This window comes from Spirosoma knui (genome assembly GCF_054780635.1).
In genome coordinates this window covers 690990-747052 of sequence record NZ_BAAGVY010000002.1, presented here as the reverse complement: position 1 = coordinate 747052, position 56063 = coordinate 690990, and the positions used below count along the sequence as shown (strand labels likewise).

Genomic DNA, 56063 nt, shown 5'->3' with positions numbered 1-56063 from the left:
TCGCTGATTTCTTGTTTTTCAGCGTATTGAATTGAATAATCACAGGCAAAGACGGTGGCCTGCCCGTTCAGAACCTTAGCGAAGATGACCCACGTCTGGCCCGGTCGTAAGCCAATGTCACAGGAGGTGCGGTAGCCTTGCAGAACAAACGTATCGGGTAACGCCTTTCCGAAGTTTTCGATAACATCAACGGTAAATTTCCCCTCACGTCCTAGCCGCTTGCGGTTCCCTACTGGCCTTAGCAGATCATGCATGGTTCTGATCTTCACCAGAGCCACGTAAGGATACCGGCTTAGGATTTCTTTCGTTAGTGGTGGCGGGGTACCACAGTAACATGCCCAGCATTTGCCTACTAGCAGCAGGGCACCCATCAACAAGCCGATGTGTTTCATCGACTGTTAACGGTAGACTAGCTTCAAAATTACATCCGTCGGCTCTCCAGAAAGGCTTCGATACGATCCATCGCTACGTTCAGTTCATCGACGGTGGGCAAACAAACGATGCGAAAATGGCTTTTGTCGACGTAGTTGAAGCCCGTACCTGCTACCACCAGGACCTTCTGCTCGATCAGCAGGTTATACACAAAATCGTCATCGTCGACCAAGTTGAACTGGCCGAAGTCAATTTTGGGGAAGATGTACAGCGCGCCTTTGGGCTTCTCGCACGTTACGCCCGGAATGGCCGTCATCCGCTTGTAAGCCAGCATCATCTGTTTGTAAAGCCGCCCCGTTGGCATAACCAGATCGTTTATACTCTGGTAACCACCCAGCGCCGTCTGGATTGCGTATTGCGTAGGTACGTTCGCGCACAGGCGCATACTAGCCAGCAGCGTTAAGCCTTCAATGTAGGATTTAGCCCGTTGCCGTGCCCCACTCAGCACCAGCCACCCGCCCCGAAAGCCCGCAGCCCGGTAATTCTTCGATAACCCGCCCATGGTAATGCAGAGGGTTTCGTTCACCATTTTGGCGATGGGGTAATGAACGGCTCCATCATACAGAATACGGTCGTAGATCTCGTCCGAAAACACGATCAGCTTATGCCGCTCGGCAATGCGGGCAATGCCTTCCAGCACCGATTTATCGTAAACAGCTCCGGTCGGATTGTTGGGATTGATGACGACGATTGCCCGTGTCCGGGGGGTTATTTTTTTTTCCAGATCCGCCAGATCAGGATTCCAGCCGGTGGCTTCGTCGCATACGTAGTGAACCGGCTTACCGCCACAGAAGGCTACCGAAGCGGTCCAGAGTGGATAGTCGGGGGATGGAATCAGGACTTCATCGCCTTCGTTGAGTAGCGCCTGCATCGACAGCATGATCAGTTCACTAACGCCATTGCCAATGTAAATGTCGTTGATGGTGATGCCCGGCAAGCCGATGTTCTGAGTATAGTGCATGACGGCCTTACGTGCCGCGAACAAGCCACGCGAGTCGGCATACCCCTGGGCGTTACGTATGTTCAGGATGATGTCGTGGACAATTTCGTCGGGCGCGTCGAAGCCAAAGGTGGCCGGGTTGCCAATGTTCAGGCTGATGATCTTGTAGCCCTGGCTTTCGAGTTCGAGGGCTTTTTCGTATACGGGGCCCCGTATGTCGTATTTAAGGTGTGTAAGGCGGTCGCTTTTTAAAATATCCATACCCGGTGATTCCATCCCGCAAAAGTACGGAACCCGAATGGATTACTGCTAACAATAGCCCGGTAGCGCTTTTACGTATTTATCCGCAGGCAGCGCGACAACGATGCGTTGCAAGAAATGCCCTTACCCTCTATTTTCTGGCCCCTATCCTATTTTTAATAAACCTCTGCTGCGTTCGTCAGTTTTGTAAGGGATAATTCGTAAAAAAAAGCCAAACAGCTATGAACAAGGTAAGATGGTATTCACCAGGAGGTGAAGGAGATCAGGGCGGAAGCAGTGCCAATGACCAAGAGTCTACTCTGAGTCAGGAAGGAACCCACGAACCAGGCGACACACCGCTGGAGGACCAGGAAGAACTGCCCGGCGGATACGTTCATGGGCATGTCGACCAGGGCGAAGACAAATAAGCCATTACAAGCAAAGAAAGAACAAAGACAGCCTGATCTGCTTCGGTAGACCAGGCTGTCTTTGTTTAGGAGCGGGTTGGTCAGATTGGCGAACCAATTGGTTCCGGCCTGAAAGCCCAGACCCTTACCTCATCCTTACCGCCCTCCTCCGGTAGGCAATCCTATCGACTCAACTTGAATGTAGGCCAGAATCGCTTTGATATCAGCATCTGTCAGGTTGGGGAAGCTCGACATCTGAATTTTGTTGAATCGGGTATACACCTGAACGGCGTACGGGTCACCCGACGCGACAACGGCCTGCGAGTTTCGTATCCACTTGATCAACCAGGCTTGCCCCGGAGTACGTGTCTCGACACCGGCTAATCCAGGCCCGACAACGACTTCATCGGTGGCCGCGTGGCATTGTGCGCAGTTATTGGTGAACAGCCTTTTACCGTGCAGTTGCTCTTCGGTGAGCTGAGCCGGTTTACTGACACTGGCCGTTGGTGTAGCGCCTTTTCCGGCATTACTCGTTGTAGCCTCTGTCGGCAAGAGGAATGCCGACATAAACAGTAAAAAAACGCTAAGAATGACCAGGCCAATCAGTCCGGTTAGGGCAGAAATCAGGGAGCGGGTTTGGTCTGGCGTAAGCATAGGCGTAGTAGCTTTGTTGATCCCTGAAGATACATGTCCATGCTTGTCTCTGCAACACTATTTTCTTCTTAGATAACACGAGTTGAATTGATGTTTAACAGCGAAAAGTCGCTGACACGCAGTCCTCTGCTACACCGAATTTACGTTACTTAAACGTCATGGCTTTTCCTTCTTGGGGTACCAGAAACTGCTGTTCTGGAATATTCTTTGCCTTTAACGCCTTCCGCAGATCGTCAGCGGGTTCCGACAAGCCGTCGTCACCCTGCTGGAACGTACCGAAATGGATTCCGATGGCTTGAGCTGCCTTCAGGTCGACAAATGCCTGCACGGCCCCAGCGGGTGATACGTGCACCGGGGCCATAAACCACTCGGGGCGATACGAACCAATGGGCAGCAACGCAACTTTAATGGGACCTGTTGGACTACGGGTAGCCTGATCGGCTATGCGTTTGAAGTGAGGACCGTAGCCACTATCGCCACAGAAATACGTGGTACCGAAACTCGTGTGGAGCAAATACCCACACCAGAGGGTCTCGTCGCGATCACCCATTCCCCGATTGCTGAAATGCTGGGCCTGCGTGCAGGTAAGCGTCAGTTTGTCGTTCACCCGTAACGTATCGTTCCAGTCGAGTTCGCGAAGGGTTCGTCCGCCTACCGACTTTGGCAGATACGATACGCCCAGTGGCGTAACAAATACCGGATTATGGGCTTCAACTAGTTTCTTAAGGGTGGGCAGATCGAGGTGATCGTAATGGTTATGGCTCAACAGCACGACGTCGATTGGTGGCAGTTCGTCGAAACGTAGTCCCGGTGGGCGCTTCCGCTTCACACCCAACCAGGAGGTAGGCCCGACGCGCTTCGACCAAACGGGGTCGGTCAGAATATTCAGGCCGTTGGTTTGCAGTAGAAACGTCGAGTGATTCACGAACGTAACAACCAGACTATCTCCCAAAATGCGGGTGGCAGGTTTCGGGCCTACGAACGCGTCGGGTTGCTCCGGCCAGGGACCTTTGTCGCGGTTAAGCAGCCATTTCAACAGCCCTCCCCCTTCTCGTTCGGGCATACCGGGATTGAAAAACTTCTCACCGTCGAAATGATCCGTTACCGGACCTCGATAATGGGGGGCGCAGGAATAAGTAAACACGAGTAAACACAGGCATAGCAACGAACGAAGCGAGACGAACATGGATGTAGTACAGGCAAGATTGACAACGTAACGGCTTTCGCGCACGCTTAGTTTTAGATCACCCACCTGTCCTCCGCCCCCATTTAAAGAATTTGGCCGGTTCTGTTTCCATTTATTGGCCCGCAGCGACTAAGTGAGCAGTTCCGTTCAACTGTTCGCTACCGAAAGTAGTGATGCAGAAGGCAGTTTCCGATACGGGCAACATTAATCAGCATCGCATAACAAACCATGAAAAAACAACTGCACACTTTATTCCTTTCCCTTTTCCTGCTGACGATCACCGCTGGCCTTCAATCTTGTGACAAAACCGTAGAGGTTGGCCCCAACGGCGCTACGCTGAATACCGATGATCTGGCGAAAGCCATTGCTAAACGACTCGATGGCAAAGCGGTGGGTTACCAACTGGTGATTTCGGTGAAGGGATCGCAAAAAAGCATTTACGCCAATGGCGACGCTCGTTTATCGCAAGACGGAAATGCCCGGAAGATGTTCGTCAACGACAAATTCAACATTGCCAGTTGCAGCAAGACCGTTACCGCAGCCGCTTTGCTACGTGCCCTGAATGTTAAGCAAAAAAGCGTGGATGATCTGATCCATACGTACCTGCCTTCGCACTGGTCGCTGGGCACTGGCATCAAAACCATTACGTTCAAGCAACTATTGACGCACAATTCGGGCTTCGCTGACAGATCGTACGGTTCAGACTATGCCGGATTGAAGAAATTAGTCAGTGAAGGGCTGGTCGACGCGAAAAAGCCCGAAACGTACAACAACGCAAACTACGCGCTGATGCGCTTCCTCATTGCGAACCTGGCAGGTTACTCCATTACTCCTATGCCTTCGAATGCCAATAACACCGTTGTGGCAAATACCGAGAGTAAACAAGCGCAACAGTATGCAGATGCCTATATAGACTACTGCCAGAAAAACGTACTGGGCGTATCAGGCAGCAATATGGATGCGATCGTCTGCAAACCGACCGACGCCAGTCCGGGGCTTTGCTACCAATTTCCGAAAGATGGCGGTAAAGGCACTAACTTCGGTGATATGACGCTGACAAATGCCGAACGTGGCTGGAACATGACAACCGTACAGATGGCGGCTTTTCTCAGCGCGCTCCACTTCACGGAGAAAATTATACCGAAGAACCTGTCGGATATGATGCGCAACGACCGGGCCGGTTACGACATTCGTAGCTCTACGCCGGGCGGCATGAGTTACTACGCGAAGAATGGCGGCTACCCTGGGAAATTCGCCGACAAAGTAAAAGACGGCGCAAACTTCGGCAAGAACTACAATTCCGGCCAGCTTGAATCGTGGCTGATTGGTTTTGGCAACGACGTTCAGATTGCCTTCATCGCCAACTCGCAGGTGTTCATCAACGCCAACAGCAAAGAGTCGCCAAACGGGGAATATGCGCTCAATTCCATCTTGGCCGCTTTCGACGAATGGTACAAAACCGGCTCTAAATAGCTGACCGATGTAACGTAACAAGCCAACCTGCGCAGGTTGGCTTGTTTGGCTTTAGTAGGATTTACCCAGTCTTTCGTTACGTAGAAGATGAAAATAGCATTGCCAGCGATGCATCCCGACGGAATATTACGCGAAGGCTATTTTGAAAGGTGTGGACGATCCATTAATGAAGTCGTAAAAGGTATGCCCTACTTTGTCGAAAACGCTAAATAAGAAAGCAGGTATCAGTCCAGGAATAGCGGTTAAACTGTGAGAAGCGTCCAGCAATAGCACGCAACCTGGGGTCGACCTGTAATGAAATTATGACGTTTGACATACTGAGCAAAAAGTGATTCGCTCTGTCATACGGCCTTTCGGATAAGGCGGACAAGGGTTGCAGCCTGGGTATTGGCAAAAAATTATTCATCGTAATATTACAATAAACAATTTTTCTACTACTTTTGTGGCATGGGAATTACCAAAACCGAAATATTTACTGAACAGCAAAACCGTATTGCGGAGCTGGCAAAAGCTTTTGCTCATCCGGCGCGAGTTGCCATCCTACAGTTACTGATCGAGCGAAAAGCTTGTGTATGTGGTGACCTGGTAGACGAACTGGAATTAGCCCAGGCGACCGTTTCACAACATCTGAAAGAACTGAAACGCATCGGCATTATACAGGGTGAGATTAAACCGCCCCGTGTGTGCTACTGTATAAATCCCCCCGTTTGGGAAGAAGCCCGTCAAGTTTTTGGCGCACTGCTCGACCCAACTGTTGGACTTGTTTGCTGTTAATCAGCTAACTTTTTTACCCTCTTCCATCGTAATATTACAATATAACAATAAGAAAAAATATGCCGACAACTGATCAAATTAAAGAAGTCGTTCGCCAGAAATATAGCGCGATTGCCGAACAGCCCCAAACCGGAAGCTGCTGCGGTCCAACATCTTGCTGTGGCCCCGACATAGTCGCCAATGTACCTATTGTCATGGCGCAGGAGTACGACGCATTAAAGGGCTATGTAGCCGAAGCTGATCTGGGTCTGGGGTGTGGTTTACCGACACAGTTCGCCCAAATTAAAGTTGGTGACGTGGTGGTAGATCTTGGTTCCGGCGCTGGCAATGATTGCTTTGTGGCCCGTGCTGAAACAGGCGAAACAGGCCGCGTGATCGGTTTGGACATGACCCCCGCCATGATCGACCGGGCTCGTCAGAACGCCAGAGCTTTGGGCTATACCAATGTCGAGTTCGTTTATGGTGACATTGAAGACATGCCTTTGCCTGAAAATTTGGCCGATGTAGTGGTGAGTAATTGTGTGATGAACCTTGTTCCTGACAAGCGCAAAGCTTTTGCAGAGACACACCGCATCTTGAAATCAGGTGGTCATTTCAGCATTTCCGACATCGTTCTAAAAGGCGACCTGCCGGAAGACTTGCAGCGTGACGCAGAAATGTACGTTGGCTGCGTATCGGGAGCCATCCAAAAAGATGCCTATCTGCAATTGGTGCAGGAAGCCGGATTTAAAAACATTACCATTCAAAAAGAACGGGCAATCACTTTGCCGGACGATGTGCTGCTAAGCTATCTGACAGCCGCCGAAATTGCTGATTATCGCCAGCAAGACAAAGGCGTTTATAGCATCACCGTTTACGCCGAGAAATAGCTATGAAACAAACTCAAATTCTGGTGCTTTGTACTGGCAATTCCGCCCGTTCTCAATTAGCCGAGGGCTATTTACAGCACTTTGCCGGTGACCGCGCCCAAGTTTATAGTGCCGGCATTGACCCTAAAGGTATTAATCCGTTGGCCGTGCAAGTGATGGCCGAAGATGGTATCGACATTTTACATCACACATCAAACCATGCCAACGAGTACAGCGCTATTGCGTTTGATTATCTGATAACGGTTTGTGACAACGCCCGTGAACAGTGTCCGATTTTTTCATCATCGGCGCAAAAGATTCACTACAGCTTCACCGACCCAGGACACCAGCCCGGCGTTGACGCTGTAGCCTCTTTCCGTCAGGTGCGCGACGAAATTAAAGACTTTAGCCGAAAATTTGTCGAAGAGCACCTTTGAGGCCGCCTATTGATGAGGTGCCAGTGCTAGTTTTACCTGTTCGTTTCGCCTTGAAGCAGCAACGAAAGTTTGGTCCAATCTTTAAGTTGTTTGTTCTACTATAAACGTCTACTACACTAAAACAACCGCATTTGCTTGAAGCAGCCTTCGTGTTCAAGCAGCCACTGCTTGCGCCATAAGCCACCGGCGTACCCCGTGAGTGAGCCATCGGAGCCGATGATGCGGTGGCAGGGGACGACAATCCACAGCGGGTTTTTACCGTTCGCAGCCGCCACCGCCCGAATCGCCTTTTCATCGCCAATTTGCCGGGTTAGAGCCAGATACGACAGTGTGGTCCCGAACGGTACGTTGAGCAGGGCCCGCCAGACCTGTTGCTGGAAGGATGTACCCGCCGGATTGATCGGAAAATCGAAGGTCTGACGCGCCCCGGCAAAGTATTCCTGCAACTGGCTTACCGCCTGCTGAACGGGTGCGGCTATCGGCAATTCTAAATTGGGCGCATCAGCCACGACATCAGTACAAGATATGCGGCTAACCCCCTCGCCGTTGCCGGTGATACAGACCAGCCCAAGGGGCGATTCAAAATAAGCGATGCTTTTGTCCATCCTTCCTGCAGAGTCTGAGAAATATTCAGTAGTGTCAGCCAGCACGCCTTAAAAATACCTGATCTGGTTCTTTTTCTATCTAACCTCACACCTAGTACTCGACTGAATATAAATCAACATCGTTGAAAAAATTCGTCCAGCTTGTACACAAGCTGGACGAAAAACTTCATAATCGCTCACCCCATCCTATCTTAATTGGCGTTTTGGGTAACGACCTGGGTGTTGTTGTCGCCAATCTGGGTGTAGCGGTAGAGCTGACCCGGACCGCTGCCCGCGTTCTGGATCAATGTCAGCCGGTTGTTGTTGCCCTGCTGGGTGGCAAAACTACCCGCCGTGCCCAAGGCATCCACTAACCGGTTGTTATTGCCGTTCTGGGTGATGTCCGCGTAGTTGTTGTTGCCGACCTGAGCCATGCGGGCCTGGTTGGCGTTGCCACTCTGACTGATGCGCAGGTAATTGCCACTTGAGACGGTGCCGCCCCCCGGCACGCCCTGTTGGATGAGAGCGATGTTGTCCGAGCCCATCAGTTGACTGATCAGGGCGGTGTTACCGGCACCTAGCCCCTCCCCATCCACATTGGCGAACTGATAGATGATGGCCGTGTTCCGTTCTCCTGAGGAGGTCTGGGTAAGCAGAGCCTGGTTGCCCCGAGTCTTCTCGGCCTGCACAATCAGGGCCTGCGAAATGTTGCCCCCTAGCTGAGTCACCTGAGCCGAGTTGGCTACTCCTCCCTGAGAGACGTTGGCACTATGGGTGTTGCCCCCAGCCTGGGTGATGCTGGCTGAGTTATCGGTAGCCACTGCTCCCAACGCCAGGATATAACTGTTCCCTCCGAAGGGGATGGCATTAACCCCCACGCTACCGCCCTGAGTAACCGAAGCGCGCAGGTTGTCGCCAGCCAATTGGTTGATGGAGGCCAGGTTACCGTTGACTTGCAGCACCTCGCCTGCGACAGAAGCCCTACCCTGACCGATATTAGCCTGGCTGTTACTTACCCCAACGGCCTGTAAAATAGTGGCTGTATTATCCCGGCCTGTGCTATTACCTACGCTAGGGGGTGGGGTGGGATTAGTGTAAATATTCGCGCCGGAGCTATTTTGCGATGTAACGGCTATATTATCCTGTCCATTCTGAACGATACTGGCTTTGTCATTAATGGATGAAAAGCCAACTCCGCCCCCCTGAATTGCCTGAGAAACATTTTCCCCTGTATTCTGAATAGTTACCTGACTGCCCTCGGTCCTTCCCTGAAAGCCCTGAAAAATAGAACTGCCTTTATTGGAGGTTGAAGAGCCTGATGAAATTATACTAGCAGTACTCCCATAATCTGAGCCAGTCGTTCCATATCCTTGATAAATATCATCAACAATGCGTGGACCTTGCGTTTGCACAATGTTAGCCCGGCTACCGACCGACTTTCCTCCATCCGCACCCTGACTAATATTGGCAACCGTCCCATCCGATTGTTGAAGGATCGTGGCTACGCTACCATCTGAACTACCCGCCCGTAGGTTAAATATCGATCTGGTACCGCCCTGTACAATGTTGGCCAGATTGTTATTGGCTAGCTGAGTGATGGTCGCGTAGTTGTTGGCCGACTCGGCTGTTATGGGCTCTAGGTAAGTGTAAGTACGCCCCTGGTAGATGTATGCCTGGTTGTTGGTGACGGCCATACTCGCTACGTTCTGAGCCGAGTATCCCTGGAAGATGAAGGCATCGTTGTTGCGGGAGTTGTTAGACTGGATCACCACCGCCGTGTTGGTGAGCCCCCCAATATCCAGCCCGTTCTGGTAGATCTCTGATCCGTTCTGGCGGCTGTTGTTGCGCTGGCTCAGCACGGCGATGTTGTTGACTCCCTGCTGAAGGATGCCCCCGAAGTTGCCATCGCCCCCAGCCGCCCCAATCGTAGCTGACACAGAGGTAGTTCCTCCACTCAACCCATCAGGACCACCGTTCTGCTCGATCAAGGCGTTGTTGTTGCCGCCAATCTGAGCGATGCCCGCCCGGTTGCCCTGTGCCCCATCGTTCTGGTTGATGTTGGCCGTGTTGGTGCTGGCTCCGGCGGGTCCACTCTGAAAGGTGATGGCATAGTTGCCGTAATTCGTGCCCGAAGTGCCTTGCACCTGGTTGATGACGCCGGTCTGCTGGGCATTGGCCCGGTTTTGCTCGGCAAACTGCTGGTCGCCTGCCTGGTTGACTTGGGCATGGGCGACAATGGCAAGCCCAAATAGAGCTGCACTGGTGAGGATAAGTTTTTTCATTAAATGAGTTGGTTTATGGAAGAAATACGAACAGCGACTACCCAATTACTGAGAAGCTGCATCGGGTAGTCGCCTTTGATCTTAGTTGGCATTCTGGTTCACGACCTGGGTGTTGTTGTCGCCGATCTGGGTATACTTGTAGGTCTGACCCGGACCGCTGCCCGCGTTCTGGATCAGCGTCAGCCGGTTGTTGTTGCCCTGCTGGGTGGCAAAACTACCCGCCGTGCCCAAGGCATCCACTAACCGGTTGTTATTGCCGTTCTGGGTGATGTCCGCGTAGTTGTTGTTGCCGACCTGAGCCATGCGGGCCTGGTTGGCGTTGCCACTCTGACTGATGCGCAGGTAATTGCCACTTGAGACGGTGCCGCCCCCCGGCACGCCCTGTTGGATGAGAGCGATGTTATCCGAACCTGTCAACTGACTGATCAGGGCGGTGTTGCCTGCTCCCATACCTTCCCCATCCACGTTAGCAAACTGGTAGATGATGGCCGTGTTCCGTTCACCTGATGAGGTCTGGGTGAGCAGAGCCTGGTTGCCCCGAGTCTTCTCGGCCTGCACGATCAGGGCCTGTGAGGAGTTGCCTCCTAGCTGAGTCACCTGAGCCGAGTTGGCTACTCCCCCCTGATAGACGTTGGCACTGTGATTGTCGCCCCCGGCCTGGGTGATGCTAGCCGAGTTGTTGGTAGCCACTCCTCCCAGCTGCACGATAGTACCATTCCCCCCAAAGGGTACGGGTGGGGTGAAGGCCGTAGCGGAGGGTATTCCTCGGCCAGCGTTGCCGCCCTGGGTGACTGAAGCCCTCAGGTTATTGCCAGTTAGTTGGTTGATGGCGGCTAGGTTGCCGTTGACTTGTAGCACCTCTGTTGCGCTAAAGGCTGTACCCTGATCGACAACAGCCTGACTGTTACTTACCCCAATGGCTTGTAGAATGGAAGCGGTGTTGTCACGACCAATGCTCTGACCAATACTGACGCCTGGTGTGGGACTAGGAAATATGTTTGAGCCGGTACTATTCTGGTATACATTCACTATGCTACCTATTCCGTTCTGGATGATGGTGACCCGATCATTGATTGAGGACGAGCCTACACCACTCCCCTGAACGACACTAGCACTACTCCTATCTGTCTGCTGGATAGTAACCTGATTGCCTTGGGTTGTACCCCGATAGCCTTGGTATATGTTAGAAAAACCATTGGCCGAAGCAGAACTTATACTGACAGTGCTGCCCTGATCAGAACCGGTTTCGCCATACCCCTGGTAAATGTTAATCCATGGCCTTGGTCCCCCCGTTTGTATGATGCTCGCCCGGCTACCAACCGACCGTCCTCTATCAGCACCCTGGTTAATGCTGGCGACAGATACATCTGCCTGTTGAAGAATCGTGGCTACACTGCCATACGAACTACCCGCTCCTCGGTTTACTGTACCGCCCTGTACAATGCTGGCCTGGCTGGCGTTGGCTAGTTGGGTGATGGTCGCGTAGTTGTCGACTGACTCTGCCGTTATGGGCTCGCTATACGTATACGTACGTCCCTGGTAGATGTAAGCCTGGTTGCCTGATACGGCCATGCTTGCTACGTTCTGAGCCGAGTATCCCTGGAAGATGAAGGCATCGTTGTTGCGGGAGTTGTTAGACTGGATCACCACCGCCGTGTTAGTGTAACCACTAATATCCAAGCCGTTCTGGTAGATCTCTGATCCGTTCTGACGGCTGTTGTTACGCTGGCTCAGCACGGCGATGTTGTTGACTCCCTGCTGGAGGATGCCCCCGAAGTTGCCATCGCCCCCAGCCGCCCCAATCGTGGCCGAAGCAGAGGTAGTTCCTCCACTCAACCCATCAGGACCACCGTTCTGTTCGATCAACGCACTGTTGTTGCCTCCACCCTGGGCGATGCCCGCCCGATTGCCCTGTGACCCGTCGTTCTGGTTGATGGTAGCGGTGTTAGGACCGGTGTTGTTAGGAATTCCTTGGAAGGTGATGGCATAGTTGCCGTAGTTGGTCCGATTTGGGTCGTTGGGACTTTGAACCTGGTTGATGGTGCCAGTCTGATCGTTGCCGGTTTGTTCCTGCAGAGCCACCTGCTGGTTGCCTACCTGATTAACAAATTGGGCATGGGCGACAATGGCAAGCCCGAACAGGGCTGTACTGGTGAGGATAAGTTTTTTCATTGAAGGAACAGGTTTATATAAGGAGTAACTTAATATACAATGATGTAACTCGGTGCGCGCCTAAATACCTGAAAAGCGGGCGCACAAGCAAACCGTCATGCATTTATTTATTCGGCGGGGTATATACGTAACGATTTGGTCGTTTTCAGGCTCGGTTATACACTTTTAGCACCGGTTCACGCAGCACCTGGCCCTTGTCGAATAAAACAAACGTAATGATGTCGGCTAAATCATCCGGGGTTACCCAGCTTGTGAAGTCAGCCTGCGGCATCGCTTCCCGGTTTGCCGACGTATCGATTGTACTTGGCACCAGTACCGTCGAAACAATATCCTGCGCCTGCCCCGAAGCATTGATAAGCGCCGATAACTCCAGCAGCAGCGATTTCGACAAGGCATAGGCGACCATGTTCTTACCAGCTTTTGCATCCAGCGCCGGTCGGCCACCCACCAGCAAAAACCGACCACTCTGCTGCTGTTCGGTCATGTACGCAAACAACGGCTGTACGACATGATACGCTGTTTTGAAGTTCAGCGTCAGCATCTGGTCGAGCTGTGTACTATTTGTTTCGGCCAGCGAACCCATCGCGAACCCTCCGGCCAGCAGCACCGCGCAGTCGACAGGCCCCTTCTCAGCAATGGCCTGTTTGATCATGGATTCAGTTTGTCCAGCATCTGTCAGGTCGACCTGATACGTAATCAACTCGCCCGGCCCCTGATCGGCAAGACGATGGGGGTCGCTACCCGGCTGAGTCGTGGCAATTACCCGATGTCCTAAACTAAGCAGCTTTCGCGTGACAACCCGGCCTAAACCACCCGCGGCACCCGTTACTAATACTGTGGCCATAACGATAAATAACGTTTTGTTTGGCTGGCAAGATAGTGAGGCAACCGATACATTCCTGGCTGGTTGCGGACCAATGCCGTTTAACGGACAAAGTCACTCTGACCGTCAACGAAGATCGCCTAACCAGATGGTTCAGTAAACGGTTAAGACCGGATATGGCGTCGACGAAAACCGCAATCTACACCGCCCTGGGGGCTAATCTGATTATTGCCATTACCAAGTTCATTGCCGCTGGCCTGACCGGCAGTTCGGCTATGGTGTCCGAAGGCATCCACTCGCTGGTTGATACGCTCAATGAACTCCTACTGCTGTTGGGATTGAAGCAAAGTCAGCGGCCCGCCGATGCGAAACGGCCATTTGGGTACGGGCGAGAGCTGTATTTTTGGTCATACATAGTTTCGCTCCTGATCTTCGCCGTGGGTGGTGGCGTTTCTTTCTACGAAGGCGTTACCCATATACAACACCCGACGCTCATTAAAGACCCGCACTGGAACTACATCATTCTGGGCGTTTCGATCGTGCTGGATGGTACCTCCCTCGTGACGGCTCTACGGGCGTTTAACGCCCAGCGGGGAAATCAGCCGTTCTGGTCGGCGGTGAAAGCCAGCAAAGACCCCGCTACGTTTGTTGTGCTGTTCGAGGATGCCTCCGACGTATTAGGGCTGATTATCGCCTTTCTGGGCGTGTTCCTGGGGTATGAGCTGCAGAATCCGTACCTCGATGGGATTGCTTCGATTTTGATCGGCTGTCTGTTAACGGCTGTCTCTATTTTGCTGGTACGCGAAAGTCGCAGTTTGCTGATGGGCGAAGGAGCCGATCCGCGCATCGTTCGCCAAACCATTACGCTTACCGAAGCTGATCCTATTGTTGTCCGATGCGTGCGTACCCTTACGTTTCAAATGGGGCCCGACGACATTGTGCTTATTCAGGAGGTAGCTTTTAAACCAGATCTCAGCACGAAAGACCTCACGCGGGGTATCAACCGAATCCGGCAAACCATTCAGGCGGCTCAGCCCGCCATCCGGCAGGTTTTCATCGAACCCGTCTCGCTGCCAACGTAATAAAAAAAGCTGAGCGTCAGCCAAGCACTTCCCAGTAGTTAGTATAGATAAGCTATAAATTAGAGGTTACTCGCTCAGATTTGCCATTGACTGGTCAAACGAGCGCCGGGGCCGATCGTCGACAACCAGCGTCCCCGCCAGTCGATCGTGCATACCGACGGGAGTTGACCGAATAAACGTGAGGGCATCGAGCGGAATGACCCTGGCCAGGTTCCGGCCAATCAGTTGCGTTAACGTAGGCGTCTCGCCTTCGGTAGTAACCACTTTCGTTCGGGTAATGAGCTTACCCGGCGTTTTCCCAAGCAACCCTTCAAACAGGATGTAATAGGTGACCAGCAGAAGCGTAACGACCAACCGCTCCACCAGGGGATTGATATTCGCCATCACATCGATAATCGTCGGGTTGATCAGCGCGAGAATAAAGAAAGTAGGCAAGACAATGATGTAGAAGAAGAATAGGTCGATGAACATAATGGCCAACCGTTTTGTCCACCGGGTGGGCATGAGCGGTTCAGCCAATAGTTCATCCGCATTCAACAGGTCGCGGGACGTAACGTCCATTAGCGAGAACAGAGTTTAGGTTAAGAATTGGTCGTAACATACTGGGGCTATTTATTAAATCCAAATTTTTACCAGAAAAAGTAAAGCCCGACTTGAGTAAGCCGGGCTTTACCAAAAGAGCGATGTCAGTTTAATTTGTGGTCAGCTTCAGGATTTGCCCTGACGAGTAATCGCACAAGTACAGTTCGTTTTTCTGATCTTCGCCAAAGGCCGATATAGTACCCGCCCGTGAGATAATCTCCTGGTTGTTGGTGGCTTTGTTGCCTGATGCCGTCAAGGCCCAGACACGACCGCTGGCGTAATCAGCGTAGATGTATTTACCTTTTAACGAGGGATTCTGCTGCCCCCGGTACACTACGCCCCCCGTAATTGATACGTCGCCGTTGTCGTGGGTATATTGCCAGATGGGGTCAATTGAATTGCTGCCGTCGCCTTTGGTGCTGGATTTGAAGTTCGACCGGCCTTCTTTGACCCGCCAGCCGTAGTTCCCGCCTTTCGTAACTATATCAACTTCCTCGATGGCTCCCTGCCCAACGTCCCCGACCCATAACTGGCCCTGCTCGTCGAAACTCATGCGCCAGGGATTACGTAGTCCATAAGCGTATATTTCCTCCAGCGCTCCTTCTTTATTGCCTTTGAATGGGTTATCAGGCGGAATACCGTATTGACCTTTTTCGGTACTGTTTACGTCAACCCGCAAGATCTTACCGAGCCAGGCTTTGCGATCCTGGCCGTTATCCTGGGGGTCGCCCCCGCTACCGCCATCGCCGGTCGAAACGTACAAATACCCGTCGGGACCAAACACGAGCTTACCGCCGTTGTGATTGGAATAGGGCTGGGCAAATCGGAACAAAACAACTTCCGATGCGGGATCGGCCTGACCGGCCTCCGCCGACGACGCCTTGAACCGGCTCACGATCGTTTCGCGTGGATTGTCTTTGGTGTAGTTGACGTAGAAAAAGCCGTTCTGCTTAAAGTTCGGGTGAAAAGCCAGACCCAGCAACCCCATTTCGCCCCCGTAGGCGACCTTGTTGCGGATGTCGAGGTACGTACCAGCCGATGCCGTTCCTTCTGCGTTATCGAACACGCGAATTCGCCCGGCCTGCTCCACCACAAATACACGGTTGGTGCCGTCGTTAGCGTAGGTGTACTCCACCGGCGACTGAAAGCTTAGCTTGGGATAGGCATTGACCGCGCGGGCAGCCAACGGTCTCGCTACGCCTACGACCCCGCCCGTCGAATCGACTGCTGCGGTCTGAGGTTCTTTTGTACGCTGACAAGCCGCCGATAGCATCCAGGATACCCCCGAAGTTGCCACCAGCGAGATCATAAACGTAGATATAGCTTTACTGAACATGATGATGCGCTCCATTTGTTTCTTATTTTGCACTACAAATCGGGTTCCAATTGTTTACGCCGAACTTTGTGGTCTGCTTTTTGTTTCAAAATCAGCGATCTGCACGGTTTGCGAACGGCAACCAGCCTTTAAACGAAGCAGTCAGTGATGTAGTGTTTCCTCATAACGGGGACTGGATTCCACTACGTCGGTTATCGCTCATAAAACAGCTTTCTTCCTATCGGTTCTTACGTCAAACGCCTTGTCATGACCACCGCTACGAGTACGTTTCTCGATCATCTGCTAACTCAACGAGCTCAGTATCGCTACAAATTACCGTCCCGCCCCGACGCGGGTCGATTCATCGATCAGTTGATGCGGTTGCTTTTTCCCGTTACCCAAGACTGTCAGTCAGCCTCGCAAAACGTCGACGAAACGTACCAGAAATTACAGGATCAGTTGATCTGTCTATTTCGTCCGCTGGAAAGCAACATGGCCGAAAGTCCGGTTGTTGTCGCCGAACGGTTCTTTGAGCAATTGCCGGGGATCTATGATAACCTGCTGCTCGATGCACACTCCATTGCCGACAACGACCCGGCCGCTATCGGCATCGAGGAAGTGGTTGCGGTGTATCCGGGATTTTACGCCATCGCCGTCTACCGCATCGCGCATGAGTTGCTCCAGTTGAACGTACCGCTACTGCCCCGTATGCTGACGGAATACGCCCACGGGCAAACCGGCATCGACATTCACCCCGGCGCTCAGATCGGCGGGTCGTTCTTTATTGATCACGGTACGGGCGTTGTCATTGGCGAAACGACGGTTATCGGTGAGAACGTTAAGATTTATCAGGGCGTAACGCTGGGAGCCACGCATGTTGCCAAGTCAATGGCGCAGAAAAAACGGCATCCAACCATCGAAAACAACGTAGTGATTTACGCGAACGCCACCATACTGGGCGGGCATACCGTTGTGGGGCATGATTCAGTGATTGGGGGTAACGTCTGGCTTACCCAAAGCGTTGAACCGTACTCATTGGTCTATAACCAACACAAGACCGATGTCCGGCTCAAGTCTCTGGAATCGAACGAGCCCATCAATTTCGTCATATAATTCAGTCAACTAAAGCGAGTGCACTGTGCGGGAAGTACGTACTGCGGCCCGTTCTTTACTCTTTTTCTATACGCTCTCCAACAACCCATGAAAGCCAATTCGATATTAGAGACTATTGGTCAAACTCCCCACGTCCGCCTGAGCAGGCTCTACCCTGATCACGAGGTATGGATAAAACTAGAACGGGCCAATCCCGGTGCCAGTATTAAAGACCGGATTGCCCTGGCCATGATCGAAGACGCAGAAGCAAAGGGGCAGCTCACCACCGGCAGTACGATTATTGAACCAACGTCGGGCAACACCGGTATCGGGCTGGCTATGGTGGCTGCGGTGAAAGGCTATAAGTTGATTCTGGTCATGCCGGAGTCGATGAGTATCGAACGGCGTAAGATCATGGGCGCCTATGGAGCCCAGTTTGACCTGACCCCGCGGGAGAAAGGGATGCGCGGAGCCATCGAACGGGCGCATGAACTGGTCGCCGAAACACCCGGAGCCTGGATGCCCCAGCAGTTCGAAAATCCGGCGAATATCGAGGTGCATAAGCGCACCACCGCGCAGGAGATCTTAACGGATTTTCCCGATGGGTTCGATGCACTCATCACAGGTGTTGGCACGGGCGGCCACATTACGGGCGTGGCGGAAGTTTTGAAAGAACACTTCCCGGACCTGAAAGCCTATGCCGTCGAACCCGAGCTGTCGCCGGTCATCAGCGGGGGCGCGCCGGGACCTCACCCCATTCAGGGCATCGGAGCCGGATTTATTCCCCAGAATCTGCACACTACGTCAATTGACGGCTCCATTCAGGTCAGCAAAGACGATGCGTTCGCCTGGGCGCATCGGGCGGCCAAAGAAGAAGGTTTATTCATTGGCATCTCATCGGGAGCCTCACTGGCCGCGGTCGCCCAAAAACTGTCCGACCTGCCGCCGGGCAGCCGGATTCTGACATTCTGCTACGATACCGGTGAACGTTATCTGTCCATCGAAGGCTTATACTAGCAGACGATGGCTAACCGCGCTACCCTATTCCGGCAGATTAAAGATATCCTGTTTATCGTGGCTGGAGTTCTCAGCGCGGGGATGGGTCTGAAAGGGTTTCTCTTGTCAAGCCATTTTATCGACGGGGGCGTAACGGGTATATCCATGCTGCTGGCTACCCTGCTCAACATTCCGCTGGCCATCTGGCTGCTTGTTCTCAACGTACCGTTTATTGGCTTGGGCTACCGTCAGTTCGGCCGGGCCTTTGCCATTAAAAGTATTGCCGCCATTGCGGGTCTCTCGCTCAGCCTAACCGTAATTCCTTATCCCGACGTTACGCAAGATCTATTGCTCACCGCTATTTTCGGGGGGTTCTTTATTGGCGCAGGCATTGGGCTGGCCATACGGGGTGGCGCTGTACTCGACGGCACCGAAATTGCGGCCTTACTGATCAGCCGGAGTAGCGCCACGCTGAAAGTGAGCGACGTTATTCTGCTGCTCAACGTAATCATTTTTGGCGCTGCGGCTTTTTTCCTGAGCATCAACCTGGCTCTGTACTCCATGATTACGTATTTCGCGGCCTCCAAAACAGTCGACTTTATTGTCCACGGAATTGAAGAATATACTGCCGTGCTCATTATTTCCAAGCACAATCTGGCCATACGCGATCGGATTGTTGAGTTAGGCTGGGGCGTAACGATTCTAAAAGGCGAAGAAGGTTTCGGGAAACACGGCCGTCACCAGGACGTTGACACTATGCTGTACATGGTGATTACCCGGCTGGAGCTAAGTCGAATGCGCCGAATTGTGGGCGAGATCGACGCCAACGCGTTTATCATCCAGCACGGTGTCGATGATGTGATGGGGGGCAAGGTAAAGAACCTACCGATGCACTGACGAACTTTCCGCACTAATTTGACTCACGCTTATTCAGGTCAGGCCTGTTGCTTTGCCCGGTTTATGTTGGTCTCCAGTTGTTCGTAGGGTATATACCCTCTGGCAACCTGAAACAGGTTGCTTCCCGTATCGAATAGAACGGAGGGAAAGCCATTGATGCCGTACTGCGATACGAGATTGAATTCAGCCCAGGTCTGTTCTTTAATGGCCGGGTCGTTCAGGTGCGCGACAAACTCGTCGGGATCAATCCCGAACGCATCAACGAGGGGACCGTACTGGCTATCGACGTTGAGATCAATTCCATCCCGGTGCAGAGCGGTCTGTAACGTACCAGCAAAGTCAACCGCCCGATCCGGCATTATCGCTTTGAAGAGCGTCAGCGCCATCCCCGGCTTCTCCGAGTCAGCAATGTAGGTGTCCGATTGGAGCAGTTGGGTGAGGTACGGCTCGCCAAACTGAACACCCGTTCGCTCTTCCACAACTTTATGGGCCTGTTCGATAAACGAGCGTAGCGCGGCTATGGGTTTCGCCCGCGAACCGGTCATCATCCCCCCGCTCAGGACGTCGAAATCATACGCATCGGCGTGGGTAGCCTGAAAACGACGCATGACCGGACTGAAGCCATAGCACCAGCCGCACAGGGCATCGTACACATAAATAATTCGGGGGCGGGGCATATTGTAAAGACGTAGCACGAGCAGACTATACACCTGAATAGCCGCTCATTCATTAACTAAGAATCAGGTTAACGGAGACCGCGCACAAACCGGCGCATCGTTTCGCGGTATACCTGCTCAGACTGCTCAAGGGGTTGTTGATTCTTCAGCAGCATCGCCAGTGTAATCATGCCGTGCGACATAGACCACCACTCAAAATACAACCGCTTTATGCTTTCTTTCGATTTGGGAATAAACGAGAAGATGATTTCGCAAACAATGGAACTGACCGACTGCATGGCATCTGACTGGTACACGGGCATTGTGCAGTACGCGCCGTCCAGATTATACATGACCTGATAAATTTCGGGCTGCTGGCTGGCAAACTCCCACTGAATCAGTGAAATCTCGTACAGGCGCTTTTCCGGATCGCGGTACAGTTTCAGGATGCGGTCATATTCCTGATAGAGGTGGCGAAAGCCCTCATTGCGAATTTCGTCCAACAAAACATCCTTGCTGTCGAAGTATTCATAAACAATAGGGGCACTATATTCAATGGCATCCGCAATTTTCCGAATCGACACAGCCTGCCAGCCCTCCCGGCGGGCAATGGCTTTGGCCGTTCCCACAATGCCGGAGCGGGTCTGCTCACGACTGCGCGGCTTACGCTCGATGATCTCCATAAAACTAGGTTATCGTTTCTCAGTTAACGGTGTTAAACTGTCTGAAAACTACAGATTTATGGTGAATTTGTCAGACTTAAATGCAACTTTTCTAAATAAATTTATAATCCCTCTTCTTTACGTATTATAAACACCTGATTTATAGACGGTTATTTTTTTCATATAATCCGTTAACCAACTGAGCAGTTGCCAACTACCACTCCTCACGTTTTTTCGGCCAGTAGCCAAACCGCTTCGTCGCCCAGCGCGTACGGCTCTCCATCGACGGTTCCGTAGTAGTCGAGTATCAACAAGCCCGCTTCGGTAAACAGCCGACTTAGTTCAGCCAATGTATACACGTAATGCTGCGCTAGGCGGGTATGCTGATCGCCATTGCTGATGTACGTCAGATGCGAGTCGATGCGGCTTTCGATGGGATCATACTCATTATCAACCAAAAACAGAATGTCTCCTACGGGCTGCCAGCTTCGGTGCTGATAATCCGGTAACACTGACTCGGCAATCATTTCAGTATGCGCCAGAAATCGCCCGCCCGGTTTTAACGAATCAGCGATCTGTTTTAGAAACTGTTTCATCTCGGCATGGGCGAAAAAGCTGAAGCTGTTTCCCAGGCAATAAGCCGCATCGAAAAGGCCATTGGCCGTTAATTCGGCGAGCGGGACGGTCATAAAATCAGCGGCAACGGAATTAACCATAAGTTTTTCGGCTGCCGCCAACTGCCGTAATTCTTCAACATATTCGGTCGATATATCCACGCCGGTTACATGCGTCCCCAGGCGGGCAAGCGGCAGAGCATGACGACCGTAGCCGCAGAAGATATCCAGCAGCCGGTCGCCAGGGCCAAACTCCAGGGTTTCGACGAGCAGTTCGAGGTCGAGCTGCGTTTGGGCTTCGGTCTGTGCCGCCTTCCAGGCTTGCTGGGGTAATCCATGAAAGAAATTGTGATACCAGGCCATTGAATGCGCGATACATAGCCAGCGCGGTAATAACCCACTGCCAGCAGTTGAAAAAAGACTCCGACAAATATTAATTCAGCCTCGCCAGCGTTTCCTGAATAGCGTTGAAATCAGGCACCTCGCCAGCGTTCTCCAACACTTCGACGTACTGAAGCAGCCCGTTGCGGTCAACAACAAAAGCCGAGCGCTTGCTGACGCCTTTCAGATTCATGGTGAATGTCTCGTAATACGTATCGTAGGCCTGCGACACCTCTTTGTTGAAGTCAGAGAGCAACGTAAATGGCAACTGCTGGTCTTGTTTGTATTTGGCCAGCGTATAGGGCGAGTCTACGGAAATAGCGATAATCTCGGCCTGTAAATCGGCGTAGGTACTGATGTTGTCCCGTAGTTCGCAAAGCTCGGCGGTGCATACGCTCGAAAAAGCCATCGGGAAAAACAGAATGATTACATGTTTCCCGTTAAAGCTATGAAGCGAGACTTCGCGCTTCTCGGTATTGTATAAGGTAAAATCAGGGGCCTTCTGTCCGGGAGTTAACATTTCTGTTTTTGATTTCGGATTTATGGGTGTTGTTTTGACTACAAATTGTGTTGTGAGGGCGAAATTCCGAAAAAGCCCGCTCAATACAAGGTTTATTCCATTCCATCAGACTTCGCACTAGTAAGAATGCAAACGTATTGGGGTATCGACTTAGGGGGCACTAAAATCGAGGGAGTTGTCTTGAGCGCACCCTCACCCGACGCTGTTCTCATCCGAAAACGTATTGATACAGAAGCTCACCAGGGCTATGATCACATCCTTCATCAGATTGTCAAACTTATTGACATGCTGAAAGCCGAGACGGATCAGGTTCCGGAACGGATTGGCTTTGGCACCCCCGGCACCTTCGATCCGGCCCGGCAGACCATGAAAAACTGCAACACCACAGTCCTGAATGGAAAGCCGATGAAGCAGGATCTGGCCCGGCTGCTTAGTTTACCCATCGAAGTCGCCAATGATGCCAACTGCTTTGCCCTGGCCGAAGCTACGCTGGGCATTGTGCCCGACGTAGTGCCTGATTATAAATCAGTGTTTGGCGTTATTATGGGGACCGGCGTCGGGGGTGGCTTTGTTGTCCGGGGCCGGGATGGCCAGCCCTTCGTGCTGAATGGCTTTCAGGGAATCGGCGGAGAATGGGGCCACAATATTCTGGAAGAGAACGGCTATCCCTGCTACTGCGGCAAACACGGCTGTACCGAACAGGTTATTTCAGGACCCGCTTTGCAACAATATTACCAGCAGTTAAGCGGGGAAGAGCGAACCATGCCCGACATTATGGATCGTTACCATTCGGGCACTGACTTGTATGCCAGTCAGACCGTAAACCGGCTACTGGAATATTTCGGAAGAGGTATTTCAACCATCATCAACGTACTCGACCCCGATGTGATTGTGCTGGGGGGCGGTGTGGGCAACGTCGATCTGCTGTATACGGAAGGCATCGAACGGGCCAAAAAATACGTGTTCAACTCCGGCGAGATCAATACGCGCTTCCTGAAACCCAAGCTTGGCGACAGTGCGGGTGTGTTTGGCGCGGCCATGCTATAAGCGTCTTTACGTAACAGGCCCATCATCAATGAACCGTTCATCGATGATGGGCCTGTTACGTTTGTTCCCTTTTGCGGTTTCCGGGTTTAGCGGGTAGCTAACCGTTTCCGCGAGCTTTTCGAATCCCGCGAAAAGAGGGCCACCAGAGCCGTTGTTACCACCGCGCTAATCACCACGGTTTGTATAAGCCCTTTGGGATTGTGCTTCCATCCCGCTTTCCAACCTTTTTCGGCAAAGATATTAGGCACCTTACCATGAGCAAAGTCTTCGATGAGGCCTTCGATCTCATTGACCCGATCGGCCACCACCAGCGGAATCCAGTGCATTAGCCGCGATTCACTATGGGTGAAGGCGTATCGGCGTATGGCACCGCTCAGGCCCGTCGGGGGCGAGGCCGTTCCGAAAACGGCGCTCACGTTTGGACGTTCGTTCGAGTGCAGTATTTCTATGGTTGTAGACTGCTGCGTGGGCCGCTCCCAGGTATACCCCAGCTGCTCGACATCCGTGCGTGGGTCTTTTATAGGATAGGTCGGGTCGTTTTTCGGGTTGATGTCAACGCCCCAGCCTTTGATGTGCGCGAATCGGGCCGCCAGCTCTTCGCGCGTAGGCATTTGAGTTTTAGCGGCTGATGTATCCTGTGTTTCTAAATTTTCCATTAGTGTTCAGGGTTATAAACCGGCTTTAGGTGGAATCAGCACCGGCTTGATGCAGTTATCTAATTTCTCTGAGAAAATATGGTAGCCCTCGGCCACTTCTTCCAGCGGCAGACGGTGCGTAATCATGGCTTTGGGGTCGATCACTCCATTCTGCACGTGTTCGATCAGACGCGGCAGCAGCCGTTTCACCGAAGCCTGGTTGGCGCGGATGGTGATGCCTTTGTTCACGACGTTGCCGATGGGTACCATGTTGCCGGTTGGACCGTATACACCCACGATAGACAGAATTCCGCCTTTTTTCACCGAATTGATGGCCCAGTGCAGCGCCGTGGCCGAACCAGCCTGCATCAGCAGCTTGCGACCCGTCAGCGACTGAAGTTTACTGCCCGTAGCCTCGGCCCCAACGGCATCAATGCAGACGTCGGCCCCCAGCCAGTCGGTGGCTTTTTTGAGGAACAACACGACGTCGCCAATTTCTTCGAAGTTATAGACCTCGGCGGGCGCGTAGTTTTTAGCGAACTCAAGCCGGTAATCGATATTATCGATAACGATAACCCGCCCGGCACCGAAGAGCCACGAGCAGCGGGCAGCCATGATCCCTACTGGGCCAGCCCCGAACACTACGACCGTATCGCCGGGCTGAATACCGCCCATTTCGGCGGCCTGGTAGCCTGTCGGTACTACGTCGCACAGCATCACGGCATCGTCGGGGTCCATGCCTTCCGGAATCACCGTTGGGCCGAAATTAGCGTAGGGAACCCGGACGTATTCGGCCTGCCCACCGTCGAAACCGCCTGCCGTGTGCGAATACCCGAAGATCCCGCCTACGGCTGTAGCCATTGGATTTGATTCATGGCAGTTGCCATAAAGCCCCTGCTGGCAGAAACTGCACTTACCACAGGCAATGTTGAACGGCACCAGGACATGATCACCAACTTTGAGTTTGTGCACCTCCGACCCGACTTCTTCGACAATGCCGGTGAACTCGTGCCCGAACGTAGAACCCACGCGGGTGTCCGGCACATTGCCGTTATACAGGTGCAAATCCGACCCGCATATGCAGGATCGAGTAACCCGAACAATGGCATCCTCGGGATGCAAAATTTCGGGCATCGGCTTGTGGTCAATGCGGACCCGCTGGGTTCCGCGGTAATTCATAGCTAGCATACGAAACCGTTTATACCGTCTAATAATTGAACGATGTGTAAGTCAGCCCAGCGCCCGATTGAATCAAGGGCCTGTACGCGGTTTTCGATCTGTCACCTGACGGGCTCCTTACCAACAACCGAGAGCTGTTCTGCTCCACTTCATACGATACGTAACTAATCCAAACTGTCAAGGTTAGTATATCTATAGGTTATCTATCCAAAGGGTACGTTATACTCGATATCGACTGAACAAAATGATTGGGAGATTGGAAAGACGCACTGGCTTACATAGCGCCAAGTGTGGATTCAAAACGGTACGTCGTGGCGGAACTTAGCGTCAGCCTATTACCTGTATTTTACGTCAATGCCTATGCGCTTATCCTAGTAACTCTTACCAGGTACAGACTGCTTATAAACTAATAAAGCGGTACCGGGATGGCCGGTACCGCTTTATTAACTTCTTACTGCTCTATACGTAGTAACTGTACAGACTTTAGGCTTGTTTATCTGGGCCGTCCGCCACCGCGGTTCCCTCCCGCCGGGGCCGCTCCGCCCGCGGGTGCGGCTGGCTGTCCACCGCCGTTGTCGCTTCCTTCGTCTTTCAGATCGTCGTTGCCACCCTGTCCGCGACGGCGCTGGGGCTGGTCAAAGCTAAGTTTACCCAGTTTGTAGCTGAAGTTCACCCGAATGCCAGCGTTATAAAGACTGGTCAGGCTGTTCTGCGAGAAGATCGGCGAACTGGATTCGGACCGGACCGTGAACGGATGGTTAAAGAAGTTTTCGCCGGCAATACCGAAGCTTCCGCGCTTGTCTTTCATATCTTTCTTCAGCCCTATGCTATAGAAGGCAAAGCCACCCTGATACCCTTGAAGCTGAATCTGTTTGCCCCGGATGAATCCGAAACCCTGGAGTCCCCAACCATTTTTCAACGTTAAACTTGAGAAGAAACGGCCTGTTACTACCCAGCCTGAGTTCGTAGCGCGGTAGATGAACGTAGAGCTGTTGTTGGTCAGATACGCGTAGTAGGCATCAACTCCGCCCCCAACCTGCCACTTTGAAAACAAGGTCGCATTCCCAAATAGGTTTACGCCATAGGCTGATTCGCGGCCAATATTCAAGTAGGTTGTCCGAATGGGAATCGGCAGTGTCGGGTTCAGCACTTCGCCAACGCTGGTTCTGACCGTATCCCGAACGCTGGTGATCGAGTTGTTGGTTAACCGGGCAAACAACGTCGCGTTGATGTACACCGATTTGATGTACGCACTCGAACTGAATTCCAGGTTGTCGGTCAACTCGGGCGATAGCAGTGGGTTCCCCTGCGTGATATTGGTGGGGTTAGCCGCATTTACGTTCGGATTCAGGAACTGAATACCGGGCCGCTGCAAGCGCCGGTTATAGGCCAGTTTAATCGTTTTCCCACCTTTTAGCGCCTTCGAAATGTTTACACTCGGCACCAGATTGCTGTAGGCAGGAATGCCTAAATCCTGACCAGCCTGACCGCCCTGCTCACCAGGCTGCGTCCGGCTGTAGTTGGCGTTGATCGTCGTATGCTCGTAACGCGCACCGGCTTTCAGCGTATATTTGTTCTTGGTAGTCAGCGTATACGATACGTAACCGGCGGCAATATTTTGATCGTAGTTCAACGTATTGGCCGGGCGGCTCTGGTCAAGCTGAAACGGGCCGTTGCCATTGGCAAAGTTATAGCTGAAGCTGCTCTCCACCTGCCGGAAGATCCCTTTCCCCCCGAATTCGAGCAGTTGGTTGGTGCTGATAGGCGTCTGATAATCGGCCCGGAGGGTAGTCTCCTGGTTGTAACTGTCGTTCAGGTTTTGCTGGCGGGCCGCCACCGTCGCGAAATCGGCTGAGTTCAGAATGTCGGCCGTGAAATCATTGTTGCGGTTGTTGCGGCTGTACTGCGCCGATACGCTGAACTCCTGCTGCGGTTTGTAAGTGCGGGTGTAATCAATATTAGCATCTACCGTTCCGGAAAGATCTTTCGTCTGTACGTTCCGGGCGTTGTAAACCGGGAAATACGGACCCGTCGTTTTGGTGATGAAGTTGTCCTGATACTGAATGTTGTTCCGGGCTCCGTAGCGCAGGCTGGCGGTGATGGCGCTGTTTTTATTGATGTCATAATCCCAGCCCAGCGTGTACTGACCAAATATGCCTTCGTTACGCGTATTGGCTGTCTGCTCAGTGGTGGTGGTCGTTCCCCCGTTACCAAACGTCCGCTGGGTGTTCGCGAACCGGCCAATTACGTTGTAATTCGCCCGGCCGAAGCCGCTCAGACTAAAGCCCATTTTACCCGTACGGAGGTTGCCGTTCAGGCCCAGGTTACTGCCCCGGTTGCCCACGCCTGAATCGAGGTTCAAGGTGAATCCCTGCAGGGTTGCTTTCTTGGTAATGATGTTGATAATCCCGGCTGAACCTTCAGCGTCATACTTGGCCGAGGGCGAAGTAATCACTTCCACCGTCTTGATCATGTCGGCCGGAATCTGCTTGAGGGCATCGGCCACGCTGCTGGCGACAATGGTCGAGGGTTTGTTGTTAATCAGCACGCGAACGTTGCTGCTCCCCCGCAAACTGACGTTACCATCGAGGTCAACCGACAGCAACGGTACCTTCCGCATGACGTCGGTGGCGTCTCCGCCTTTCGACGTTACGTCTTTCTCAGCATTATACACCAGCCGGTCTACCTTTTCTTCAACCAGCGCGGCCTGTCCTACTACGTTTACCTCTTTCAGCGTACGAACATCGGGCGATAGTCGGACCGACCCCAAGTTTACGTCGCCCCGCCGGTCGAGCTTAACACTCGAGATGGTCTTATTCCGATAGCCCACGAACGAGATCAGGACCTGAAAGTCGCCCTGCGGGAGTTTGTTCAATGTAAACCGTCCCTGGTCATCGGCAACGGTTCCGTCAATTGGTTTTTTGGTTTGGGGATTGATCAGCGCGATACTGGCAAACTCAACCGGTTTATTGCTCGTCGAATCGACTATAGTACCGGTAAGTTTCGCGTTGCCCCGCGGAGTATCGTCCGATGCGGTGCCGGGGATGGCCGTAGCGGGCCGTTGACCTCCTCCGCCAGGCATCGTCGGGAACTGCGCCAAAGCCGTTCCTGCGGAAAGCAGCGTCGTTAAGCCAACCGCTAACATGGGTAATGATTTTTTCATCTGTCAGGTTGTAATGCTATAATTCAAAATACAAAGTTGACTCAGTTTCTAAAAAAAAGACAACTGAGTTGACAAAATTTCCGTTCATGCAAAACTTTCTGCGTGAATACTACACGAGCGGTATAGGCCGTAGACGAGCGGAACCGATTACTTAAGTAAAAAGCGTTGAGTGATTTTGTAGTTCAGTGTAGGTCGAGGGCTCCAGCACTTCCGGTACGTCGCTGGGCTCGCTTCGCGATGTAATTCGTTTGCTGATGCTGTAGCTGTGCATCTGTTTGGCGGGGTATTGTTCGTTCAGAATGGCCAGCACATCCTGCTCGGTTAGGTTGTCGTGCAGCCACGCTCGTTCCAACTCCGGTGTCAATAGACAGGGCATGCGTTTTTTCGTGTTATGAATAGCCGCCAGCAGCGGGTTGGCTTCGGTGGTCAGCAAGGTATACGTCGGAATGAGTTCCCCGGTTTCGGGGTCCGGCCATTCATCCCACAATCCCGCAACCGACGCAATTGGCTGGTCTTTCGTGCTGATGTAAAACGGAAACTTCTTGCTGCCGATCGTGTGCCACTCGTAGAAACCGGTTACGGGAATCAGACACCGTTTACCCGCCTGCGCGGCTGACCGATAGGATGGCTTCTCGTAAATCGTCTCCGACCGGGCGTTGATCGTCCGGGCGCGAATGTCGGCGGCATCCTCGCGGCTCTTGGCCCAACGCGGAATCAAGCCCCAGTTCATCAGCTGAAAGCGTTTCGGCATAGACTTGTCGGTATCCGATCGGGCCAGAATGGGCCAGGCAGGAAACTGGTAGGCGTTGGCGTGGTACACCGGCTGGAAGTTAGCGTCCGGGGGCATAGGTGCCTCGTAGCGGGCTTCGATCTCGGCAGCGGTCGCATTGAGTGATTTATGGTAGCACATCGGTTTTTAGGGAGCCATAACATTCTTATCGGGCTATCTGATAAACAAATAAATTAGCCCTCCGGTTATGCCAATCACATCGGGTGCCGAATGCCTGTTTCTCCTTCATGAATCAATCCCCAGAACCAACCGTCACCATCGACGAATCAACGCAATCCCTTGCTAATCTCGAACGCGATACGTGGCAGCAATTAACTCAGGCTACGCAGGCAAAAACCGATGGGTTCAAGACAATGATGCTCGCCACCAGTACGGCTACCGGTGCCGATGCCCGAATGGTGGTGTTGCGGCAAGTCGATGAGGTTCATAAATACCTGTGGTTTCATACGGATGCACGGGCCGAAAAAGTAATTCAACTCGAAGCGCATCCGGTCGCTACGTTGCTGTTCTGGGACGAAGAGCGGCAGGTGCAGCTTCGGGCAAACATAGAAACCAGGCTGCATACCAACGATTACATTGCCGATGAACACTGGGCCGATCTATGGGTTGGTGGTCGCAAAAGTTATTTATCCGAACGGACGCCCGGCAGCGAACAGCCCGCACCCTACCCCGGCTTTCCGGAACACCTGGGCGAGGACCTACCTACGCCCGAGGAAAGCGAAGCAGGTCGCAAAAACTTCGCCGTTATCGAATGCCGCGTCCTGATTATGGAGTACCTGCACCTGAGCCGAAACGGCCAGACGCGTGCGCAATTTCAGTACGAACCGGTCGGGAAAATGGTCTGGCTTGCCCCTTGATTGGGCATCAGCATCTTCCAGCCCAGATAAGCAATGGGTATAAACAGCAGCAGGTCAGCCACGTGTGCAATACCATCGACCCGGGAAATGCGACTAACCGGAAAGACAATGGCTCCTACGCAAATCAGGGTACCAACCCACTTCGGCACGACTTCCTTTCGGGTAAGGTTGATGCCTAATACCAATAGACTGAGTGGGAAAAGTGGCCCTGATTGAAACATAGTTATGTTAAAGCTAACCGAGTGGGCAGCCGCTTCCCGCATCAATTCTTCTTTGGATATACCGAACACCTCGGCATAAATCCCTCGCATGCCGAAATTACTACCGCTTATACACCCGAATATCGCGACCAATAAACCCCATACGGCATATCTCGGCATCGTCATTTTCAGCTTCGTAAATAACCCAATAAAAGCAGGAATCCAGAAGGCCGTGGCAACAACCAGTAACGTGCCACCGGTGATTGTGTATTCGCCATTATGCCAAAAGAACGTAGATACTGCGAACAAAGACGGGGCTACGATCATGGATACTCCCCACAACTGGCGTTCTGGCGGTGTGGATACAGACAGGTTCATAACTACAATTTGTTTTGGGTACGCATAATCAGATAATACAGAAGAAAGCCAAGCGAAGCAGCTACCAAGATAATGCCATAAAACAGACTTGAATCGGGCGAAACACTCAGGTAATGAACCGTCAGCAGTCCCGAACCCGTAAACAATAGAATCAAGCCCCACTTCAACCCTTCGGTCGACGATTCGCTATCTCGCCCCAGCAATTCATGTACTTTTTCATTCCACTGCCCAAGTTCAAAAAGCCTCCGTCGCAGCAAATAGGTGGTGAGCGGCCGCATGGTCAGGTAGATACCAAAGGCGATGGCCAGAATGACGAAAGCGCCCTGTAACCCATACTGTTCTTCCATCGATTGATTTTGTTTTTGACCATGAGACTGCCCTGATTCAGACAATGTTGCAGTTGACCGAAATATTTTAGAAACTGCAACCTCTGGTCAGCATGTGCTGTCTCATAGGCCAATGGAAGATGAACAAACACTGGTGCGGCAAATCGTGCAGGGTAACGTCCGGGCTTATCAGGTGCTGGTCGAGCGTTACCAACGTCTGGTGCTGCACATGGTTAGTCGGATTGTTCATGAACCCACTGATCTGGACGATGCGTGTCAGGAGGTATTCATCAAAGTATATCAGCACCTGCCCGATTTTCACTTTGAATCGAAACTCTCTACCTGGATTGCCACCATCGCGTACCGAACCGGGATCAACTACGTAAAGAAGAACCGGCGAGGCAGCCCCCACGACCCGTTAGACCGACTGACTAACTCAGAAGCTGTGTCTACCCTGGCGACACCCGAAGATTTGATGATTCATCAGGATTGGCGCTCATTTTTACACGCCCAGATCGATAAATTACCGGTTCATTATCGCACCATTCTTACCCTCTATCATCTGGACGAACTGTCGTACGAAGAGATTGGACAGGTGACAGCATTACCGGAAGGCACCGTAAAGAACTATCTCTTTCGAGCCCGTAAACTATTGAAAGAAGCCTTACAGCAGCATAAAGAGCGGGAACAATGGCCACGAACAAATTAACGGATCAACAAATACAGGAGTTGCTTGACAGCCAGCGGCATGCTCCAACGTCAGTACGATCCCAAGCAGACGATGAGGCTGTGGATACATACCGGGCATTGTTCGATGAGCTATCCACCGAACCAGCCTATGACTTGAGTTACGCTTTTTCGGCGAATGTAGTGCGGCAGATACAGCAGCAGACTATAGCTCGAATCGAACGGAAGGCTATGGTCTTGTATGGGCTCTGCTCGCTCGGGCTGGTCGGCTGTGCCGCTAGCCTTGTTTTTTTTGTCGACCAGGAATCACTGGTTTTATTAAAACAGCTTCTGGTCAGGTTCTGGCTCCCGTTGCTGCTTACCGGTGGCGGTTTAAGCCTTATTCAGTGGCTTGATTACCGGTTTGTAAAAGCGAAACGTGGGTGACTGTATCCATTATTTTCGGCTCCTGCGACCCTTCCGCCAGGCCGAAAAGTCTTCGTAAAACCGATCCAAAAAAACGGCCGGGCTGATGGAGTAATACACGCCATTCAGGGTAGATGGGCCAAGCGGTACGTTCCGTTGCAGCGTGTAGCGGTAGCCGGTCATCAGGTTAACACCAAACCACCGCAACGGCCGCAGTCCCCGTAACGCCGGAAACTTAATCGAAGCTGAAACCCCTACACTCAGCGGAACGGCTATGCTTCGTCGGAGATCGGGCTGCTGCGTATCCGTGTTGGTGACCGCGTACCGGGCCGACCCGAGCCCCACCTCAATCGGCGAACTTAGCTCCCAGAATTTACGACGAAAGTAATACGGCTCGACGTATACCGTTGCGTACTGCAATCGTCGGTTCTGCACGTGAAACCCTTCCCACGACTCGTTCAGATGCTGGTTGGTGAAGTAATACCCTACGCCCACTTTCACGTTTGCCGGCAGCAGAAAGCCCACTCGCGCTCCCCAGACGTTTGTTGGATTACTCAGCAGCGGAGGAGTAGCATCTTTAAAATAGAAGAAGCGCTGATCGAGTTCAAAAATGAATTTAGGCTTATCCGGGCGCTCGTTTCGGTTACGACCCAGCGAATCGGCCTCATTCAGCGACTGTGCCAGGAGCCACTGGCCGGTTACTAGCCACAGAAAAATTGAGAGACGTACAGAAGTCATCATAATGCATAAGCTGCCCTGGCAGACAAAGCCCTACGTTCAATAACCCCCAAACTTGGTCCAGTGTTGTAGCAAAGGCATTTGCCCAGGCTCGTTAACGAACCGAATACATGCCGGGCGGGAGCCTAAGCCATTCCGCCGTTTTTGTGGTTATAGAAGTCAATACCACTCATCAACTGTTCGACGTATGGCCGAGAATGACGCAAAGCAACCTAACCGTGCCTTTAACTACGACCTGGATTACCGTACCCTGAACATCCGCGAGCATCCCGAACTATATCGGGTTGGCAAAGGGGAACAGGGTGTTTTACTCGTCCAGCCTTATAAATCAGAGATACTCCCCTACTGGAAATTCAAATCGCCGGAAATTGCCCGCGAATCATCCGAAAAAATATACCAGTTGTTTCTCGAATACAAGCGAAAAGACGATTTCATCGGCATGGACATGGCCCGTAAGTTTCTGCAAATGGGCTACACCCGATCGCGACGCTACGCCAACCACAAAACCGGTCAGAAATACGACGGGCCGGTTCCCGACGATCAGAAAGGCCGGTCGGGTGCCCACGGCCGCGACCAGCTCCCCCGCGAGGAAGACCCGGTGAAGGCGGAGTCGGCCCGGATTTTCTACGGCAAATACCTTCAGGCGCGGGAAGACCCGGAATACAAACGGCTCAAAAAAGCCTGGCAGGAGAAATACGGTTGATTTTCAGCCTGTAGTCTTCTTATCTTTGCCCGGCAAACGTATTGCTAACGCTTAAGTCACTGAATGCCATGTAATCGCGTACAGGTTCCGCTACTTGATTAGCCTTTATCACCCGGTAAAGTGCCTGTATTTCTAATGTTCATTCCAAACGCGATTATCATGATTTCCCGTAAATACGGCCGGACGTATCATTACCCCTTTTCACCGGGTACCACCAGCGACGACCGCATCAATCAGCAGTATCAGACCGACAGTTCCCGCATCCAGACCCTCGTGCATACCGAGAAACTGGACGGCGAAAACAACTGCCTCAACCGCTACGGTGTGTTTGCCCGATCACACGCGGCCCCAACGCAAACACCCTGGACGCGCCATTTGCGCGACCGATGGGCAGGTATTAAACACGACCTCGGCGACCTGGAGCTATTTGGCGAGAACCTATACGCCGTGCATTCCATCAGCTACCGTCAACTTGAGGCTTACTTCTACGTTTTTGCCATTCGCGAACACGATCAGTGGCTATCGTGGGAAGAAACCCAGTTTTACGCGCAGCTGCTTGATTTCCCGACGGTGCCGGTGTTGTCCGTGCAATCGCAACCGTTCCGCCCGGCTGAAGTCGAAAACGAGGTAAACTGTTTAGCGTCGCTGTCCAGCGTTTTTGATTCGTACGACGTGCAGACGGGCGAAGCCTGCACTCGCGAAGGGATTGTCACCCGCGATGCCGCCAGTTTTTCGGTAGCCGATCACCCGCATCGCGTGTTTAAATACGTGCGAAAAGGCCATGTCAAAACTGACGAGCACTGGACGCGAAACTGGCAGCGGGCCCGATTGCTGTACGAACAATGAAGTATAGCTGAGTAATACTGGCGAGTCTACCATCAGCCTTTTAATTTTTAGTCATTATTCGTCAGGTAAGCTTACCTGACGAAACCAATCCAATTTGCTATGTGGACATTCACATCCGATAAACAGTGGTCAGCACTTACGCGTCGTTTTCCGGAAGTACGGGATATGACCGGTGTGAGGCAGGACCCACGCCACCATGCCGAAGGCGACGTAGCCACGCATACCCAACTGGTTCTGGCGGCCCTCGAAGCCGACGTTCGGTATCAAACTTTACAACCAGAGCAGCAGGAGTTACTCTGGACGGCGGCTCTTTTACACGACGTAGAAAAACGCTCGACTACGGTGGTTGAAGCCGACGGCAGCATCACGGCACGCGGTCACGCCCGTAAAGGAGAACGTACCGTACGGGAATTACTGTACACCAACTACCGGGTAACGTCGCCACCGCCCTTCGCCCAGCGGGAGCAGGTTTGCAAACTAATCCGGCATCACGGCCTGCCCCTCTGGATTTTTGAGAAACCCGATCCACTGAAAACGTTACTGCGAACGAGTCTGGAGGTAAATACCGAATGGCTCACCATATTGGCCCGAGCGGACGTACTGGGACGGATCTGCGCCGACCAGGCGGATCTGTTATATCGAATCGATTTGTTCGAAGAGTTGTGTAAAGAGAACGGGTGTTGGGGGCAGCCGTATCCGTTCGTGAGCGAAGAGGCCCGGTATTATTATTTTACGCACGATACGGCTTATCCCAGCTACGAACCCTTTCCCGAAACCGGTTCGGAGGTTATTCTGCTGGCCGGCTTACCGGGGGCCGGAAAAGATACGTTTGTGAGTCAGCACTTGGCCGACTGGCCGGTGATCAGCCTGGACAATTACCGGCGGAAGTTTAAGATCAGCCCAACCGATAAACAGGGCACAAGCCGCGTGGTGCAAATGGCCAGGGAAGATGCCAAGTCCATGCTACGTAGTAAGACGTCGTTTGTCTGGAATGCCACGAACCTAACGTATCAGCTCCGCCAGCAGCTCGTTGGCCTGTTCACAACCTACAAGGCCCAGGTTCGGTTGGTGTACATCGAAGTACCGTATCAGCAGTTGGTCCAGCAGAACGAAACCCGCGAGTATGCGGTGCCTGCCGACGTACTGCACCGGATGTTTGAGCGGCTGGAGATTCCGGCGCTGTGGGAAGCGCATGATGTGCAGTATTTCGTGCCGGAGCGGTTAATGTAAACGAACCGGCAAAGCGGATTCTTTGTGTAGCTTTGTGCCTTGTTTATGGGTGTCTCTGGTTACTGAACAAGGCACAAAGACTTTAAAAACAGGTATGCAGCTTTTAGACGGTAAAGTTCTTTCTACGCAGATCAAGCAGGAAATCGCGGCTGAAGTCGCACAGATCAAAGAGCAGGGCGGCAAAATTCCGCACCTGGTTGCCATCCTGGTGGGTACCCTCGGCCGAAGCGAAACCTACGTAGCGAGCAAAATGAAAAGCTGCGAGGAAGTCGGCATGCACTCCACCCTTATCCGCTTCGATCCGTCGGTTTCGGAAGAAGAGTTGTTGGATAAGGTGCGGGAAGTCAATAATAACCCCGACATGGACGGGCTGATCGTTCAGTTGCCCCTCCCCGATCATATCTCGGCCGATAAAGTGATGGAAACCATCGATCCGGCTAAAGACGTAGATGGCTTTCACCCCATTAATATTGGCCGCATGGCAAAGGGTCTGCCTGCCTACGTATCGGCGACTCCGCAGGGGATTCTGGAGATGCTGAAACGGTACGAAATCGAAACGGTCGGCAAGCATTGCGTAGTCGTTGGGCGAAGCCAGATTGTTGGGTTACCGATGAGTATACTAATGCAGCGTAATACGTATCCCGGCAACTGCACTGTTACGTTAACCCACTCGAAAACGCAGAACCTGGCGGAAATCTGCCGGTCGGCCGACATCTTGATTGCCGCACTGGGCCGTCCCGAGTTTGTCACCGCCGACATGGTAAAAGAAGGGGCTGTTGTCATCGACGTTGGTCTGGAGCGCGTTCCCGACGCGAGCAAGAAAAGCGGCTTTGCCTTGAAAGGCGACGTAAAATTCGATGAAGTAGCCCCCAAAGCTAGCTTTATTACGCCCGTACCCGGTGGCGTCGGCCTGATGACCATCTGTTCGCTGATGCAGAACACCGTGAAGGCCGCCCGCAAAGAAGTGTATGCCTGAGCTATCAACCTGGTTAATAGCTACTTACGCAATCACCATGACGTACGACGACTACAACCAGCGGATTGCCGAACTGGAGCAGCGATTCCAGGCCGAAAAAGACGCGCTGGTCGTTGCGTGTGCGCTGGCGAACAACCCCTATAAAATTGGAGATGTGTTTACGGATTACAACGGCTCCATACGCATCGAGTCAATTCGTCCTTACCGCGCCCATCGGTTGCCGACCTGTTGCTTTTACGGCCTCGTACTAAACCAAGATGGAGTCCCCACTGAGGAACAAACCCGGCGCGAAGCTTACCAGATCAACGATATTGGCAATGAGCAATCCATCCTTTGAGTACTGGGACATTCCGCTCGTACCAATCGTGCTTGCAGTCGCAATTGTCATTATTGTTTGGTATCGAAGACGGAAGCGATGACGTAAGGCCCCAAAACGTAACGCCCGGCTATGTTTAGCTGGGCGTTACGTTTTGGGTTGGCAAGCTTTATTAAATTTTGGTTTCTGGCCGTATTACGAACCTAAAGGACGGCCCCGTTTCAGTGCCTATACGAATACAGCCGGCAAGTCGTCTACCTCAAATCGGGACGCTGAAGCGGTGGACGTACTGAATACGAATAGCTTTACCACATCATTTCTTATCGCCAGCCGCCCCCCAGCGACCGATACACGTTGACCATCGCGCCCAGTCGCTGTCGTTTGATGTCGGCTAAAGTTAACTCCGCCTGGAGAGCGTTACTTTGCGCCGTAATCACCTCCAGATACGTAGCCATCCCGCTTTTAAACAACAGTTTGGCATTGTTTATGGCACCTTGTAAGGTCTGAGCGCGCGTCATGGCAATCCGTTCCTGCTCCTGTAGTTTCTCGTTGCGGACCAACGCATTCGCTACTTCGACCACGGCATTGTTCAAGCTTTGCCGAAATTGAATTAGCGCGGCATCCCGCTGAATCTGACTCACTTCCAGTTGCGTTCTGAGCTGACGGCGCTGAAAAACGGGTTGTACCAAACCAGCCGCCAAATTGTAAAACAAGGAGTTTGGCAACGCAAACCAGTTAGCGGCTTGAAACGAATTCAAGCCACCACTCCCAGTAATGGTCAGGGCTGGATACAAACTGGCTTCGGCAACTCCGGCCCGGGCATTAGCCGCCACTAATTCCAACTCGCTCACCCGTACGTCGGGTCGATTGGCCAGCAGCTGAGCCGGTACGCCCGTCAGCAACGTATCGGCAAGGGGATAGGTAGTGAGTCGGCTGCTGCGAGCAATTGCGCCCGGCCAGTCCCCCAGCAGTTGGCGGATACCGTTTTGCTCAATAACCAGCGCCTGCTCTAGCTGCGACCGTAGCAGGTCGGCGGTTTGGCGTTGCGCTTCGGCCTGCTGTACGGCTAGTTCCGTTACGTCGCCCGACTTCTTCACTGGCGTTGCCGACCTGTTGCTGATAGGTACGTGTATCGATGCGAAATAACGGTTGACCTTTGCGAACGGCAGCACCTTCATCGACATAGATTTTCTCCAGATACCCTTCTACCTGCGGCCGAATGTCGACATTAACCCGGCCTTCCAGGGTGGCTGAAAACTCCTGATACGTATTGACAGATGCCGTTTGAACCTGCACGACGGGCAGCGTAGGAACTTCAGTAGGCGTTGTGGTCTCGTTGGTGGATGAGCCGCAACCAAACTGGCTCAGCGTGAGAGATAAGGCTAAAAAAAGCGGACCTGGCTTACGTGTGGTATTAACTAGGGACATCAGGCTGTAACAATTGTAGTTGAACAGGAACAGCAATTTTGGCTGAACTATTCCGGCTTCATTAAAAATTAATTAAACCGGATTCGAAGACTTGCTTACCGGTTACCCCTACCAACGCTACTACTATTAGCGACACCAACCGACGGGTTACTAATAGCAGCACAGTTCCGCGGATCTCTCCTGTTGATTAATAAGCTGTTACGAAAGCGGGTTGCTCAGCGCTTGTTCCAACTGGTAACAGCATACAGAAGGCAACGTAGTAAACTGTAAAGAATTTGATGAACGCATAGTTCCTTTCAAAAACTGGAGGAACGGTGCAAAGTACCATCCGGAGAGTCGTCGGTTTCGCAAAAGAATGACGAACAAGTTCTTTTTGATGACAAACCGAGTTGGTCATTTAAGTTTGTCAGGCTCGGGAGCGCAAGGTTGTTTTGTGGGCTGAATAAGTACAACTAACCGATTTCCGTAAACAGATATGATGCGCCTGCTTTTTCAGAAACTCACGTTTTCTTACCCTGATGTAGCCGCTCTGGTGTTACGTCTGGGCTTTGGTTTTATGATGAGTTTCAATCATGGATACGTTAAACTGATGCATTTCCATGAGTGGAAAACAGACTTCACCAGCTTTATGGGGTTAAGTGGCTCGCTATCGCTGTCGCTGGCTATCTTCGCTGAACTGGTCTGTTCGATCATGCTGATAGTAGGGTTATTTACCCGCCTGGCGCTTCTCCCCTTGCTGGTCACCATGGTCGTTATTTTCCAGTCGCATAACTGGGATTTCTTGGGCGAGGGCGAACTGGCAACGAGCTTTGGGATTGGCTACCTCGCTATTTTAGCCGTTGGGCCGGGCCGGTACAGTCTGGATTATATGATTGGTGAACAACCGAAAAACAACGTAACACTAAACCGTACCGCCTAGGGTTACGTACCTAAACCGCAGGATAACCGATGCGACTACCCGCCTTGCTCGACAATAGAAAAAGATGGCTACGGGAAAGCCTTTTCTTTCTGGTCCTCTTTGTACTCATGTCGCTCAGCGCCTGTAATCCCCTAACCACCTGGGGTGATGTTTGGCGGGCGGGCGTTAATTTTCTGATCCTATACAGTCAGGCTCAGTTCCACCGCTTTTTTCTTTTTCCACTACTGTTCCGCCAGCGGCTTAAAAGCTATGCTATCCTGACAAGCCTTAGCTTGGTAGTCGGCAGTTTGCTCGTTTACTGGGTTGATGTCTTACTGTATCCCACGTATTACGAGTCGCACGGTTTGCAGGATGTAGCGCTGTTTCACCTGGCTACCTGTACCATGAGTCTGATGGCTATTATGGCCTTTTTTCTGATCCAGCGCTTTTATCAGCAACAGGAAAAACGGAACGCCGATCAGTTGCTGCTTCAGGAAGTCCAGATGAATTTTTTGCACGCCCAGCTAAATCCGCATTTCTTTTTCAATACACTCAACAACCTGTATGGCATCAGTCTGCACCAGCCCACCCGGATGCCTGATTTGCTCATGCAACTCGCCAAGCTGATGCGTTATCAGGTTGACAGTAGTCGTCGGTCGTGGGTGTCGCTTCAGCAGGAGGTTGAATTTATCACCAGCTACATTACGCTGGAGCGGGAACGCGTTGGGAACCGCTGCCAGATCGAGTACCGCTACCCAACCGATACGTCTCTGCTGCAAGGCTACCAGCTAGCCCCCTTACTGTTGATTCCGCTGGTTGAGAATGCGTTCAAACACGGAACGGGCGATATTCACGGGTGCTTCGTCTCTATCTCACTGATACTGGATGACGACACGCTCACGCTTAGCATCGAAAACTCGGTGCCCACGCGAACGGTACCTGTTACATCGACGGGGCTGGGCTTGCAGAACACGCGCCAACGGCTCGAAATCCTGTACGCGGGTAAACATCAGCTACGGATTGAACAGCCGCCGGGCCGGTATAAAACCGATCTTGTCGTTCAGCTACTTCCTTTGTCTCATGCCCAATCCCTTGCAGTGCCTACTTATTGACGATGAAGTGGCGGCTCATTACGTCTTGCAGCACTACATTGAGCAGGTAGGCCGGCTGAAGCTGGTCGGCAGTTGCTACCATGCCCTGGAAGCCATCAATTTTCTGCATCGACAACCCGTCGATTTATTGTTTCTGGACATCAATATGCCACAGATGAACGGGCTGCAGATGCTGGAAACGCTGAGCCATCCGCCCAAAGTCATCCTGACAACCGCTCATTCGGAATTTGCGCTGGAAAGCTACAACTACAACGTGGTGGACTACCTACTCAAACCCATTGATTTCGCCCGGTTTCTGAAAGCAGTTGATAAAGTAGTTGCGGCAGAGGCTGAGGAAGAAACCCAACGCATAAGCTTTCCAACCCCGTTGGGTGCCTCGTTCGTTATTAAAGTCGATGGGGACTGGGTCCGGCTGGCTTACGATGATCTGCTGTACGGGCAAAGTTGGGGCAATTACGTTAAGTTGTTCACAACGAAACAAGTCTACGTAACGGCGCTGACCATGACCGAACTAGAGCAGCGTCTGCCTACCGATCAGTTTATACGTATCCACAAATCCTATCTGGTTTCTCTCCATAAAATTATGCGTTTGAGCGGCAACGAAGTGTTTATCGGCGAGACAGCACTGCCCGTTGGGCTTACCTACCGCCGTGAACTAGTGGACCGGCTGCGATAGAGAGGAACGTAGTGAATAGTACGAGAATAGTGGACAGTCATTAACATCGTTCAATAGCAACGCTCTCCCTCTCCGACAAAAGCGTCCACGAAAACGTCCCCAATCTTATCTGGAAAAGACATCAGCGTACATCGCCCAGCCTGGTTGACAAAATCATCAATTTTTACCCCATATACTGGGCAGAGTTGATACGTTGGAAAATAGGCTACTCTTGTAACTCAGCTGCTTTTGGAAATTAAATAGTTTTGGCTTTTCTGCGAGAAGTCACATACCGTGAGAGCCGAATGTTTGAGAGCGTAGAGTCGAATTTGGGAGACTCTCATAAAAAGTTCGTAGAGGAATGGAGGCAGTAGCCCTTTACCCATTTGACTTAGACAGAAAAACAGTAGTACGGGCAGATAACGTATCGTAACCGTTTAATTAAAAAGTAGACGAAAGTTTAGAGTAAAAACAGGTTCTTGCGGAAACATTCCCCATCAGGTTCCGTCTCTATGTTTACTATTGCCCTTGTCGATGATCATCAGGTTGTATTGGAAAGCTTTGCTAACCTACTGGCTACCTCCGACCATTTCCGGGTTGTCGGTACGGCTCAGCATAAACCGGAACTGTTTCGCATTTTGGAGCAAAGCCAGCTAAACGGCCAGGGAGTCGACGTACTGGTAACTGACCTTCTCATGCCCAACCTGAATGTAGTCGAACTAATTGCTTCGGTAAAAGTTCAATATAAGGACACAGCGATTCTGGTTCTGTCTGGCTCCGATGATGCGGGGATGATTCGGCAGGTGATGCAGGCCGGTGCAAGTGGGTACGTGACCAAGACGGCCGACAAAGCTGAACTCTTCGATGCAATACTGGCCGTTGCGGCCGGCCGTCGATACATGGATAGTCGTGTTTTTTCCATGCAGGAGCAACCATCGGCTTCGGCAATAGAGGAATTGTTAACGGATCGGGAAGCGCAGATTGCTAGTCTGATTTTAGACGAACTATCTAGTAATCAGATTGCCGAGCGGCTCTTCATTTCGTTTAATACGGTAGAGACCCACCGCAAGCGGATTTACCAAAAATTAGGCGTTAGTACATCGCTAGGCCTGATGAAACGATCGCTTAGCCGGGCATTTTTGAGATAGGGTACGGCCGCAGAATACAGGCGATTGTTCCTCCCCCCTGACCTGGTTTCATCCAAAATTGAGCACCAATGGCTTCAGCCCGCTCCTGAATGTTAGCCAATCCGATGCCTTTCCGCAGTGCATTACCCATACCAATACCATTATCCGACACCTGGATCACTAGGCCTGTCTCCTGCCATACTAACTCCAAATGAGCCTGCTGCGCCTGGGCATGACGAAGTACATTCGTACAGAGTTCTAAGCAGATTACGTACAGGTTAAACTTGGCTTCCTGCGTTAGAAGGCATTTGTCGGCTGATTCGCCAAGCAGCGTGAAAACGGTTTTTCCCGTCTGATTCAGCGTTTTGACTAGCCCTTTAAGCGACATGGCTAAATCCTGCTGGAGTAATGTATCGGGAATGAGGTTGTGCGATAACTCGCGCACCTGGTTGGCGGCATCGTTAAGCAGATTTAAACTATTTTCGTAGAGTTTCTTATCACGCGGAGGCAAACCGTCCGCGTCGATGGTCTGGAACGTCATTTTAGTGGCCCCCAGCAAATTACTCACCCGGTCATGAAGCTCGGTAGCCACGCGTTTACGCTCCAGTGTTTGCCCTTTTAGCAGAGCCAATTCAATCTCACGGTTTTTGGCAAGCAGAGCTACGTTCGTCCGGCGCAATTTGAGGCTGTAATACAGTAGCAGCAATCCCAGCACGCCACTCAGCGTTATCCCAACCAGTAGCAGGTTGCGTTCGGTGGCCTGCTGATCAATTTTTAACTGTTTGATGGTAGCCTGCTGATGCGCCTGTTTCTGGACCGCCCTGGCTTTCAGTTGCTGGCTTTCGATTTGATGTTTTAGCGTGTTATTTTGCGCCAATCGCTGCAATTCGTTTGTCTTGTAGGCATGATTGAGTCGATCAATTTCAGCCTGTTTAGCCAGCGTCTGGTAGCGCTGCTGTTGCAACAGCCGCTCCTGCTGGTACGCCGTCTCAAGCCGTTCACGATCGAACTTAGCCTTAGTGCGCAGGCTTTCAGTCTGGTTGATGATTTGCTGTTCTTCGGCCTTTTTCGCTTCGTAGAGCCGCTGATAGGTAAATGCGCTCTTCCAATCCTGCTGCTGCTCGTGAGCCCGGATAAGCACTGAATAGGCCGTTAGAATGGGGGTATGAACCTTTTGATTTTTCGCCAAAGCGTCCTTCGCAACTGCAATCGCTTCGGAATGTCGGCCTAAACCCAGATAAGCAACGGCCAAATCAGCCAATGCATCGGCCTGAGGTAAAGGCGCGTTGAGTTGCCCCCAATAGGCAACCGACTGGGTCAGATATGGAATCGCCTGAGTGAATTTCTGCTGGATGTTAAACACTTGTCCAATAGCATTCGTCAGAAACGCTTTGTTGGAAATCGGTACGCTACGCTGCTGGTTGAGCAATTCCCACGCTTTTAAGTAGTGGGTTTCGGCCTTATTTATCTGCTGTTGACCTTTATAGGCGCTGGCTAACGACCGGTGGAGGTCTGCTAAGTGAATTGGATCAATTTTTTTGTCCCGGTCAAACCAGATGATACTCTTCTGTAAATACGATACAGCCTCACCAGGTTCTCCGATCAGGCTGCTGATGTGGCCTAGGTTACGGTAAATCCGCCAGAAATAAAGAGCAAACTCAACCGGAGCCGTTTCAATAAGCGACAGCAAGCGGTGATTAAGCTGGATTGCCTGAGGGTAATTGCTATCGACCTCCCGGTAATAACGTTCGATCTGCAGCAACGCCTTTATCTGATATTTGATATTTTTTTTGCGCTGGGCGAACCGCAGTAGCCGGTTGGCGACGACGAGGGAACTGTCGCGATGAGCTTTGCCGCTGTAATGGACATATCCCAAGAAATGCAGGTACTCCATGCGGGCGGTGTCGACAGTGGACGACGGGGGCAGCTGGTTTAGACCCGCCAGTCGAGCGCGGGTAGACTGCAAAAGACTGTCCACATAGGTAACGTCTGTGCTGCGGTCGAAATTAAAAGGGGGCGTATCGTAGCTCTGAGCCTGTAGAGAGCTACTGACGGCCAGCCAACTCGAGAACAGTATCAGCGTAAGGGTGAGTTTCATAGAGCACACGAACTGGCAACGATAAGGCACTACTGGGCAGGAATCGTAAGGCAGGCTAATAGAACATCGAGACTGGTGATCGTTTCAATGCCGCGCAGTAAACCACCTATAAGATAACTCCCTGATTAACAACATAAAAATAGGTTGTTTTTCTCAACTATTGCCGACTACCGCTTATGGCTTACTGAACGGTCATGCCTATAAGAGTGGAGACTTGAATCTATAGTAAAACAGCCTACAACAACCCCGTTCTTAAGACTTCTACCAGCAACTATTTTATCACTGTGCTTGGGCTCATCCCCCTCTTCCCCCCATGATACTGGCCAGTTTAAAGGTCGATTAGCCCGAAAATCACCGAATTCAGTGACAAAAAACCACGGATTTCGGTGATTTTTTCGACGCAGCGCCTACGGAATTTTGCAGCGTCAAATAACTAATGTTCAACTCATAACAAGTTCTTTTTTACCATGAAACGAATCACATGGACATTCGCTTACCTTTCGGCAATCGGTTTACTGACTGCTGCCCCATTTCTGCCGACTCTGGCTGCTACTTCAACTAAAAGCCCGGTGATGGTTATGGATACGACCCCAACCTTCCGTCCGGTGCAGCCCGCCGAGGAGTTGGTTCTACTAAACAATGAGCCTTCCTTTCCGGGCGGACCAAAGGCGCTGAAAGCCTACATCGATAATGCCGAGCTATACCCTGAGACAGCGCAGCAAATTGGTCTGCAGGGAACCGTACAGGTGCTGTTCAAGGTACAGCCAACCGGCAAAATTACGAACATTATCGTATTGCAATCGAAGGGTAAAGTCCTGGACCAGGCCGCCTACGACCTGGTGGCGAATATGCCTGCCTGGTATCCGGCGCACCGCGCTGGGATGGCGGTTCCGGCTTACACGCAGCTACTCGTCACCTTTCGGCTTAACCAGCTTAATTACTAAGGTTCATCCCAAACCTGAGTGCTGGTCATACTAGATATAGTACTGCCTTATCTGCGCGACCGTCTAGGCACAGTATAATATCAGTAAAATCCTTAAAATCAATTAATTATCGAACAAATTAGTAGGATAGAATCCATTCTACACCGAAAAATCAGTACATACATTTAAACCTTATATTTTCAAAAAATGAATCCAAATCAAGCATTATGGGAAAAAGGCGACTTTACTCGCCTGGCTGAAACGATGCGGGAAAGCGGTGCCGCTTTGATCGCTAAACTTGGCATTACGAAAGGATTGAACGTCCTCGATCTGGGTTGTGGTGATGGTACCACAGCTATACCAGCAGCAAAATTAGGTGCCCATGTAACAGGAGTCGATATCGCCCGGAATCTGGTGGAAGCCGGTAACAAACGGGCCCAAAGCGAAGGGCTGACCAACTGTACGTTCCAGCATGGGGACGCTACCGATTTGAACCAGTTGGACGACCAAACGTTCAACCTGGTTGTCAGTATCTTCGGCGCCATGTTTGCTCCCAAACCAGTCGAAGTAGCCAAAGAACTGGTGCGGGTCACCCGACCCGGCGGCCGCATTGTAATGGGCAACTGGATTCCAGGCGACACTACGTTGGTGGCCCAGATCCTGCGCATTAGTTCGACCTATACCCCCGCTCCGCCGGAGGGCTTCATAAGCCCTATGTTATGGGGGGTGGAGAGTCACGTAATCGAACGGTTCGGTCAGGCCGGTATACCCAAAGAGAATATCTCCTTTGAGCGGGCTACGTATACCTTCCAGGCGCCATTTACGCCAGCTGAATTCCTTGCGCGGTTTAAAAACTATTACGGTCCTACCATGAACGCGTTCGAGGCTGCGGAAAAGAACGGAAAAGCTGAAGAACTGGAGCGTGAATTAAAGGACTTGTTTGCCAGTCAGAACCAAAGCGCTACCGGAGATACGACCTCTATTCCAGCTACTTACTTACAGGTAACAATAAAGCATTAAGTTGTGTAGACAGACTTTGCTGCCGCGAACTGAAACCCCCAATCCTTCAATGGCTTTACTACCGAACAAAGCCTCATGCAGAGGATTGGGGAGTTTCAAAACCTTCCTTATCCATCTTAAGACAGTACGAATATGATAGACAACAAATCATGTTGGGGTTTCTTCGGCGTGGCCATACTTCTGGCCGCTACAATGGCAGCCTGCGCAGACCATCTTGAACCTGGCAACCCTTCGCCTTCTCAATATATTATAGCCAGCGAACAAATTATCATTCCAGTTGAAATTGCCTTTCCGACTAATGGCGCTACTGGACACAGCCGGGTTGCCACCTATTTTGCAAAAGGGGTGCAAAAATACCAGTCTCGCCCAAAAACGGGTAGTAATCCTGTAACCTATGAATGGGCATTTGTGGCGCCCGAAGCCGACTTATATGATGCCTCCAACGCGAAGGTCGGCACCCACTTTGCTGGTCCTTCCTGGCAGTTAACGGCCACCAACAACCTAATTGTAGGGCAGGCCTATGCTCCATCTAAAACGGTCAGCAAAGACCCAGATAGTATTGATTGGTTGCTATTGATGACCAAACCGGGCACTGTACCTACCGGTATTTTTCAAGGTGTGAATCACATTCAACGCATAGCCACTACCGGTGGTAAAGCACCGGCCAACCTGCCCACTACAGCCACAGAAACCGTTGATGTACCTTACACAGCAGTGTACCGATTCTCCAGAATAAATCCTTGATACGCTAGCGATAAGGCAGTCGTACTTTTATCAGCTTAGACACTAAACTTACCTACTTGACCTTAGTCTTTGATGAAGACTAAGGTCAAGTAGCGAACGACATTCAAAACGTAATTTTGTTCACCAATGCTACTTAGAAACCCCTTCCTCCGCTCCATAATCAGTTCATAGGAGTCAGGACACCTTGACTAATATTTAGCACTGATAACCAACACGTTAATCTTAACTTAAGAAAATAGGAAAATGTATCCCATTATGGCAAACTTCAAACTGTTCACAATTCCGTTATTCACACTGCTGTTAGCCAGTTTCAACTCAATCTCAGTCACGTCTACTAATCTATCCACGAGGGGGCCGGTTAGACTTCACTATACAGCCAGGCAAAACGACTCCCTAAAGGCGGCTGTAGCATTTTTACTCGATGCATCTGCCAAGGATTTTCATCACTCTAAAACTCTGTCTCCTGTCAGCTTCCGTCAGGTAAGAATTGGGTATTTGATCACAGCTACTGTCAATAAGCAGTACATTCTGTGTGGCGAGTTTCGTTCAATCGATAAAAATGAGTGGATACCATTTGCTACTATCCAGACATCAAATTATGAACAATGGATTGGCAACCAAACGCTACCGTTTTGTCAAAATCCGAAAATAACATGGGCCAACTTAAAGGATTTATCTTCCACCTTGAAAAATCGGCTTGATGCTCTGCATTAATTTCGTGGCTGGGTAAACTGTTGTATGACTTAAGATCTGTGGTCTCGTTCCCACTGCTCGGTCTGATCAGTGAATAATTTAACTATACAGCCAGTTTGTCGTAGTTACCCGAAACGTTGAAGCACGCTACCACTTGTTTAAAGCTTATAATTCCACTCACAACAACGGGGGTGGTTTGATTACCCTTGAGCGAGACCTGTTAAATCATCACTTTCCGATAGTCCACTATGGTCACGTACTGCCGAATGACTTGATGCTGTTCGAGTCGTTTAATGCGTTCATGCGTGTATTATTGGTAAAAGTGTAGTTTTTGCCTTATTGACGTGCTCCTCCCCTCTGGAATCTTCTACGAATAAGTATAAGTAGGATGTTAGTAGTACGGGAAACGTTATCTATTCTATCCTTTTAATCGTCTTTTATTATCAGGTAGTAACGTCCATCTGCTGAGTCACCGTGCGTTTTTCTCCAACAGCCCTGCGCCAAAACATTTCAGCCTGGCTGGCTGGTTTAGCATGCTTGAACAATCCCCTAATAAGGCTTTACCCCCCTGATGAACAAAGGCTGAGTCAACAAATAGATGGTGAATGAAAGTATCAGGCTCAATCCGTGCAGCGATTCTCCGTATAGGTAAAAATTCCTTTGGGCGCGTTGAACAACTTCCACCAGCACCCATAGGGAACGTCTGTTGCGCCGAGCACATAGGTTTTGACCCTCCAAACGCCTTTTTGATGATACCATAACACACTAATCCCCTCATCAAAAATACCTTCCTTAACGGCTTCAGCATAGGGAGTATTGGTGTACTGAATGGGTTTCCCATCGTTTCGTTTAGGAATTAACTCGCCAAAGCTCCAATCGCCACCAGTTCTCAAGGTTTTCACCTCAAAAAGGATCACTTGTCCAAGCTCTTTTTCCAGGGGCATACGGATAGCATTCAGCAACTCTTTCCGTAGCGGTGTTCCAAGCGCGGGCACCGTCATACGCTGACCGAGTGTTACCGAAGGTTGTAAAAGCACGAACAGAGCGCCTATAATCCAAGCTAGTTTACTCGTTTGCAATTGGCGTGCTCCCTTAGTATATATCATTCGTTTTCAGCCATTTATAATAACATCCAGCTTGAAATCTAACAACTCCAACGTTTTAATTCAAGCATCGTATTCCTGATAGACGAATCGATGCTTGAATTAATCATTCGGTCGCCGACGGCAGTAGAGCATTTTACTCTTGCAAGGACTCCAGCGATAGCAGCAGGGCGGATGTTTCATAACTGATTGAGCGTAGCTTGTTCTGCTCTTCTTGGTTGTTCGACTCGTGTATCGTTTTAATTAAGTAATTGGCGAACTGATCCAGCCGATCAATTAAACCGGGTATGTCTTCTATAGTGAAATCGGGCATGCGTATTGGGAGCTACTAGATGGAAAAGTGAATTAGTTGAGTTTCCGAGTCTTTTTATTTACGCACTCGGGCTAACCAAGTAAGGCAGGGGGCTGTAGGGCTACAGTTCGTTTAGCCATCGTTTATCAATGAACAGCACGTAGACCAAGACAAGTAGCACAGTAACCAGTGGCAAACAGCCCACGCCCCCATCCACCCGGTCTATTGTAGACAGCACGGCCCACTTCCGATAGAGTACAAGCGTCAGCGCGCCAGAACAGATGGCCCCAATCAGGAACAGCAAACTACCACCAATGCCCGCACCACCCTCAAATTTAGACGCGAATTCGGCTACTAAAAGACCACCTATACTGAACAGAAGCGAGAGAGCAGACAGGCCATACAGGATAAAAAGCATACAAAGTAGCAAGTATATTAAACCTATAAATCCGTAAAACGTGCCTAAACTACGAAATGGGTCCAGGGGTACACCAGCCTCAATGAACACTGGGCAGGAATGAGCGACTAGCGGGTAATTTTTGATAAACAACTCTCACGTCATGGACTCAACTCATGGAGTACACCTTATCTATAGTCCACGTTACAGGACTGATGGATTAGGACCTAGGGCATTTACTGCCTTGAGGCAACGCTCGCGACAGAAGATATTGGCTTACAGCAATTTAATAAAGTTCAGTTATTACCCTGTACATCCGTCAGCAACTCCCCCAGGTCGATGTAACACTGACGCCAAGCCTGCTCAACCGATTGATTCCAGTCGCTACCTAACCCCTGCTCAATTGTCCACAGCATTGTCCGCCCTAAGGCCAGTACCTGCTGTGGCGTGAGCGCATCTGGTAGGTAATGTGTTACCAACGCTACTAACGAGCTATTTATACTCCGAGGCTGGTCCAGACGGGCAATAATTCGGCTGAATTCAAGAATTAGCGTAGCTGCTTCCGCCTGCGGCTGCCCTTGAGCGATGAGTTTCCAAGCTGGCGCTTCCATCTGCAAACGGGCCAGGAATACGCTACTCAGCAGAATAGGGTCAATGGGCCGCAACAATCGCCAGGTTCGTTGCACTATATGAATTTGCTCGTCAGTCATATCAAGGTTAGTCAATCGTAAGTCAAGTTGGGCCCGTCGGCATTCAATACCAAGTTTTTTCCCTTCACCTGTGTTAATTCAGGGTTGATGCGTTGACCTGGGTGGATAAGTCATCAATCAACCAGGGTAAATGGTGTAACGGTTTGATCGGAATATCCTACCATTTAACCGCTTCCTCTGACCATCCGATTCCGAAAAGTTGCTCCTGGTCGCATTTTTTTTAAGATTTGTCTATTTCCTAAGCTCGCAAATCGACCTGACGTCATGAACGCCATTCTGATTGAAGATGAAAAATTAGTTGCCCGCGAATTTGCTCATAAACTAGGTCAAGTGGACGCCGACATTCGCTTGATCGAAACGCTATCCAGCGTCAGAACGGCTCTGCATTGGTTCAATCAGCACGCCGAACCCGACCTGGTCTTTGCTGATATTCAGCTTGCCGATGGAGTGAGTTTCGACATTTTTGCCCAGTACAAACTCCAGTGCCCCATCATCTTTATTACCTCCTACAACGAATACGCTATTCAAGCTTTCAAAGTCAATGGCATTGATTACCTGCTCAAGCCAGTCGATATGGCCGACCTCAGCCGGGCCATTGCCAAAGCCCGGTCACTGATCCGCAGTCAGGTGGCTCCACCCGTTGACCTCCGGCAGCTTATAACCTTACTCCAGGAACCTACGGCGGGTGCCAAGGCGGTTTATAAAGAAACGTTTCTAGGCCAGGAACGTAATGGCTGGATTCCTATCGCTACCGAAGACATTGCGTTTTTTCAGTACGACGGTATCAACTTCCTAGTCACCAAATCCGGTGCTCGATACCCAGTGGATTACGAAACACTTGACCGCCTGGAAGAGCTGCTCGACCCCGTTCGCTTCTACCGAGCGAACCGCCAGTTTATTATTAATCATGATGCTATTCAACAGGTTCGAAATGGGCTGAATTTTAAACTTATGCTTAGGCTGCGGTCTCCTCACCAGTCTGTCGAAATTGATGTGAGCCGCCAGAAAGCGCCAGCGTTTAAACGCTGGCTTGACCGGTGATAACGTTACCTGGACGCTGTATAATGGTCTCGGCCTTGCTATTGGTAGGTCTGTTATGCTCTTCTGCGTCAGCTCAGCAGATCAATACGTTGCCGTTTGAATTCCGGCATATTGGCGAAGCTCAGGGGTTGTCGTTCAAACTGGTTACGTGCATGTTGCGCGACCGCGACGGTTTTTTGTGGGTGGGTACCGCTAACGGCCTGAACCGCTTCGACGGCGATCATTTTACGGCCTTTCGCCACGAACGCCGGAGATCCTGGAGCATTGGTAGTTCGTCGGTTAACGCCATCGGTCAGGATAAAAGCGGACGATTATGGGTGGCCACAGGGGTTGGCATCAGCCGGTACGACGCTCGGACGGGCCATTTTGAGAACATCCGGCAGGTTAATGGAATCACGCTGGGTCACTGTTCGACGTTGTTGGGCGACCGCCAGGGGCGTATCTGGTTTAGTAGCCAGGGGAAGGGGCTCTTTTGTTACGATCCCCGCACCAACCGCTACCGACAGTACACTCAGCAGGATGTTGATAAAACGTCGTTATCCGACAATAGCATCAACCGGCATGGCCTGATCGAAGACCCCAAACGACCGGGCTTGTGGGTGGCCACCTACAACGGAGGGATGAATTACTTCGATATGACGACCGGGCGGTTTGTCAATGTCAATAACGTGGGCGACCGGGCAAAGGCAGACTTGCTTTGGAGCAAGCATTCCATCTCCGCCCTCACCTTGCTCGGTTCCCACCGATTGGCCTGGGCCGACAATACGGTTGGTCAAATCGTGATATATGACCTGAATCAGCAGCGAATTGAGCGTACCATCCGGCCACCTAAGTCGGCCTCGGCTCCGCTGTTTCCTATCGCTACGCTCTTTGCCGACCACCAGCAGAACATATGGGTTAGCTCCTGGAATAACTTGCTTTACTGGGTGGAAGCGGGTAGTGATCGCCTGCAACCCTTTTACCATGATCCGGCTAACCCCAGCTCGGTAGCAGGGCCGTTTTTCTGGTGCGGCTGGCAACAGGACGACGGCACTATCTGGCTGGGTACGGTCAACGGCTTGTCGCTGACTAATCCGAGTCGAAGCTTTTACCGGGTTCACAATCTGGGCGGTCGGATACCGGGTCTGAACGCCAGCCGGGGTCTGAACTCAATTATCGAGGATCGGGACGGCTCGTGGTGGCTCAGCTCGGCCACCCACGAGCTGATTCACTATCATCCGGCTACGGGACGTAGTCACCTGTATCATATCCCATCTGCTTATGAACAAGAAAACGGTTTTGGACGTCCCTCGCTAACCTTCGCTCCAGACGGTCGAACGATCTACATTCATTTAGATCACGCCTTGCTTCAGTTTGATAAACAAACCGGCCGATTTGCGTCGTTCATAGCTACGGCCGTTGTTCGGGAGCAACTCAGCGAGGTGAGCACCCTACTGGTGCGGGGTGATACACTCTGGCTGTTTGGGTGGCACCGTAACCGGGCCATCAGGTACTCGGTTTCAACCGGGCGTTGGCAGTCGTACGCGCTGCCCTGCCCGCCCGGAGACGTCGGGCAGTTCTTCGTTCGGACAGCGGCCTACAACCGGCGGGGCGAGTTATGGCTCGACGTGTACCCTGGAGGATTCGTACGCTTCGATGAGCAGACCGGGCACTTCAGGCAGGTGCCGGTTCATCAACCGCCCGAACTGGAAACTACATTTTTCTATTTCAAGACCGATGCGGCTGGTCGAATCTGGCTCCCGGCTGCTGAGAACGGCTTGGTTCGCTACGATCCACGTCAGAACACGCTTCGGCAATGGACGCATGAGGACGGGCTGTCAGCGAATAAATGCATGGCGGTATGTCCTGATCGGAACGGGCGAATCTGGGTGGCATCATTGAACAACTTTTTTGTGTTCGACTCGACCTTACGTCATATCCAGCAATTTTCCCTACCAATCAACCAAACCGACGCCCACTACGAAAATTACATGGTTCCCCTTCGCAATGGACATATTCTGATGACCGTGAAGGGCTACGTGCTGGAACTGATGCCTGAGCGCTTTAACGCCCCTCGGCCACCATCCCGATTACTCATCAGCGACGTCCGCCTGCCCGACACGACCATGATGACCCCGACTCGCCATCCTACCGTTCAACTCAGGGTTGACCAGAACGACTTTGCGGTTCGCTATGGAATCCTTAACCAGGCCCAGCAGCCCTATTCTTTTTTCTACAAGCTAGAAGGCTATGACGAGGATTGGGTAGAAGCAGGCAGCCGAACGGTGGGCGTATACGCTAATGTTCCCGGTGGCCGTTACGTATTCCGTGTTCAGGCCAGGACCGACAATAACCGCGTTTTTCCGGCACAGTTGGTTATTACCATTGATACGGTGTTTTACAAAACGGGCTGGTTCCGGGTGCTACTCATTATGCTGATAGCCGGGCTGATGTTTGGCGTGTACCGCTATCGACTGTGGCAGGCGGCCCAATTGCACCAGCTTCACATGCAGGCCACCCAGCTCGAACGCGACAAAACCCGAATACAATACCAAAACTTAATAAACCACCTCAACCCTCACTTTCTGTTTAATAGCCTGACCTCGCTAAATAGCCTCATTATTACGGCTCCCGATATGGCGTCTGATTTTTTGCAGAAGCTGGCCACCATCTACCGCTATATCCTACAAAACAAAGAGCGCGAGACCGTTACGTTAGAGCACGAATTAAATTTTGTATCTAACTACGTCGATCTCCAACAAGCCCGCTTTGAGGAAGGGCTACAAATTGACGTAGACATCCCCTTGTCCAGTATGGCCTGCCGAATTGTACCCGTAACGCTACAGAATCTGTTCGAGAACGCCATCAAGCACAACGTTATCGAAGACGACCGCCCGCTAACCATTCGGGTCTATGTACAGGACGATTATCTATTCGTGGCCAACAACCTTCAGCGCAAGAACTTTGTCGAGACGTCTAATCAGCAAGGTCTCGACAGCCTCAAAACGCTGTACGGCTACCTAAGCGATCGACCCCTGCTGACGGGAGCGGACGACCACCATTTTGTGGTAAAAGTACCGCTGCTTTGAGCGTTATCTAAGAAGGTTGCCGATCGCAACGTAAATAGGTCAGGTTATCGCTTAAAGGCCGCTTTTGCGCGTTTTAATGGTTGGTCTGCATCACTGGCCGATCTATTTTACGACCTGCCCAACCCGCCAAAATACCTTTGTGTCGTAACTAACAAATACGCACAAAGAACCAATGAAAACCGTTCAAAAATCTATCTTATTGGCGCTGGTTTTACTCGGCGCTTATGGGGTGTTGCTCAGCTTGACCGCCCAGGCAGTTCAGGCTCGTCCGACTGATGAGTTAATCAACAAACCCACTCAAATTACCATCGTGAACACGGCTGATCCAACCGTACTTCAGGTGTTGGTGGAAGCGACTAGCACCGGGCCGCTGGTGCTTCAACTCAAAAACCGCGAAGGGTCTACAATCTGGGATTATCAGATTCCGCAAAAGCAGTCAACGTTCCGCTTCCGGCTGAATCTGACCGAAGTTCCCGACGGGCAGTATCAGGTAGTAATCCGTAGAGGCCGGACCCATAAGGTTTATTCGCTGACGCTGGCCACGACTTCTATCCAGACCGTGCGCAACGCGGTTATCTATTAAGCCGTAATGATCGCTGCCTCCGGTTCCTGGCTGCTTTAAGGACCTGCCTCGGCGCTTCGGCTGTTTTTCTTCACAATGCCTCTTTGAGTCAGTCTACGTTTGTCCCAGTCAAGCCAGTTGCCCCTTTAATGATTTTGATTAATCAATGCCTACGGCGGACGATTGCTTCCATCCTATAACAGGCTCATCTCTCGCCGAGCCGTATAGGCTGAAAATCCGATCAGGTTTAGGCCACTTCGCTACGGACAGGTACGCACCTGAACCACAGGAATGTCTAGTTCGCAGTTTGATCACGTAAAAGGTTGCCGGGCAGCTTAACGCAACGCACTCGATTCGGCCGCCAAAGGCAAGCCCTTGCCTCCGTGCAGAACGGTACCGAGGGAAACTGGGAACAGACCTGCGGATTGCGCATCCGCAGGTACCTACCTGATCAATGCCATAACCATACTGAAGGGAAATTACAATCAGATGGGCGTAGAACGTTTACGTCAACCTTAACGCGTGGGCGAAGTACCGACTACGCCACAACTAACCGGGCTAAAGCTGTCCACCATTCATTACAACAACAAATCTCTCTTTACCATGAAAATCAATGTATTACGCATGAGCCGTTACGTTCCAATGAGCTGTTTTGCCTTACTGTCGCTTGTCGATGTGAGCTGTAAGAAACAGGAGGTGGAGGTGACTCCCCAGCCGGATGCGGCTTACCTGATCTGGACCGCCAAGCCCGACGATCAATTTGACCAGATTACCGTGAAAGTAGACGGCAAGACGGTAGGCACCATCAACCGCCCTTTCATCGTCACCCCAAACAAGCCAAAGCCCGATTGCGATGATCGGGGTGGCGGCATCGTATACGTCGAACTAACGGCGGGCGATCACCAGATGGAAGCGACCGGACAGTTGAATGGGAAACCCGCCGGGCACTGGCAGGGTAACCTCCACGCAGAGGCCAATTACTGCAAATTGATGAAGCTTAATCACCAATAATTTTTAATCACCGACAGTCAATCAACCTGTCGACTGTCGGCATTTTCACCTCTCAATCCAAAACGAATTCATTTTATGAAACCAGTATTTATGTCGGCACTTTTGCTCGGCTCACTACTTTCAGGGGGGGCTCAAGCCCAGAACTCTGTTGAATCGTATCAGACCGGCACAACCAGCACGGGCGTCATTAACCAGATAGGTACCCAAAATAAGGCGTATACCTACCAGAACACCGACCAAAGTTCCATTGTGATTACCCAGGGCGTGGCCAATGACGCGGCTCATGGCAACGAAGTTTACGTGCGGCAACTGGGCGCTGGTCATTACAGTGAGGCAATCGTTTTCCAATCCGGCGATAAAAGCAAAGCTACTATTGAGCAACTGGGTCTGAAAGACAAGGGCGTCATCAATCAGACGGGAAACAATAACTACGGCTTAATTTATCAGGACTCCGGCGATGACCAGAATGAAGGCATAATCAACCAATCTGGCAATCTGAATCAGGCCACCATTCGGCAGGAAGGCAGCAACCAGAACAAAGGGTCAATTCTGCAATCTGGTAACAGCAATAAAGCTGGTATTGAACAAGAAAGCTACTTAAGCGAAGCCTACATCGTGCAGAGTGGCAACAGCAATCAGGCGTCTGTTTCCCAAAG

General features: G+C 51.5%; 59 protein-coding genes (2 of these 59 cut by a window edge). 31 read left to right on the top strand and 28 right to left on the bottom strand.

The features are described from left to right. On the bottom strand, window positions 1–392 hold the 5' end (the start) of the coding sequence (locus ACYVIY_RS07880) for a toxin-antitoxin system YwqK family antitoxin (RefSeq protein WP_460975759.1). Its footprint begins 754 nt before the window's first position; only the first 392 of its 1146 coding nucleotides appear in the window; the start codon lies at window positions 390–392; its stop codon lies beyond the left edge, outside the window. 29 nt (window positions 393–421) lie between these two features. Then, a complete protein-coding gene (locus ACYVIY_RS07875) occupies window positions 422–1633 on the bottom strand; it encodes a pyridoxal phosphate-dependent aminotransferase (RefSeq protein ID WP_460975758.1) in 1212 nt (403 codons plus the stop codon). A gap of 221 nt (window positions 1634–1854) precedes the next feature. Between ACYVIY_RS07875 and ACYVIY_RS07870 the strand changes: the two genes are divergently transcribed. Next, complete coding sequence (locus ACYVIY_RS07870) at window positions 1855–2040, top strand: hypothetical protein (protein ID WP_460975757.1); 186 nt, start codon at window positions 1855–1857, stop codon at window positions 2038–2040. Window positions 2041–2175: 135 nt separating this feature from the next. On the opposite strand, the gene ACYVIY_RS07865 is transcribed toward ACYVIY_RS07870, so the two are convergent. Together ACYVIY_RS07865 and ACYVIY_RS07860 are read right to left on the bottom strand one after the other, a co-directional pair. Then, complete coding sequence (locus ACYVIY_RS07865; RefSeq protein ID WP_460975756.1) at window positions 2176–2673, bottom strand: c-type cytochrome; 498 nt, start codon at window positions 2671–2673, stop codon at window positions 2176–2178. Between the two features lie 145 nt (window positions 2674–2818). Then, on the bottom strand, window positions 2819–3859 hold the full coding sequence (locus ACYVIY_RS07860; RefSeq protein ID WP_460975755.1) for an MBL fold metallo-hydrolase: 1041 nt from the start codon (window positions 3857–3859) through the stop codon (window positions 2819–2821). 228 nt (window positions 3860–4087) lie between these two features. Between ACYVIY_RS07860 and ACYVIY_RS07855 the strand changes: the two genes are divergently transcribed. The 4 genes from ACYVIY_RS07855 (at window position 4088) to ACYVIY_RS07840 (ending at window position 7391) form a co-directional block, all read left to right on the top strand. Beyond that, on the top strand, window positions 4088–5332 hold the full coding sequence (locus ACYVIY_RS07855; protein WP_460975754.1) for a serine hydrolase domain-containing protein: 1245 nt from the start codon (window positions 4088–4090) through the stop codon (window positions 5330–5332). 447 nt (window positions 5333–5779) lie between these two features. Then, entirely contained in the window at window positions 5780–6106 is a 327-nt protein-coding gene (locus tag ACYVIY_RS07850; protein WP_460975753.1) for an ArsR/SmtB family transcription factor, read from the top strand. A gap of 59 nt (window positions 6107–6165) precedes the next feature. Further along, window positions 6166–6975 carry an arsenite methyltransferase gene (locus ACYVIY_RS07845; RefSeq protein ID WP_460975752.1) on the top strand — a complete coding sequence of 270 codons (810 nt, stop codon included), beginning with the start codon at window positions 6166–6168 and terminating at the stop codon, window positions 6973–6975. Window positions 6976–6977: 2 nt separating this feature from the next. After that, window positions 6978–7391 carry an arsenate reductase ArsC gene (locus ACYVIY_RS07840; RefSeq protein WP_460975751.1) on the top strand — a complete coding sequence of 138 codons (414 nt, stop codon included), beginning with the start codon at window positions 6978–6980 and terminating at the stop codon, window positions 7389–7391. A gap of 116 nt (window positions 7392–7507) precedes the next feature. Here ACYVIY_RS07840 and ACYVIY_RS07835 read toward each other — a convergent pair whose 3' ends face one another. The 4 genes from ACYVIY_RS07835 to ACYVIY_RS07820 all read right to left on the bottom strand — a co-directional run bounded on the left by ACYVIY_RS07835 (window position 7508) and on the right by ACYVIY_RS07820 (window position 13273). Then, on the bottom strand, window positions 7508–7996 hold the full coding sequence (locus ACYVIY_RS07835) for a methylated-DNA--[protein]-cysteine S-methyltransferase (RefSeq protein WP_460975750.1): 489 nt from the start codon (window positions 7994–7996) through the stop codon (window positions 7508–7510). A 191-nt stretch (window positions 7997–8187) separates the two neighbouring features. After that, entirely contained in the window at window positions 8188–10257 is a 2070-nt protein-coding gene (locus tag ACYVIY_RS07830) for a beta strand repeat-containing protein (RefSeq protein WP_460975749.1), read from the bottom strand. Window positions 10258–10338: 81 nt separating this feature from the next. Beyond that, the gene (locus ACYVIY_RS07825) at window positions 10339–12429 is read right to left on the bottom strand and encodes a beta strand repeat-containing protein (RefSeq protein ID WP_460975748.1); all 2091 of its coding nucleotides are present in this window, start codon (window positions 12427–12429) and stop codon (window positions 10339–10341) included. 145 nt (window positions 12430–12574) lie between these two features. After that, window positions 12575–13273, bottom strand: a complete 699-nt coding sequence (locus tag ACYVIY_RS07820) for an SDR family NAD(P)-dependent oxidoreductase (RefSeq protein ID WP_460975747.1) — start codon at window positions 13271–13273, stop codon at window positions 12575–12577. Window positions 13274–13428: 155 nt separating this feature from the next. Between ACYVIY_RS07820 and ACYVIY_RS07815 the strand changes: the two genes are divergently transcribed. After that, complete coding sequence (locus ACYVIY_RS07815; RefSeq protein ID WP_460975746.1) at window positions 13429–14334, top strand: cation diffusion facilitator family transporter; 906 nt, start codon at window positions 13429–13431, stop codon at window positions 14332–14334. 66 nt (window positions 14335–14400) lie between these two features. Here ACYVIY_RS07815 and ACYVIY_RS07810 read toward each other — a convergent pair whose 3' ends face one another. Both ACYVIY_RS07810 and ACYVIY_RS07805 read right to left on the bottom strand, forming a co-directional pair. Further along, a complete protein-coding gene (locus ACYVIY_RS07810; RefSeq protein WP_460975745.1) occupies window positions 14401–14895 on the bottom strand; it encodes an RDD family protein in 495 nt (164 codons plus the stop codon). Window positions 14896–15025: 130 nt separating this feature from the next. Next, complete coding sequence (locus tag ACYVIY_RS07805; protein ID WP_460975744.1) at window positions 15026–16267, bottom strand: PQQ-dependent sugar dehydrogenase; 1242 nt, start codon at window positions 16265–16267, stop codon at window positions 15026–15028. Between the two features lie 231 nt (window positions 16268–16498). Between ACYVIY_RS07805 and ACYVIY_RS07800 the strand changes: the two genes are divergently transcribed. The 3 genes from ACYVIY_RS07800 to ACYVIY_RS07790 all read left to right on the top strand — a co-directional run bounded on the left by ACYVIY_RS07800 (window position 16499) and on the right by ACYVIY_RS07790 (window position 19216). Next, window positions 16499–17344: a serine O-acetyltransferase gene (locus tag ACYVIY_RS07800; protein WP_460975743.1), complete on the top strand. Its 846-nt coding sequence runs from the start codon at window positions 16499–16501 to the stop codon at window positions 17342–17344. 87 nt (window positions 17345–17431) lie between these two features. After that, a complete protein-coding gene (gene cysK, locus ACYVIY_RS07795) occupies window positions 17432–18340 on the top strand; it encodes a cysteine synthase A (RefSeq protein WP_460975742.1) in 909 nt (302 codons plus the stop codon). Between the two features lie 6 nt (window positions 18341–18346). Beyond that, window positions 18347–19216 (top strand): YitT family protein, encoded by an 870-nt coding sequence (locus ACYVIY_RS07790; protein WP_460975741.1) that lies wholly within the window; start codon window positions 18347–18349, stop codon window positions 19214–19216. A gap of 38 nt (window positions 19217–19254) precedes the next feature. Here the strand turns inward: ACYVIY_RS07790 and ACYVIY_RS07785 are convergent, their stop codons facing one another. The 4 genes from ACYVIY_RS07785 to ACYVIY_RS07770 form a co-directional block, all read right to left on the bottom strand. Then, complete coding sequence (locus tag ACYVIY_RS07785) at window positions 19255–19893, bottom strand: DsbA family protein (RefSeq protein WP_460975740.1); 639 nt, start codon at window positions 19891–19893, stop codon at window positions 19255–19257. A gap of 68 nt (window positions 19894–19961) precedes the next feature. Further along, window positions 19962–20555: a TetR/AcrR family transcriptional regulator gene (locus ACYVIY_RS07780; protein WP_460975739.1), complete on the bottom strand. Its 594-nt coding sequence runs from the start codon at window positions 20553–20555 to the stop codon at window positions 19962–19964. A 203-nt stretch (window positions 20556–20758) separates the two neighbouring features. Next, window positions 20759–21511: an SAM-dependent methyltransferase gene (locus ACYVIY_RS07775; protein WP_460975738.1), complete on the bottom strand. Its 753-nt coding sequence runs from the start codon at window positions 21509–21511 to the stop codon at window positions 20759–20761. 70 nt (window positions 21512–21581) lie between these two features. Then, window positions 21582–22049: a redoxin domain-containing protein gene (locus ACYVIY_RS07770; protein ID WP_460975737.1), complete on the bottom strand. Its 468-nt coding sequence runs from the start codon at window positions 22047–22049 to the stop codon at window positions 21582–21584. A gap of 126 nt (window positions 22050–22175) precedes the next feature. Here ACYVIY_RS07770 and ACYVIY_RS07765 point away from each other — a divergent pair, with 126 nt between their 5' ends. Then, window positions 22176–23096 (top strand): ROK family protein, encoded by a 921-nt coding sequence (locus ACYVIY_RS07765; protein WP_460975736.1) that lies wholly within the window; start codon window positions 22176–22178, stop codon window positions 23094–23096. Between the two features lie 86 nt (window positions 23097–23182). Here the strand turns inward: ACYVIY_RS07765 and ACYVIY_RS07760 are convergent, their stop codons facing one another. The 4 genes from ACYVIY_RS07760 to ACYVIY_RS07745 form a co-directional block, all read right to left on the bottom strand. Further along, window positions 23183–23752: a hypothetical protein gene (locus ACYVIY_RS07760; RefSeq protein WP_460975735.1), complete on the bottom strand. Its 570-nt coding sequence runs from the start codon at window positions 23750–23752 to the stop codon at window positions 23183–23185. Window positions 23753–23764: 12 nt separating this feature from the next. Then, window positions 23765–24919, bottom strand: a complete 1155-nt coding sequence (locus ACYVIY_RS07755; RefSeq protein WP_460975734.1) for a zinc-dependent alcohol dehydrogenase — start codon at window positions 24917–24919, stop codon at window positions 23765–23767. Window positions 24920–25403: 484 nt separating this feature from the next. Then, window positions 25404–28073, bottom strand: a complete 2670-nt coding sequence (locus ACYVIY_RS07750) for a TonB-dependent receptor (RefSeq protein ID WP_460975733.1) — start codon at window positions 28071–28073, stop codon at window positions 25404–25406. Window positions 28074–28224: 151 nt separating this feature from the next. Continuing rightward, complete coding sequence (locus ACYVIY_RS07745) at window positions 28225–28983, bottom strand: SOS response-associated peptidase (RefSeq protein WP_460975732.1); 759 nt, start codon at window positions 28981–28983, stop codon at window positions 28225–28227. Window positions 28984–29090: 107 nt separating this feature from the next. Between ACYVIY_RS07745 and ACYVIY_RS07740 the strand changes: the two genes are divergently transcribed. Further along, window positions 29091–29720 carry a pyridoxamine 5'-phosphate oxidase family protein gene (locus ACYVIY_RS07740; protein ID WP_460975731.1) on the top strand — a complete coding sequence of 210 codons (630 nt, stop codon included), beginning with the start codon at window positions 29091–29093 and terminating at the stop codon, window positions 29718–29720. On the opposite strand, the gene ACYVIY_RS07735 is transcribed toward ACYVIY_RS07740, so the two are convergent. Then, window positions 29678–30298: a hypothetical protein gene (locus ACYVIY_RS07735; RefSeq protein ID WP_460975730.1), complete on the bottom strand. Its 621-nt coding sequence runs from the start codon at window positions 30296–30298 to the stop codon at window positions 29678–29680. The two genes, ACYVIY_RS07740 and ACYVIY_RS07735, sit on opposite strands and share 43 nt — an antisense overlap. 2 nt (window positions 30299–30300) lie before the next feature. After that, on the bottom strand, window positions 30301–30645 hold the full coding sequence (locus tag ACYVIY_RS07730) for a hypothetical protein (protein WP_460975729.1): 345 nt from the start codon (window positions 30643–30645) through the stop codon (window positions 30301–30303). A 112-nt stretch (window positions 30646–30757) separates the two neighbouring features. On the opposite strand from ACYVIY_RS07730, the gene ACYVIY_RS07725 reads away from it, so the two are divergent. Both ACYVIY_RS07725 and ACYVIY_RS07720 read left to right on the top strand, forming a co-directional pair. After that, the gene (locus tag ACYVIY_RS07725) at window positions 30758–31333 is read left to right on the top strand and encodes an RNA polymerase sigma factor (RefSeq protein ID WP_460975728.1); all 576 of its coding nucleotides are present in this window, start codon (window positions 30758–30760) and stop codon (window positions 31331–31333) included. Then, window positions 31315–31737, top strand: a complete 423-nt coding sequence (locus ACYVIY_RS07720; RefSeq protein ID WP_460975727.1) for a hypothetical protein — start codon at window positions 31315–31317, stop codon at window positions 31735–31737. Before ACYVIY_RS07725 ends, ACYVIY_RS07720 begins: the two co-directional genes overlap by 19 nt. A gap of 9 nt (window positions 31738–31746) precedes the next feature. Here the strand turns inward: ACYVIY_RS07720 and ACYVIY_RS07715 are convergent, their stop codons facing one another. Beyond that, window positions 31747–32457, bottom strand: coding sequence for a hypothetical protein (locus ACYVIY_RS07715; protein ID WP_460975726.1), 711 nt, complete (start codon window positions 32455–32457; stop codon window positions 31747–31749). 184 nt (window positions 32458–32641) lie between these two features. Between ACYVIY_RS07715 and ACYVIY_RS07710 the strand changes: the two genes are divergently transcribed. From ACYVIY_RS07710 to ACYVIY_RS07690, 5 genes are all read left to right on the top strand, one after another. Beyond that, complete coding sequence (locus ACYVIY_RS07710; RefSeq protein WP_460975725.1) at window positions 32642–33157, top strand: DUF4385 domain-containing protein; 516 nt, start codon at window positions 32642–32644, stop codon at window positions 33155–33157. A 159-nt stretch (window positions 33158–33316) separates the two neighbouring features. Continuing rightward, on the top strand, window positions 33317–34003 hold the full coding sequence (locus ACYVIY_RS07705) for an RNA ligase family protein (protein ID WP_460975724.1): 687 nt from the start codon (window positions 33317–33319) through the stop codon (window positions 34001–34003). Window positions 34004–34102: 99 nt separating this feature from the next. Further along, entirely contained in the window at window positions 34103–35233 is a 1131-nt protein-coding gene (locus ACYVIY_RS07700; RefSeq protein WP_460975723.1) for an AAA family ATPase, read from the top strand. A 94-nt stretch (window positions 35234–35327) separates the two neighbouring features. Beyond that, the gene (locus ACYVIY_RS07695) at window positions 35328–36209 is read left to right on the top strand and encodes a bifunctional 5,10-methylenetetrahydrofolate dehydrogenase/5,10-methenyltetrahydrofolate cyclohydrolase (RefSeq protein WP_460975722.1); all 882 of its coding nucleotides are present in this window, start codon (window positions 35328–35330) and stop codon (window positions 36207–36209) included. 37 nt (window positions 36210–36246) lie between these two features. After that, window positions 36247–36546, top strand: coding sequence for a hypothetical protein (locus ACYVIY_RS07690; protein ID WP_460975721.1), 300 nt, complete (start codon window positions 36247–36249; stop codon window positions 36544–36546). A 299-nt stretch (window positions 36547–36845) separates the two neighbouring features. Here ACYVIY_RS07690 and ACYVIY_RS07685 read toward each other — a convergent pair whose 3' ends face one another. Next, entirely contained in the window at window positions 36846–37622 is a 777-nt protein-coding gene (locus tag ACYVIY_RS07685) for a TolC family protein (RefSeq protein WP_460975720.1), read from the bottom strand. Next, window positions 37516–37953, bottom strand: coding sequence for a biotin/lipoyl-binding protein (locus ACYVIY_RS07680; RefSeq protein WP_460975719.1), 438 nt, complete (start codon window positions 37951–37953; stop codon window positions 37516–37518). The genes ACYVIY_RS07685 and ACYVIY_RS07680 overlap by 107 nt, the downstream gene beginning before the upstream one ends. A 475-nt stretch (window positions 37954–38428) precedes the next feature. Here ACYVIY_RS07680 and ACYVIY_RS07675 point away from each other — a divergent pair, with 475 nt between their 5' ends. The 4 genes from ACYVIY_RS07675 (at window position 38429) to ACYVIY_RS07660 (ending at window position 41766) form a co-directional block, all read left to right on the top strand. Next, the gene (locus ACYVIY_RS07675; RefSeq protein ID WP_460975718.1) at window positions 38429–38872 is read left to right on the top strand and encodes a DoxX family protein; all 444 of its coding nucleotides are present in this window, start codon (window positions 38429–38431) and stop codon (window positions 38870–38872) included. Window positions 38873–38901: 29 nt separating this feature from the next. Further along, window positions 38902–39963, top strand: a complete 1062-nt coding sequence (locus ACYVIY_RS07670) for a sensor histidine kinase (protein ID WP_460975717.1) — start codon at window positions 38902–38904, stop codon at window positions 39961–39963. After that, window positions 39932–40639 carry a LytR/AlgR family response regulator transcription factor gene (locus tag ACYVIY_RS07665; protein ID WP_460975716.1) on the top strand — a complete coding sequence of 236 codons (708 nt, stop codon included), beginning with the start codon at window positions 39932–39934 and terminating at the stop codon, window positions 40637–40639. The genes ACYVIY_RS07670 and ACYVIY_RS07665 overlap by 32 nt, the downstream gene beginning before the upstream one ends. A gap of 491 nt (window positions 40640–41130) precedes the next feature. Then, window positions 41131–41766: a response regulator transcription factor gene (locus ACYVIY_RS07660; protein ID WP_460975715.1), complete on the top strand. Its 636-nt coding sequence runs from the start codon at window positions 41131–41133 to the stop codon at window positions 41764–41766. Here ACYVIY_RS07660 and ACYVIY_RS07655 read toward each other — a convergent pair. Next, window positions 41744–43843 carry a tetratricopeptide repeat-containing sensor histidine kinase gene (locus ACYVIY_RS07655; protein ID WP_460975714.1) on the bottom strand — a complete coding sequence of 700 codons (2100 nt, stop codon included), beginning with the start codon at window positions 43841–43843 and terminating at the stop codon, window positions 41744–41746. The genes ACYVIY_RS07660 and ACYVIY_RS07655 overlap by 23 nt on opposite strands. Before the next feature lie 467 nt (window positions 43844–44310). On the opposite strand from ACYVIY_RS07655, the gene ACYVIY_RS07650 reads away from it, so the two are divergent. From ACYVIY_RS07650 to ACYVIY_RS07635, 4 genes are all read left to right on the top strand, one after another. After that, window positions 44311–44787: an energy transducer TonB gene (locus ACYVIY_RS07650; RefSeq protein WP_460975713.1), complete on the top strand. Its 477-nt coding sequence runs from the start codon at window positions 44311–44313 to the stop codon at window positions 44785–44787. 186 nt (window positions 44788–44973) lie between these two features. Next, window positions 44974–45786: a class I SAM-dependent methyltransferase gene (locus ACYVIY_RS07645; RefSeq protein ID WP_460975712.1), complete on the top strand. Its 813-nt coding sequence runs from the start codon at window positions 44974–44976 to the stop codon at window positions 45784–45786. 132 nt (window positions 45787–45918) lie between these two features. Continuing rightward, window positions 45919–46530 (top strand): DUF3455 domain-containing protein, encoded by a 612-nt coding sequence (locus tag ACYVIY_RS07640; RefSeq protein ID WP_460975711.1) that lies wholly within the window; start codon window positions 45919–45921, stop codon window positions 46528–46530. Between the two features lie 255 nt (window positions 46531–46785). Then, entirely contained in the window at window positions 46786–47244 is a 459-nt protein-coding gene (locus ACYVIY_RS07635; RefSeq protein ID WP_460975710.1) for a hypothetical protein, read from the top strand. Window positions 47245–47843: 599 nt separating this feature from the next. Here the strand turns inward: ACYVIY_RS07635 and ACYVIY_RS07630 are convergent. From ACYVIY_RS07630 to ACYVIY_RS07615, 4 genes are all read right to left on the bottom strand, one after another. Further along, window positions 47844–48224, bottom strand: coding sequence for a hypothetical protein (locus ACYVIY_RS07630; RefSeq protein WP_460975709.1), 381 nt, complete (start codon window positions 48222–48224; stop codon window positions 47844–47846). A 238-nt stretch (window positions 48225–48462) separates the two neighbouring features. After that, window positions 48463–48639 carry a hypothetical protein gene (locus ACYVIY_RS07625; RefSeq protein WP_460975708.1) on the bottom strand — a complete coding sequence of 59 codons (177 nt, stop codon included), beginning with the start codon at window positions 48637–48639 and terminating at the stop codon, window positions 48463–48465. A 100-nt stretch (window positions 48640–48739) separates the two neighbouring features. Further along, on the bottom strand, window positions 48740–49036 hold the full coding sequence (locus ACYVIY_RS07620; RefSeq protein WP_460975707.1) for a hypothetical protein: 297 nt from the start codon (window positions 49034–49036) through the stop codon (window positions 48740–48742). Window positions 49037–49311: 275 nt separating this feature from the next. After that, entirely contained in the window at window positions 49312–49725 is a 414-nt protein-coding gene (locus ACYVIY_RS07615) for a hypothetical protein (protein ID WP_460975706.1), read from the bottom strand. Window positions 49726–49989: 264 nt separating this feature from the next. Between ACYVIY_RS07615 and ACYVIY_RS07610 the strand changes: the two genes are divergently transcribed. The 5 genes from ACYVIY_RS07610 to ACYVIY_RS07590 all read left to right on the top strand — a co-directional run. Further along, a complete protein-coding gene (locus tag ACYVIY_RS07610; RefSeq protein ID WP_460975705.1) occupies window positions 49990–50766 on the top strand; it encodes a LytR/AlgR family response regulator transcription factor in 777 nt (258 codons plus the stop codon). A gap of 23 nt (window positions 50767–50789) precedes the next feature. Then, window positions 50790–53834 (top strand): ligand-binding sensor domain-containing protein, encoded by a 3045-nt coding sequence (locus ACYVIY_RS07605; protein ID WP_460975704.1) that lies wholly within the window; start codon window positions 50790–50792, stop codon window positions 53832–53834. A gap of 172 nt (window positions 53835–54006) precedes the next feature. Continuing rightward, entirely contained in the window at window positions 54007–54417 is a 411-nt protein-coding gene (locus ACYVIY_RS07600; protein WP_460975703.1) for a hypothetical protein, read from the top strand. Between the two features lie 582 nt (window positions 54418–54999). Then, window positions 55000–55407, top strand: coding sequence for a hypothetical protein (locus ACYVIY_RS07595; protein ID WP_460975702.1), 408 nt, complete (start codon window positions 55000–55002; stop codon window positions 55405–55407). Window positions 55408–55482: 75 nt separating this feature from the next. After that, a protein-coding gene (locus tag ACYVIY_RS07590) for a hypothetical protein (protein WP_460975701.1) crosses the window boundary here: on the top strand, window positions 55483–56063 show its 5' portion. 319 nt of this gene lie beyond the right edge of the window; 581 of the gene's 900 nt are visible here — the first part of the coding sequence; the start codon lies at window positions 55483–55485; the stop codon falls past the right edge of the window.

Bases quoted from the DNA above. Each gene is read 5' to 3' on its own strand.
- ACYVIY_RS07875 (WP_460975758.1), bottom strand. From the start codon at position 1,633: ATGGATATTTTAAAAAGCGACCGCCTTACACACCTTAAATACGACATA.
- ACYVIY_RS07870 (WP_460975757.1), top strand. From the start codon at position 1,855: ATGAACAAGGTAAGATGGTATTCACCAGGAGGTGAAGGAGATCAGGGC.
- ACYVIY_RS07865 (WP_460975756.1), bottom strand. From the start codon at position 2,673: ATGCTTACGCCAGACCAAACCCGCTCCCTGATTTCTGCCCTAACCGGA.
- ACYVIY_RS07860 (WP_460975755.1), bottom strand. From the start codon at position 3,859: ATGTTCGTCTCGCTTCGTTCGTTGCTATGCCTGTGTTTACTCGTGTTT.
- ACYVIY_RS07855 (WP_460975754.1), top strand. From the start codon at position 4,088: ATGAAAAAACAACTGCACACTTTATTCCTTTCCCTTTTCCTGCTGACG.
- ACYVIY_RS07850 (WP_460975753.1), top strand. From the start codon at position 5,780: ATGGGAATTACCAAAACCGAAATATTTACTGAACAGCAAAACCGTATT.
- ACYVIY_RS07845 (WP_460975752.1), top strand. From the start codon at position 6,166: ATGCCGACAACTGATCAAATTAAAGAAGTCGTTCGCCAGAAATATAGC.
- ACYVIY_RS07840 (WP_460975751.1), top strand. From the start codon at position 6,978: ATGAAACAAACTCAAATTCTGGTGCTTTGTACTGGCAATTCCGCCCGT.
- ACYVIY_RS07835 (WP_460975750.1), bottom strand. From the start codon at position 7,996: ATGGACAAAAGCATCGCTTATTTTGAATCGCCCCTTGGGCTGGTCTGT.
- ACYVIY_RS07830 (WP_460975749.1), bottom strand. From the start codon at position 10,257: ATGAAAAAACTTATCCTCACCAGTGCAGCTCTATTTGGGCTTGCCATT.
- ACYVIY_RS07825 (WP_460975748.1), bottom strand. From the start codon at position 12,429: ATGAAAAAACTTATCCTCACCAGTACAGCCCTGTTCGGGCTTGCCATT.
- ACYVIY_RS07820 (WP_460975747.1), bottom strand. From the start codon at position 13,273: ATGGCCACAGTATTAGTAACGGGTGCCGCGGGTGGTTTAGGCCGGGTT.
- ACYVIY_RS07815 (WP_460975746.1), top strand. From the start codon at position 13,429: ATGGCGTCGACGAAAACCGCAATCTACACCGCCCTGGGGGCTAATCTG.
- ACYVIY_RS07810 (WP_460975745.1), bottom strand. From the start codon at position 14,895: ATGGACGTTACGTCCCGCGACCTGTTGAATGCGGATGAACTATTGGCT.
- ACYVIY_RS07805 (WP_460975744.1), bottom strand. From the start codon at position 16,267: ATGGAGCGCATCATCATGTTCAGTAAAGCTATATCTACGTTTATGATC.
- ACYVIY_RS07800 (WP_460975743.1), top strand. From the start codon at position 16,499: ATGACCACCGCTACGAGTACGTTTCTCGATCATCTGCTAACTCAACGA.
- cysK (WP_460975742.1), top strand. From the start codon at position 17,432: ATGAAAGCCAATTCGATATTAGAGACTATTGGTCAAACTCCCCACGTC.
- ACYVIY_RS07790 (WP_460975741.1), top strand. From the start codon at position 18,347: ATGGCTAACCGCGCTACCCTATTCCGGCAGATTAAAGATATCCTGTTT.
- ACYVIY_RS07785 (WP_460975740.1), bottom strand. From the start codon at position 19,893: ATGCCCCGCCCCCGAATTATTTATGTGTACGATGCCCTGTGCGGCTGG.
- ACYVIY_RS07780 (WP_460975739.1), bottom strand. From the start codon at position 20,555: ATGGAGATCATCGAGCGTAAGCCGCGCAGTCGTGAGCAGACCCGCTCC.
- ACYVIY_RS07775 (WP_460975738.1), bottom strand. From the start codon at position 21,511: ATGGCCTGGTATCACAATTTCTTTCATGGATTACCCCAGCAAGCCTGG.
- ACYVIY_RS07770 (WP_460975737.1), bottom strand. From the start codon at position 22,049: ATGTTAACTCCCGGACAGAAGGCCCCTGATTTTACCTTATACAATACC.
- ACYVIY_RS07765 (WP_460975736.1), top strand. From the start codon at position 22,176: ATGCAAACGTATTGGGGTATCGACTTAGGGGGCACTAAAATCGAGGGA.
- ACYVIY_RS07760 (WP_460975735.1), bottom strand. From the start codon at position 23,752: ATGGAAAATTTAGAAACACAGGATACATCAGCCGCTAAAACTCAAATG.
- ACYVIY_RS07755 (WP_460975734.1), bottom strand. From the start codon at position 24,919: ATGCTAGCTATGAATTACCGCGGAACCCAGCGGGTCCGCATTGACCAC.
- ACYVIY_RS07750 (WP_460975733.1), bottom strand. From the start codon at position 28,073: ATGAAAAAATCATTACCCATGTTAGCGGTTGGCTTAACGACGCTGCTT.
- ACYVIY_RS07745 (WP_460975732.1), bottom strand. From the start codon at position 28,983: ATGTGCTACCATAAATCACTCAATGCGACCGCTGCCGAGATCGAAGCC.
- ACYVIY_RS07740 (WP_460975731.1), top strand. From the start codon at position 29,091: ATGAATCAATCCCCAGAACCAACCGTCACCATCGACGAATCAACGCAA.
- ACYVIY_RS07735 (WP_460975730.1), bottom strand. From the start codon at position 30,298: ATGAACCTGTCTGTATCCACACCGCCAGAACGCCAGTTGTGGGGAGTA.
- ACYVIY_RS07730 (WP_460975729.1), bottom strand. From the start codon at position 30,645: ATGGAAGAACAGTATGGGTTACAGGGCGCTTTCGTCATTCTGGCCATC.
- ACYVIY_RS07725 (WP_460975728.1), top strand. From the start codon at position 30,758: ATGGAAGATGAACAAACACTGGTGCGGCAAATCGTGCAGGGTAACGTC.
- ACYVIY_RS07720 (WP_460975727.1), top strand. From the start codon at position 31,315: ATGGCCACGAACAAATTAACGGATCAACAAATACAGGAGTTGCTTGAC.
- ACYVIY_RS07715 (WP_460975726.1), bottom strand. From the start codon at position 32,457: ATGATGACTTCTGTACGTCTCTCAATTTTTCTGTGGCTAGTAACCGGC.
- ACYVIY_RS07710 (WP_460975725.1), top strand. From the start codon at position 32,642: ATGGCCGAGAATGACGCAAAGCAACCTAACCGTGCCTTTAACTACGAC.
- ACYVIY_RS07705 (WP_460975724.1), top strand. From the start codon at position 33,317: ATGATTTCCCGTAAATACGGCCGGACGTATCATTACCCCTTTTCACCG.
- ACYVIY_RS07700 (WP_460975723.1), top strand. From the start codon at position 34,103: ATGTGGACATTCACATCCGATAAACAGTGGTCAGCACTTACGCGTCGT.
- ACYVIY_RS07695 (WP_460975722.1), top strand. From the start codon at position 35,328: ATGCAGCTTTTAGACGGTAAAGTTCTTTCTACGCAGATCAAGCAGGAA.
- ACYVIY_RS07690 (WP_460975721.1), top strand. From the start codon at position 36,247: ATGACGTACGACGACTACAACCAGCGGATTGCCGAACTGGAGCAGCGA.
- ACYVIY_RS07680 (WP_460975719.1), bottom strand. From the start codon at position 37,953: ATGTCCCTAGTTAATACCACACGTAAGCCAGGTCCGCTTTTTTTAGCC.
- ACYVIY_RS07675 (WP_460975718.1), top strand. From the start codon at position 38,429: ATGATGCGCCTGCTTTTTCAGAAACTCACGTTTTCTTACCCTGATGTA.
- ACYVIY_RS07670 (WP_460975717.1), top strand. From the start codon at position 38,902: ATGCGACTACCCGCCTTGCTCGACAATAGAAAAAGATGGCTACGGGAA.
- ACYVIY_RS07665 (WP_460975716.1), top strand. From the start codon at position 39,932: ATGCCCAATCCCTTGCAGTGCCTACTTATTGACGATGAAGTGGCGGCT.
- ACYVIY_RS07660 (WP_460975715.1), top strand. From the start codon at position 41,131: ATGTTTACTATTGCCCTTGTCGATGATCATCAGGTTGTATTGGAAAGC.
- ACYVIY_RS07655 (WP_460975714.1), bottom strand. From the start codon at position 43,843: ATGAAACTCACCCTTACGCTGATACTGTTCTCGAGTTGGCTGGCCGTC.
- ACYVIY_RS07650 (WP_460975713.1), top strand. From the start codon at position 44,311: ATGAAACGAATCACATGGACATTCGCTTACCTTTCGGCAATCGGTTTA.
- ACYVIY_RS07645 (WP_460975712.1), top strand. From the start codon at position 44,974: ATGAATCCAAATCAAGCATTATGGGAAAAAGGCGACTTTACTCGCCTG.
- ACYVIY_RS07640 (WP_460975711.1), top strand. From the start codon at position 45,919: ATGATAGACAACAAATCATGTTGGGGTTTCTTCGGCGTGGCCATACTT.
- ACYVIY_RS07635 (WP_460975710.1), top strand. From the start codon at position 46,786: ATGGCAAACTTCAAACTGTTCACAATTCCGTTATTCACACTGCTGTTA.
- ACYVIY_RS07630 (WP_460975709.1), bottom strand. From the start codon at position 48,224: ATGACGGTGCCCGCGCTTGGAACACCGCTACGGAAAGAGTTGCTGAAT.
- ACYVIY_RS07625 (WP_460975708.1), bottom strand. From the start codon at position 48,639: ATGCCCGATTTCACTATAGAAGACATACCCGGTTTAATTGATCGGCTG.
- ACYVIY_RS07620 (WP_460975707.1), bottom strand. From the start codon at position 49,036: ATGCTTTTTATCCTGTATGGCCTGTCTGCTCTCTCGCTTCTGTTCAGT.
- ACYVIY_RS07615 (WP_460975706.1), bottom strand. From the start codon at position 49,725: ATGACTGACGAGCAAATTCATATAGTGCAACGAACCTGGCGATTGTTG.
- ACYVIY_RS07610 (WP_460975705.1), top strand. From the start codon at position 49,990: ATGAACGCCATTCTGATTGAAGATGAAAAATTAGTTGCCCGCGAATTT.
- ACYVIY_RS07605 (WP_460975704.1), top strand. From the start codon at position 50,790: ATGGTCTCGGCCTTGCTATTGGTAGGTCTGTTATGCTCTTCTGCGTCA.
- ACYVIY_RS07600 (WP_460975703.1), top strand. From the start codon at position 54,007: ATGAAAACCGTTCAAAAATCTATCTTATTGGCGCTGGTTTTACTCGGC.
- ACYVIY_RS07595 (WP_460975702.1), top strand. From the start codon at position 55,000: ATGAAAATCAATGTATTACGCATGAGCCGTTACGTTCCAATGAGCTGT.